The sequence below is a fragment of the Stenotrophomonas sp. YJH_SMC_122 genome, from assembly GCF_059369535.1.
In genome coordinates, this window is sequence record NZ_JCAFST010000013.1 from 114408 (window position 1) to 169266 (window position 54859).

General features: G+C 68.0%; 55 protein-coding genes (2 of these 55 only partly in view). 26 read left to right on the forward strand and 29 right to left on the reverse strand.

The annotated features are described in order from the left end of the window. From AC5P66_RS16865 to AC5P66_RS16885, 5 genes are all read left to right on the forward strand, one after another. Positions 1-392: the end of an aldo/keto reductase gene (locus tag AC5P66_RS16865; RefSeq protein WP_099495701.1), read on the forward strand. It extends 580 nt beyond the left edge of the window; 392 of the gene's 972 nt are visible here — the last part of the coding sequence; its start codon lies beyond the left edge, outside the window; the stop codon is at positions 390-392. Between the two features lie 254 nt (positions 393-646). Then, a complete protein-coding gene (gene hemP / locus AC5P66_RS16870) occupies positions 647-841 on the forward strand; it encodes a hemin uptake protein HemP (protein ID WP_005412278.1) in 195 nt (64 codons plus the stop codon). A gap of 153 nt (positions 842-994) precedes the next feature. Continuing rightward, positions 995-3187, forward strand: coding sequence for a TonB-dependent hemoglobin/transferrin/lactoferrin family receptor (locus AC5P66_RS16875; protein WP_495216515.1), 2193 nt, complete (start codon positions 995-997; stop codon positions 3185-3187). Between the two features lie 4 nt (positions 3188-3191). Further along, entirely contained in the window at positions 3192-3791 is a 600-nt protein-coding gene (locus tag AC5P66_RS16880; RefSeq protein ID WP_099485344.1) for a ChuX/HutX family heme-like substrate-binding protein, read from the forward strand. A 72-nt stretch (positions 3792-3863) separates the two neighbouring features. Next, on the forward strand, positions 3864-4799 hold the full coding sequence (locus tag AC5P66_RS16885) for a DUF6607 family protein (protein WP_049441340.1): 936 nt from the start codon (positions 3864-3866) through the stop codon (positions 4797-4799). Between the two features lie 102 nt (positions 4800-4901). Here the strand turns inward: AC5P66_RS16885 and AC5P66_RS16890 are convergent, their stop codons facing one another. Then, on the reverse strand, positions 4902-7418 hold the full coding sequence (locus AC5P66_RS16890) for an ABC transporter permease (protein WP_447906263.1): 2517 nt from the start codon (positions 7416-7418) through the stop codon (positions 4902-4904). Further along, positions 7415-8062, reverse strand: coding sequence for an ABC transporter ATP-binding protein (locus tag AC5P66_RS16895; RefSeq protein WP_049441344.1), 648 nt, complete (start codon positions 8060-8062; stop codon positions 7415-7417). Before AC5P66_RS16895 ends, AC5P66_RS16890 begins: the two co-directional genes overlap by 4 nt. A 75-nt stretch (positions 8063-8137) precedes the next feature. Here AC5P66_RS16895 and AC5P66_RS16900 point away from each other — a divergent pair, with 75 nt between their 5' ends. From AC5P66_RS16900 to AC5P66_RS16910, 3 genes are all read left to right on the forward strand, one after another. Beyond that, positions 8138-8782 (forward strand): arylesterase, encoded by a 645-nt coding sequence (locus AC5P66_RS16900; protein ID WP_099485346.1) that lies wholly within the window; start codon positions 8138-8140, stop codon positions 8780-8782. Positions 8783-8869: 87 nt separating this feature from the next. Beyond that, entirely contained in the window at positions 8870-9583 is a 714-nt protein-coding gene (locus tag AC5P66_RS16905; protein ID WP_002811889.1) for a response regulator transcription factor, read from the forward strand. A 153-nt stretch (positions 9584-9736) separates the two neighbouring features. Next, positions 9737-11008 carry a sensor histidine kinase gene (locus AC5P66_RS16910; RefSeq protein ID WP_049441349.1) on the forward strand — a complete coding sequence of 424 codons (1272 nt, stop codon included), beginning with the start codon at positions 9737-9739 and terminating at the stop codon, positions 11006-11008. Between the two features lie 134 nt (positions 11009-11142). On the opposite strand, the gene AC5P66_RS16915 is transcribed toward AC5P66_RS16910, so the two are convergent. After that, positions 11143-11844 carry an SGNH/GDSL hydrolase family protein gene (locus tag AC5P66_RS16915; protein ID WP_049435680.1) on the reverse strand — a complete coding sequence of 234 codons (702 nt, stop codon included), beginning with the start codon at positions 11842-11844 and terminating at the stop codon, positions 11143-11145. 212 nt (positions 11845-12056) lie between these two features. Between AC5P66_RS16915 and AC5P66_RS16920 the strand changes: the two genes are divergently transcribed. From AC5P66_RS16920 to AC5P66_RS16960, 9 genes are all read left to right on the forward strand, one after another. Beyond that, positions 12057-12452 carry a diacylglycerol kinase gene (locus tag AC5P66_RS16920; RefSeq protein ID WP_099495677.1) on the forward strand — a complete coding sequence of 132 codons (396 nt, stop codon included), beginning with the start codon at positions 12057-12059 and terminating at the stop codon, positions 12450-12452. Positions 12453-12485: 33 nt separating this feature from the next. Then, on the forward strand, positions 12486-13235 hold the full coding sequence (locus tag AC5P66_RS16925; protein WP_099495676.1) for a TerC family protein: 750 nt from the start codon (positions 12486-12488) through the stop codon (positions 13233-13235). Positions 13236-13464: 229 nt separating this feature from the next. After that, complete coding sequence (locus AC5P66_RS16930) at positions 13465-14625, forward strand: MFS transporter (protein WP_495216516.1); 1161 nt, start codon at positions 13465-13467, stop codon at positions 14623-14625. Between the two features lie 632 nt (positions 14626-15257). After that, on the forward strand, positions 15258-15878 hold the full coding sequence (locus AC5P66_RS16935; RefSeq protein WP_005415338.1) for a LemA family protein: 621 nt from the start codon (positions 15258-15260) through the stop codon (positions 15876-15878). 3 nt (positions 15879-15881) lie between these two features. Next, entirely contained in the window at positions 15882-16769 is an 888-nt protein-coding gene (locus AC5P66_RS16940) for a TPM domain-containing protein (protein ID WP_263468010.1), read from the forward strand. After that, positions 16769-17263, forward strand: coding sequence for a TPM domain-containing protein (locus AC5P66_RS16945; RefSeq protein WP_099494709.1), 495 nt, complete (start codon positions 16769-16771; stop codon positions 17261-17263). The genes AC5P66_RS16940 and AC5P66_RS16945 overlap by 1 nt, the downstream gene beginning before the upstream one ends. 51 nt (positions 17264-17314) lie before the next feature. After that, a complete protein-coding gene (lgt, locus tag AC5P66_RS16950) occupies positions 17315-18202 on the forward strand; it encodes a prolipoprotein diacylglyceryl transferase (RefSeq protein ID WP_099494710.1) in 888 nt (295 codons plus the stop codon). Further along, positions 18199-18993: a thymidylate synthase gene (locus tag AC5P66_RS16955; protein ID WP_099494711.1), complete on the forward strand. Its 795-nt coding sequence runs from the start codon at positions 18199-18201 to the stop codon at positions 18991-18993. The genes lgt and AC5P66_RS16955 overlap by 4 nt, the downstream gene beginning before the upstream one ends. Before the next feature lie 5 nt (positions 18994-18998). Next, positions 18999-19490: a dihydrofolate reductase gene (locus tag AC5P66_RS16960; RefSeq protein ID WP_099494712.1), complete on the forward strand. Its 492-nt coding sequence runs from the start codon at positions 18999-19001 to the stop codon at positions 19488-19490. Between the two features lie 75 nt (positions 19491-19565). On the opposite strand, the gene AC5P66_RS16965 is transcribed toward AC5P66_RS16960, so the two are convergent. The 10 genes from AC5P66_RS16965 to AC5P66_RS17010 all read right to left on the reverse strand — a co-directional run bounded on the left by AC5P66_RS16965 (position 19566) and on the right by AC5P66_RS17010 (position 29437). After that, a complete protein-coding gene (locus tag AC5P66_RS16965; RefSeq protein WP_099494713.1) occupies positions 19566-20213 on the reverse strand; it encodes a DUF1287 domain-containing protein in 648 nt (215 codons plus the stop codon). Beyond that, on the reverse strand, positions 20210-21235 hold the full coding sequence (locus tag AC5P66_RS16970) for a symmetrical bis(5'-nucleosyl)-tetraphosphatase (RefSeq protein ID WP_099487845.1): 1026 nt from the start codon (positions 21233-21235) through the stop codon (positions 20210-20212). Before AC5P66_RS16970 ends, AC5P66_RS16965 begins: the two co-directional genes overlap by 4 nt. 15 nt (positions 21236-21250) lie before the next feature. After that, positions 21251-21634: a Co2+/Mg2+ efflux facilitator ApaG/CorD gene (apaG, locus tag AC5P66_RS16975; protein ID WP_008268668.1), complete on the reverse strand. Its 384-nt coding sequence runs from the start codon at positions 21632-21634 to the stop codon at positions 21251-21253. Between the two features lie 13 nt (positions 21635-21647). Further along, on the reverse strand, positions 21648-22451 hold the full coding sequence (gene rsmA, locus AC5P66_RS16980) for a 16S rRNA (adenine(1518)-N(6)/adenine(1519)-N(6))-dimethyltransferase RsmA (protein ID WP_049414494.1): 804 nt from the start codon (positions 22449-22451) through the stop codon (positions 21648-21650). Then, positions 22448-23428 carry a 4-hydroxythreonine-4-phosphate dehydrogenase PdxA gene (pdxA, locus tag AC5P66_RS16985; protein ID WP_099487843.1) on the reverse strand — a complete coding sequence of 327 codons (981 nt, stop codon included), beginning with the start codon at positions 23426-23428 and terminating at the stop codon, positions 22448-22450. The genes rsmA and pdxA overlap by 4 nt, the downstream gene beginning before the upstream one ends. 3 nt (positions 23429-23431) lie before the next feature. Then, positions 23432-24775, reverse strand: a complete 1344-nt coding sequence (locus tag AC5P66_RS16990; RefSeq protein ID WP_049414492.1) for a peptidylprolyl isomerase — start codon at positions 24773-24775, stop codon at positions 23432-23434. Then, positions 24772-27252, reverse strand: a complete 2481-nt coding sequence (lptD, locus tag AC5P66_RS16995; RefSeq protein ID WP_080352929.1) for an LPS-assembly protein LptD — start codon at positions 27250-27252, stop codon at positions 24772-24774. Before lptD ends, AC5P66_RS16990 begins: the two co-directional genes overlap by 4 nt. An 89-nt stretch (positions 27253-27341) precedes the next feature. Beyond that, positions 27342-28280, reverse strand: coding sequence for a histone deacetylase family protein (locus AC5P66_RS17000; RefSeq protein WP_049414490.1), 939 nt, complete (start codon positions 28278-28280; stop codon positions 27342-27344). A 9-nt stretch (positions 28281-28289) separates the two neighbouring features. Next, complete coding sequence (locus AC5P66_RS17005; RefSeq protein WP_049414489.1) at positions 28290-28844, reverse strand: cob(I)yrinic acid a,c-diamide adenosyltransferase; 555 nt, start codon at positions 28842-28844, stop codon at positions 28290-28292. Between the two features lie 8 nt (positions 28845-28852). After that, positions 28853-29437, reverse strand: coding sequence for a hypothetical protein (locus AC5P66_RS17010; protein ID WP_005415353.1), 585 nt, complete (start codon positions 29435-29437; stop codon positions 28853-28855). Between the two features lie 109 nt (positions 29438-29546). Between AC5P66_RS17010 and ubiH the strand changes: the two genes are divergently transcribed. Together ubiH and AC5P66_RS17020 are read left to right on the forward strand one after the other, a co-directional pair. After that, positions 29547-30755, forward strand: coding sequence for a 2-octaprenyl-6-methoxyphenyl hydroxylase (gene ubiH / locus AC5P66_RS17015; protein WP_049440159.1), 1209 nt, complete (start codon positions 29547-29549; stop codon positions 30753-30755). Further along, complete coding sequence (locus tag AC5P66_RS17020) at positions 30752-31933, forward strand: UbiH/UbiF family hydroxylase (RefSeq protein WP_495216517.1); 1182 nt, start codon at positions 30752-30754, stop codon at positions 31931-31933. Before ubiH ends, AC5P66_RS17020 begins: the two co-directional genes overlap by 4 nt. A gap of 101 nt (positions 31934-32034) precedes the next feature. On the opposite strand, the gene AC5P66_RS17025 is transcribed toward AC5P66_RS17020, so the two are convergent. From AC5P66_RS17025 to AC5P66_RS17050, 6 genes are all read right to left on the reverse strand, one after another. After that, on the reverse strand, positions 32035-32433 hold the full coding sequence (locus AC5P66_RS17025; RefSeq protein ID WP_049440161.1) for an EF-hand domain-containing protein: 399 nt from the start codon (positions 32431-32433) through the stop codon (positions 32035-32037). Positions 32434-32497: 64 nt separating this feature from the next. Next, positions 32498-33565: a 23S rRNA (cytidine(2498)-2'-O)-methyltransferase RlmM gene (gene rlmM / locus AC5P66_RS17030; RefSeq protein ID WP_049440162.1), complete on the reverse strand. Its 1068-nt coding sequence runs from the start codon at positions 33563-33565 to the stop codon at positions 32498-32500. Next, positions 33549-34109, reverse strand: coding sequence for a nucleoside deaminase (locus AC5P66_RS17035; RefSeq protein ID WP_005415358.1), 561 nt, complete (start codon positions 34107-34109; stop codon positions 33549-33551). The genes rlmM and AC5P66_RS17035 overlap by 17 nt, the downstream gene beginning before the upstream one ends. Before the next feature lie 96 nt (positions 34110-34205). Further along, positions 34206-34928 (reverse strand): DUF6348 family protein, encoded by a 723-nt coding sequence (locus AC5P66_RS17040; RefSeq protein WP_049440164.1) that lies wholly within the window; start codon positions 34926-34928, stop codon positions 34206-34208. Between the two features lie 48 nt (positions 34929-34976). Further along, complete coding sequence (locus AC5P66_RS17045; RefSeq protein ID WP_099494718.1) at positions 34977-35630, reverse strand: hypothetical protein; 654 nt, start codon at positions 35628-35630, stop codon at positions 34977-34979. A gap of 43 nt (positions 35631-35673) precedes the next feature. Then, a complete protein-coding gene (locus AC5P66_RS17050; protein ID WP_099494719.1) occupies positions 35674-37422 on the reverse strand; it encodes a glutamine--tRNA ligase/YqeY domain fusion protein in 1749 nt (582 codons plus the stop codon). Positions 37423-37601: 179 nt separating this feature from the next. Between AC5P66_RS17050 and AC5P66_RS17055 the strand changes: the two genes are divergently transcribed. Together AC5P66_RS17055 and msrA are read left to right on the forward strand one after the other, a co-directional pair. Beyond that, a complete protein-coding gene (locus AC5P66_RS17055) occupies positions 37602-37865 on the forward strand; it encodes a putative signal transducing protein (protein WP_099494720.1) in 264 nt (87 codons plus the stop codon). Positions 37866-37895: 30 nt separating this feature from the next. Further along, complete coding sequence (gene msrA, locus AC5P66_RS17060) at positions 37896-38561, forward strand: peptide-methionine (S)-S-oxide reductase MsrA (RefSeq protein WP_032953954.1); 666 nt, start codon at positions 37896-37898, stop codon at positions 38559-38561. 563 nt (positions 38562-39124) lie between these two features. Here msrA and AC5P66_RS17065 read toward each other — a convergent pair. The 5 genes from AC5P66_RS17065 to ahpC all read right to left on the reverse strand — a co-directional run bounded on the left by AC5P66_RS17065 (position 39125) and on the right by ahpC (position 44089). Beyond that, positions 39125-40081, reverse strand: a complete 957-nt coding sequence (locus AC5P66_RS17065) for a transaldolase (protein ID WP_447906416.1) — start codon at positions 40079-40081, stop codon at positions 39125-39127. A gap of 50 nt (positions 40082-40131) precedes the next feature. After that, the gene (gene rnk, locus AC5P66_RS17070) at positions 40132-40536 is read right to left on the reverse strand and encodes a nucleoside diphosphate kinase regulator (protein WP_049414505.1); all 405 of its coding nucleotides are present in this window, start codon (positions 40534-40536) and stop codon (positions 40132-40134) included. 123 nt (positions 40537-40659) lie between these two features. Beyond that, on the reverse strand, positions 40660-41622 hold the full coding sequence (locus tag AC5P66_RS17075; protein WP_049414506.1) for a LysR substrate-binding domain-containing protein: 963 nt from the start codon (positions 41620-41622) through the stop codon (positions 40660-40662). Between the two features lie 85 nt (positions 41623-41707). Beyond that, a complete protein-coding gene (ahpF, locus tag AC5P66_RS17080) occupies positions 41708-43300 on the reverse strand; it encodes an alkyl hydroperoxide reductase subunit F (RefSeq protein ID WP_049414507.1) in 1593 nt (530 codons plus the stop codon). A gap of 225 nt (positions 43301-43525) precedes the next feature. After that, a complete protein-coding gene (ahpC, locus tag AC5P66_RS17085) occupies positions 43526-44089 on the reverse strand; it encodes an alkyl hydroperoxide reductase subunit C (protein ID WP_005408159.1) in 564 nt (187 codons plus the stop codon). A 322-nt stretch (positions 44090-44411) separates the two neighbouring features. Between ahpC and prmC the strand changes: the two genes are divergently transcribed. Both prmC and pip read left to right on the forward strand, forming a co-directional pair. Continuing rightward, entirely contained in the window at positions 44412-45269 is an 858-nt protein-coding gene (gene prmC / locus AC5P66_RS17090) for a peptide chain release factor N(5)-glutamine methyltransferase (protein ID WP_099494723.1), read from the forward strand. 48 nt (positions 45270-45317) lie between these two features. After that, positions 45318-46259 carry a prolyl aminopeptidase gene (gene pip, locus AC5P66_RS17095; protein ID WP_049414509.1) on the forward strand — a complete coding sequence of 314 codons (942 nt, stop codon included), beginning with the start codon at positions 45318-45320 and terminating at the stop codon, positions 46257-46259. 72 nt (positions 46260-46331) lie between these two features. Here the strand turns inward: pip and AC5P66_RS17100 are convergent, their stop codons facing one another. Continuing rightward, positions 46332-47216: a LysR family transcriptional regulator gene (locus AC5P66_RS17100; protein WP_099494724.1), complete on the reverse strand. Its 885-nt coding sequence runs from the start codon at positions 47214-47216 to the stop codon at positions 46332-46334. 105 nt (positions 47217-47321) lie between these two features. Here AC5P66_RS17100 and AC5P66_RS17105 point away from each other — a divergent pair, with 105 nt between their 5' ends. Next, positions 47322-48734: an MFS transporter gene (locus tag AC5P66_RS17105; RefSeq protein WP_263468006.1), complete on the forward strand. Its 1413-nt coding sequence runs from the start codon at positions 47322-47324 to the stop codon at positions 48732-48734. 135 nt (positions 48735-48869) lie between these two features. On the opposite strand, the gene AC5P66_RS17110 is transcribed toward AC5P66_RS17105, so the two are convergent. Genes AC5P66_RS17110 through AC5P66_RS17125 form a run of 4 tightly spaced genes read right to left on the reverse strand, consistent with a single transcriptional unit; the run spans position 48870 to position 51739 of the window. Further along, positions 48870-49667: an N-formylglutamate amidohydrolase gene (locus AC5P66_RS17110; RefSeq protein ID WP_134709487.1), complete on the reverse strand. Its 798-nt coding sequence runs from the start codon at positions 49665-49667 to the stop codon at positions 48870-48872. Then, entirely contained in the window at positions 49660-50214 is a 555-nt protein-coding gene (locus tag AC5P66_RS17115; RefSeq protein WP_099487828.1) for an NUDIX hydrolase, read from the reverse strand. The genes AC5P66_RS17110 and AC5P66_RS17115 overlap by 8 nt, the downstream gene beginning before the upstream one ends. Further along, complete coding sequence (locus AC5P66_RS17120; RefSeq protein ID WP_049414515.1) at positions 50211-51161, reverse strand: 5'-3' exonuclease; 951 nt, start codon at positions 51159-51161, stop codon at positions 50211-50213. Before AC5P66_RS17120 ends, AC5P66_RS17115 begins: the two co-directional genes overlap by 4 nt. Then, complete coding sequence (locus AC5P66_RS17125; RefSeq protein WP_049414519.1) at positions 51158-51739, reverse strand: nitroreductase family protein; 582 nt, start codon at positions 51737-51739, stop codon at positions 51158-51160. The genes AC5P66_RS17120 and AC5P66_RS17125 overlap by 4 nt, the downstream gene beginning before the upstream one ends. Before the next feature lie 331 nt (positions 51740-52070). Between AC5P66_RS17125 and pacR the strand changes: the two genes are divergently transcribed. Both pacR and AC5P66_RS17135 read left to right on the forward strand, forming a co-directional pair. After that, a complete protein-coding gene (gene pacR, locus AC5P66_RS17130) occupies positions 52071-54392 on the forward strand; it encodes a PacR family protein (RefSeq protein WP_262222874.1) in 2322 nt (773 codons plus the stop codon). Between the two features lie 51 nt (positions 54393-54443). Further along, positions 54444-54859 carry the beginning of an NAD(P) transhydrogenase subunit alpha gene (locus AC5P66_RS17135; RefSeq protein WP_005415378.1) on the forward strand. The gene runs 664 nt beyond the window's last position, so the window shows 416 of its 1080 coding nt (coding positions 1-416); it begins with the start codon at positions 54444-54446; the stop codon falls past the right edge of the window.

Here is a 54859-nt window from a genome sequence, read left to right on the forward strand (position 1 = left end):
TCGAGTACGCGCCCCTGTATGCCGGTGCCGGCCTGGGCACCACCATCTTCTCGCCGCTGGCCTCGGGCCTGCTGACCGGCAAGTACGACCAGGGCATTCCGGCCGACGCGCGGCTGGGCCGGGAAGGCATGGAATGGCTGCAGGCGCTGGTGCTGGGTGACGACGCCGAGGCCCGCCTGGCCCAGGTGCGCCGCTTCAGCGAAGCAGCGCGCGAGCTGGGCCACGCCCCGGCCACGCTGGCCATCGCCTGGTGCCTGCGCAACCCGAACGTCTCCAGCGTGATCCTCGGCGCCAGCCGGGTCAGCCAGCTGCTGCAGAACCTGCAGGCGCTGGAGGTGCTGGAGCAGGTCGATGCGGCTGGCTGGGCGCAGGTCGAAGCCGCCTTTGCCTGAACCCCGGGGCCGACCGGGCCTTGGGGGCCTCGGTCGGGCCGGCTCGGGCTAGAGTCGACTGTTAGTTGACTGCTTCGAGCATCAGCAGTCGACCAACAGTCGACTCTACACGGCTGTGTCGCCATTTGATTGACATGATCTATCGAATTTCAGAATTCGATCATTAATCTCATCAATCAAATTGAGAATGGTTGTTGATTGTCAACTGAGAATCATTATCATTTAACTCGTCCCTCGCACGAGTCCAGATGCTCATGAATGCTCAACCTGTACTGCTGCGCCCCGAAACGCTGACCCTCCGCGATCGACCGGTCCGCGTCGTTCCGCCGGAAGAGGTCATCGACAGCGAAGCCCTGCTCAAGGGCCGTCGTGAAATCCTGATCCAGCACGGCGACCGCTTCTATCGCCTGCGGCACACCAGCAACGACAAGCTGATCCTGACCAAGTAATCGCGGTCTGGTCGCCCGCCTCCCTCCCTCCTGCCGGCAGCGCCGGCAGGGTGGGCGACCCGTCCGCGCCCGCTCTCTCCCCCTCGGTCTACCGCGTGCACCTCCCGGGTGTGCCGGTAACCGGGGGTTCCCCTGCCTGACCGAACGAACCCGATGACCCGCCCTACCGCCCTTTGCCTCGCCGTCTGGATGGCCCTGCCGCTGTCCGCCCACGCTGCCGCCGCGGCCACCGCCGCCCCCGAGGCGCGCGACTTCGACCGCGTGCAGGTCACCGCCACCCGCACCGAGCGGGCAGTGAGTGACGTGGCGGCCACCGTCGATGTCATCGACCGCGAGCAGATGGACCGGCACCTGGTGCAGGACATCAAGGATCTGCTGCGCTACGAGCCGGGCCTGTCGGTGAGCCGCAGCGCCGCGCGCTTCGGCCTTGGCAGCATCCGCATCCGTGGCCTGGACGGCAACCGCGTGCGCGTGCAGACCGATGGCATCGCCATGCCCACCAGCTTCAACATCGGCTCGTTCTCCAACGCCAACCGCAACTTCACCGATCTGGACACGCTCAAGCGCGTGGAGATCGTGCGCGGCCCGGCCAGCTCGCTGTACGGTTCCGACGCGCTCGGGGGTGTGGTGGCCTTCGTCACCAAGGATCCGGCCGATTACCTGAAGGATGGCAAGGACAGCTACGTCGGCCTGAAGTTCGGCTACGACGGTGAGTGGAAGGGCCTGCTCGGCGGCGTGACCGGCGCGTTCGGCGGCGAACACTGGAGCGGCATGGTCAACATCAACCATCGCCAGGGCCAGGAAACCGGCAACAAGGGCGACGTCCGCAGCCTCGACAACACCCGTACCGCGCCCAACCCGCAGGACCGCGACGGTCGCAGTGGCCTGGCCAAGCTGGTCTATGCACCGAGCGAGGACCAGCGCTTCCGCCTGACCGTGGAAGGCAACGAAGACAACACCGATACCAACGTGCTGTCTTCGATCGACCGTATCACCACCACCGGCATGAAGGCGCGCGACACGCAGAACCGCACCCGCGTGTCGTTCGCCCATGAAATGGATGCGCTGGACAAGGGCTTCGCCGACAGCCTGCATTGGCAGCTGTATACCCAGCACAGCGAAACCACCCAGATCACCGACGAGGACCGCGCCAACCGCAGCCGCCGCCACCGCGAGTTCAACTTCGATCAGCGCGTGTACGGCCTGCAGGCACAGTTCAACAAGGCGTTCAGCACCGGCAGTGTCGAACATGCGCTCACCTACGGCTTCGAAGGTGCGCATACCGAGATCCGCCAGAAGCGCGACGGCTACCAGGTCCTGGCCAATGGCCAGGCCAGCACCACCATCCTGCCCGACGCCTTCCCGGTACGCGATTTCCCGATCAGCAAGACCACCGAGCTGGGCCTGTACGCGCAGGATGAAATGCGCATGGCCGACGGCAGGCTGTCGCTGGTGCCGGGCGTGCGTGTGGATCGTTACGAGCTGAAGCCGGAAGTGGACAGCATCTTCGCCGACGACAATCCCGGCGTTGCGGTGGCCAGGCTGACCAAGACCAGCGTCTCGCCGAAGCTGGGCATGGTCTATCGCTTCAGCGACGAATGGTCGCTGTTTGCCGGCTATTCGCATGGCTTCCGCTCGCCGCCGTACAACGACGTCAACCTGGGCTTCACCAACTTCGCCTTCGGTTACACCGCCATTCCCAATCCGGACCTGAAACCGGAAACCAGTGATGGCATGGAGCTGGGCCTGCGCTTCCTGTCACCGGCCGCCTACGTCAGCGTCAGCGGCTACTACAACGAGTACAAGGACTTCATCGAGTCGCAGTCGCTGGTCGGTACAAACGCGCAGGGCCTGATGGTGTTCCAGTCGCGCAACATCGCCGATGCGCGCATCTACGGCGCCGAACTGAAGGCTGGCGTTGACTTCGGCCAGATCAACCCGGCGCTGCAGGGTTGGGCGCTGCGCAGCTCGGTAGCCTGGTCGCGCGGCGACAACAGGACCGAGGACACGCCGCTGGATTCGGTCGACCCGCTGCGTGGCACCGTCGGCCTGATGTACGACACCGACACCTGGGGCGTCGAACTGGCCGGCACCTTCGTCAAGCGCAAGGACCGCGTCACCGCAGCGACGGTGTACCGCCCGGCCGGCTACGGCGTGGCCGACCTGATGGCGCACTGGAACTTCGCCCCGGGCGCGACCTTCAACGTCGGCGTGTTCAACCTGGGCGACAAGCGCTACATCGATTGGTCCAACGTGGGTTCGACGCTGTCGCCGACCAGCCGCGTGCTGGATCGCTACACCAGCCCGGGCCGCACCCTTTCCGCCAGCCTTGCCGTTTCCTGGTGACCTCATGAGCCGAGCCTTGTCCGCACGCAGGAATGACGCCATCGCCGTGCAGGGCAGCGCGGCCTGGCCGACCCCGGCACAGCTGGCCACGCTCGGCACCGTGTTGTGCCTGTACCACGCCGACGGCAACGAGTTGGGTGGCTGGCGCCAGGCGGTGCGCGTGCACGCCTGCCAGGGCGTGGACAGCGAGGGCATACGCGAAAGCCTGTGTTTCCTTGATGCCCGCGGCCGCTGCGTGTGGCGCCTGTACCTGCTGCCCGACAGCGATTTCCTGGCCTGGGACCGGCTGGTCGCGGCGCTGCCGCCGGGCCCGAAGCACGACAGCGATGGCAGTGTCGGCGAACGCCTGTGGCGGCGCCTGGCCGGCCATCTCGGTGGCCAGCGCTGGCGACTGTGTGCGCTGCGCCTGCATGCCGCGGACGAGGGCCGCACGCTGGCGGCCAGCCTGTCGACGTTGTCCTCGCTGGGCGCAGCCACCGCGCGTCGCATCGCGCGGCTGGAGGGTGCCGAAGGCGAGCTGGCGATCGACGATTGCTGCTGCGCCGACGCCGCGCGCCGGCCGACACCGCGTATTCCCGGCGACCTGCCGCTGATCCGCCTGTGATCCTTTCCTGATGGAACGCCCGACGGCCCTGGAAGGCCTCTCAACGAACCTGCAACCCCGAAGGAAGACCCGATGAAGTTCCAGACAGCCAGCGTCATGCTGCTGCTCGCTGCCAGCGGCGTGGCCAGCGCGCAGCCCTCCGACATCGCCCGCGACCACGACAGCATCCTCGCCATGCAGGGCGAGTACACCGTCGATTTCGCATTCGACGAGACCGTGCTGCTGAAGCCCGGCTACGAGCGCGCCCCGGCGATGCGCAGCGGCGGCAACGAGCTGGTGATCGTGGTCGAGGACACGCCGAAGCGCATCGTGCTGCAGCACCTGCTGCTGGACGAGAAGAGCGGCCACATCACCAAGCACTGGCGCCAGGACTGGGTCTACGAAGCACCGAACCGTTTCGAATTCAGCGCCGACCAGACCTGGCAGGTACGCCGCATTCCCGCAGCGGTGAACCAGGGCGCCTGGACCCAGTGCGTGTACGAAGTGAGCGACGCACCGCGCTACTGTGGCACCGGTAAATGGACGTACACCAACAACGTGCCGAGCTGGACCAGCGACCTGAGCTGGCGGCCGTTGCCGCGTCGTGAGTACACCAAGCGCAGCGACTACAACGCGCTGGCCGTGGTCAACCGCCACACGCTCACGCCCAATGGCTGGACCCACGAGCAGTTCAACACCAAGGTGCAGCGCAACGCCGATGGCAGCCAGGTGGAGATCGCCCGCGAGTTCGGCTTCAACGATTACGTGAGAACCACCGAGATCAACTTCACCCCGGCCCGCAATTACTGGAAGGCCACTGCCGGTTACTGGGCCAAGGTGCGCCAGCGCTGGGACGGTTTCCTCGGCCAGGCCCCGGGCGTGCACCTGAAGACCAAGCTCGACGGCATGGCGATGATCATTCCGCTGTTCACCCAGGCCGAAGCGATCCAGTCCGGCAAGAAGGTGAAGGACGCGCAGATCGACGAGGTGTTCGCCAAGTACGTGGAAAAGGCGCCGAAGGAAGGCTGATCGCCGCGATGGAGATGGGTGCCGGGCGTACCCGGCACCGCATCCACCGGCTGCCGGTGGGGGCCGGGCTTGCTCGGCACGCCATCCGGAGGCGCAACCGCCTCAGGCCTCGCGCAGCGCCAATGCCGGCGGCGTATGCAGGATCGCCCGCGTACCCCACCAGCCCGCCAGCAGGCTCAAGCCGATGCCGACCACGCCGCCGATCAGCAGCCCCGGCCACGGCGGCAGCAAGGGCAGTTCGAACACCTTCTGCGAGACCGCCACGCCGATGGCAGCCGCTGCGCCCACCGCCAGCATCGCCGCCAGCGTGCCCAGCGCGCCGAACTCCACCAGTACCGCGCCGCGCAACTGGCGCCGGGTCGCGCCCAGCGTGCGCAGCACCGCGCTGTCGTAGCGGCGCTCGCCGGCGGTGGCCTGCAGCGCGGCCAGCAGCACCAGCACGCCGGCCAGCAGGCTGAACACCATCACCAGCTGCACCGCCTGCGCCACGCGCTCCATCACATCGCGCACCTGCGAGATCACCGCGTCCACGTCCAGCAGCGACAGGTTCGGCTGTGCGCGCACCAGCTCGCCCAGGCCCGCCGCCTTGCCGGCCGGCAGATGGAAGGCCGACAGCAGGTTGTGCGGGGTGTCGCCCACTGCATTCGGGTTCAGCAATACGAAGAAGTTCGGCCGGAAGGTGTTCCAGTCCGCCTTGCGTACGCTGGTGACAGTGAACTCGCGTTCCTGCTCGCCCACTGCAATGGTGATGCGATCGCCCGGGTACACGCCGTAACGCTTGGCCCAGCCGATCTCCACCGACGCCTCCGCCGCAGTGCTGTCAGGCATCCAGAAGGTGCCGTTGACCAGCGTGTTGGCGGGGGGGAAGGTGCTGCGCCAGCTGAAGTTCAACGGCCGGTTTTCATCATCATCCTCACGCTGGCCTTCGCCTGACGCCGGCTGCCCGCCCTGGTCCGGCGAGCGATCCACGCGCAGCGGCGGCTTGCCATTGATCGCGATCAGCCGTCCGGTGGCCATCGGTTCGATGCTGGCGTCGTCGGCGCCCAGTCCGCGCAGCGCGGCCAGCACGCTGTCGCGCTGTTCGGGCTGGATGTTGATCAGGAAGTAGTTCGGCGTATCCGCAGGCAGGCGCTCGCGCCATTGCTGCAGCAGGCCGGGGCCGGTCACCGCCAGCAACAGCAGCGCGCACAACGACAGCGACAGTCCCACCAGCTGCATCACTGCCAGCATCCGGCGCCGGGTCAGCGCGGCCAGGCCGAGCCGCCAGTGGCCGTGCAGGCGGTGCTGCAGACCGCGCAGCAGCTGCAGCAGCACGAAGCCGACCACGCCGGCGGCCAGTGCCAGCGTTGCCAGGCCGCCGAGCACCCACAGCGCCAGCTTCAGGTCGCCGGTGACTTGTACGGCCAGCAGCAGGCTGGCTGCCAGCGCTGCCACATAGGCCAGCAGTGACGCCGGCGGCAGGGCAGCGAAGGAACGGTTGAGCACCCGCATCGGCGGCACCCCACGCAGGCGCAGCAGTGGCGGCAGGCCGAAGCCGAACAGCAACAGCAGGCCGATGCCGGCGCCGGTCAGCGCAGGCATCGCCTCGGGCAGCGGCAGGCGCTGCGGCACCAGGCTGCCCAGTACCTGCACCAGGCCTTCCTGCGCGGCCATGCCCAGGCCGATGCCGAGCGCACAGGCCGGCACCGCCAGCATCAGCAGCTGCAGCGCCAGGCCCAGCAGGATGTCGCGCTGGCGCGCGCCCAGGCAGCGCAGGATCGCGACCTGGTCGATACGGCGCAGGGCGAAGCGGTTGGCCGCCAGTGCCGTGGCCACGCCGGCCAGCAGCACCGCCAGCAGCGCGCTCAGGCCGAGGAAGCGTCCGGCCAGATCGAAGGCCTGGCGCACGCCGCGCTGGGTGTCGTCCACGCTCAGCAGGCGCAGGCCCTTGACCTGCGGCAGCAGCCACTGGCGCAGCGCGGCAATCTGATCGGCCGGTCCGGCAAACATCAGCCGGTAATTGATGCGGCTGCCCGGGCCGAGCAGTCCCGTGCCTTCCACATCGGCGCGGTTGACCAGCAGGGTGGGCGAGAGCGTCAGCAGATCGCCGCCGGTGTCCGGCTCGGCCTCGATGATGCCGGCGATGCGCAGCGTGCCGGCGCCGAATTCGAGGTCATCGCCGGCCTTCAGCCCCAGCCCCTGCAGCAGGCGTGGGTCGGCATAGGCCTGGCCCTTGGGTGGCATGCCGGCATCGGCGATCAACGTACCGCCGGGCGTGGCCCGTACCCGCAGCGTGCCGCGCAGTGGATAGCCCGCCTGCACCGCCTTGATGCTGGCCATCTGGCTGGCATCGCCGTTGAACAGCACGCTGCCGAAGCTGGCGATGCGGGTATGCGCCAGTCCACGCCGTTGTGCCTCGTCGGCGAATGCCTGCGGCGGATCATCACGCCCGGCGATGCCGAGATCGCCACCGAGCATTTCCGCCGCGCTGCCGGTCAGTGCCAGGTTGACCCGGTTCACCAGCGTGCCCACTGCGGTCATCACCGCCACGCCCAGCACCAGTGCGGCGAACACGGTCAGCAGGTCACCGGCCAGGGCCTCGCGACGCAGCGCGCGCCACGCGTGCCGCAGCAGGTTCATGCCTGGGCTCCGCGCTCAACCGGCAGCAGGCGGCCGTCGTCGATACGATGGATGTACTGGCAACGCTGCGCCAGGCGCATGTCGTGGGTGACCAGGACCAGGGTGGTGCCGCTGCCGGCGTTGAGTTCGAACAGCAGGTCGCTGATGTGCTGGCCGGTGGCGTGGTCCAGCGATCCCGTCGGTTCGTCGGCGAACAGGATGCGCGGGCGGGTGACGAAGGCACGTGCCAGTGCCACGCGCTGCTGCTCGCCGCCGGACAGCTGGCGCGGGTAGTGGCGGGCACGATGGGCCAGGCCCACCTGCGCCAGCACCTCGTCCACCCGCGCGCGGTCCTCGCGTCCGGCCAGCTCCAGTGGCAGCGCGACGTTCTCGGCGGCGGTCAGCGCCGGCAGCAGGTGGAAGCTCTGGAACACGAAGCCAACCTCGCGCGCGCGCAGCTGGGCCCGCGCTTCTTCATCGAGGTCGCCCAGGTCCTGGCCCGACAGCGCAATGCGGCCGCGGCTGGGCAGGTCCAGCCCGGCCAGCAGGCCGAGCAGGGTGGTCTTGCCCGAACCGGAGGCGCCGACGATGGCCGCGCTGGTGCCTTCATGGACGGTCAGGGTGATGTTGTCCAGTATGTGGACTTCACCCTCCGGGCCCTGCACGGATTTGCCGACCTGGTCGACGGCGATGGCGACGGGCGCGCTGCGGGGGGACAGGCTGTCGATGAGGAGACTCCAATGCGCAAGACGGGATGGAGCCGGCGAGCCGGCGCGATGATGGTGCTGCTGCTAGGGTTGCTGCTGTTGCCAGGGCTGGCCTGTGCCAAAGGTCCGGCCGGCACCGTACTGGTGCTCGGCGACAGCCTCAGTGCCGCCCACAATATCCCTGCCGACGCCGGCTGGGTCAGCTTGCTGCAACAGCGGGTCAGGCAGCAGTCGAAAACCCCGGCGCGCATCGTCAACGCCAGCATGAGCGGGGAAACCACCGCCGGCGCGCTGACCCGCCTGCCGGGCCTGCTGGCCAGGGAGAAGCCGACCGTGGTGGTGATCGCGCTGGGCGGCAATGACGCGCTGCGCGGGCTGACCCCGGCGCAGGTGCAGGGCAACCTGGGAAAAATGGTGCAGGCCAGCCAGAAGGCCGGTGCCAAGGTGCTGCTGCTGGGCATCGACGTGCCCCCCAACTACGGACCGGCCTACCGCCAGCGCCTGGCCGCGGCCTACAAGGCGCTGGCCACGCAGTACAAGGTGCCGCTGCTGCCGTTCCTGCTGGAGGGCGTGGCCCTGCAGCCGGGCATGATGCAGGCCGACGGCCTGCACCCCACGGCGCAGGCGCAGCCGAAGCTGCTGGACAATGTCTGGCCGCTGCTCAGGCCGCTGCTCTGAACCGTTTGTGTACCTCTTGACGGAACTTCACATCGCGTCCACCGTCGATCCGGCATGTTTCACAAAGCTGAAGTTAGAGGGAATCACATGCGTCAGACGAAGGAGACCTCCGGCTTGGTGCTGGTGGTCGAAGACAACCGCAACATCTCCGAGATGATCGGCGAATACCTGGAAGGTCGCGGCTTCGAAGTCGACTATGCACAGGACGGCCTGGATGGCTACCGCCTCGCGGCGGAAAACAGCTATGACGTCGTGGTGCTCGACTTGATGTTGCCGCGCCTGGATGGCATCGAAGTGTGCCGTCGCCTGCGCAACGACGCGCGCAAGTCCACGCCGGTGCTGATGCTCACCGCACGCGACACGCTGGACGACAAGCTCACCGGCCTCGGGTTCGGCGCCGATGACTACCTGACCAAGCCGTTCGCGATCCAGGAGCTGGAAGCCCGCCTGCGCGCGCTGATCCGTCGCGAACGCCGCCAGGTCGGTTCGGAGGTGCTCAAGGTCGCCGACCTGGTGCTCGATCCGGTCAGCATGCGGGCTACCCGTGCCGGCACCGAGCTGCAGCTGTCGCCGATCGGCCTGCGCCTGCTGACCATCCTGATGCGCGAATCGCCGCGCGTGGTCACCCGCCAGGAGATCGAACGCGAGATCTGGGGCAATGGCCTGCCGGATTCGGACACCCTGCGCAGCCATCTGTACAACCTGCGCAAGATCATCGACAAGCCGTTCGACCGTCCGCTGCTGCACACCGTGCAGAGCGCCGGCTACCGCATTGCCGATATTGCCCAGCCGATGGCCTGATCGGGGCCCGGCCTGTGCAGCATCAGGCCCGGCCGGGCAACGACCCCGCACCGGGCACGGATGACCGGCCGGCGTTGCCGCCGGTCATCCTCCGTGCACGACTACGGCGCAGCGCGCTGCCTATAATCGCAGCGCTCTGACCGGGACCCCGCAATGCCGCACGGCCTGCCGCGCAAGATCCGTATCGCCTTCATCCTGCAGGCAGTTCTGGCCAGCCTGGGCATCCTGCTCGGTGCCTGGCTGGTCTCGCTGGTGATCAAGCACAGCCTGGTCGGTGCCGCCCTGCGCGAGGAAGCGGCCTACTACTGGACGCTGCACGAGGCGTCGCCGGTGCAGCCGCCGCCCAACACCCACAACATCCGCGGCTACCTGCTGGAAAGCGGGCAGTCGGCACTGTCATTGCCGCCCAACCTGCGCACCCTGGAGCCTGGCTTCCACGAGCTGCCCCAGGACGACCAGCTGGTGCTGGTCGACGTGCGCCCTGCCGGTCGCCTGTACCTGGTGTTCCTGCGCTCGCGCGCGGAGATGCTGGCGTTCTGGTTCGGCATCGTGCCGGTGCTGCTGACCCTGTTGGCGGTGTATGGCGCCAGCTGGGTCACCTACCGTGCCTCCAAGCGACTGGTGTCGCCGGTGAACTGGCTGGCGCGGCGCGTCTCGCGCTGGGACCCGGGCCACCCCGAAGCGGCCGATCTGGAGCCGAACAAGCTGCCGGCGGACATGCAGGGCGAGACCCGGCAGCTGGCCGCTGCGCTGCATTCGCTGGCCAACCGGGTCAGCGCGCACGTCGCGCGCGAGCGCAACTTCACCCGCGATGCCAGCCATGAGCTGCGCACGCCGTTGACCGTCATCCGCGTGGCCAGCGACATGGCCCTGGGCGATGAAACCCTGCAGCCGCGCCTGCGCCGCAGCCTGCAGCGCATCCAGCGCGCCGGCCGTGACATGGAAGCGGTGATCGACGCGTTCCTGATCCTGGCCCGCGAGGCCGATGTCGAACCGCAGATCGAGCTGTTCGACGTCAACGACATCGTCCGCCACGAGGTGGACAACGCCAACGAGCTGCTGGGCAACCGGCCCGTATCGGTGCACCTGCACGGCGAAGGCCCGGTACAGCTGCACGCACCGCCGCGGGTGCTGCAGGTGGTGGTCAGCAACCTGGTGCGCAATGCCTGCAGCTACACCGACGAAGGGCGTATCGACGTGCACGTGCTCAATGACCGGGTGGTGGTGCGCGATACCGGCATCGGCATGTCCGCGGAGGCGCTGTCGCGCGCGTTTGAACCGTTCTACCGCGCCGAGCCGAGCCGTCCGCAGGGCACCGGCCTGGGCCTGTCGATCGTGCGCCGGCTGTGCGACCGCTTCGGCTGGAAGGTCAGCCTGGCCAGCGAGCCGGGCAAGGGCACCGAGGCCACGGTGGTATTCCGCTGACGCGGCGCCTGCTGCCTCGGTAGATGCCGACCTTGGTCGGCGCTTTCAACAGGATTCACGCCGGTGCCCGATGCCAACCAAGGTTGGCATCGACCGGAAGGCGTGCGCGGGCGCGCTGCGGCGTCCGCAGTCCCTCAGTTGCAGTTGACCTTCGGCGCCAGCGCCCTGGTCCAGATTGCGTAACCGGCCGGGGTCATGTGCAGCATGTCCTCGCGGAACAGCGTCGCATCCGGCTGGCCATCGGCGCCGAGCATCGGCGTGTAGATGTCGGTGAAGCCGGTATTGGGCAGCCTCGCCAGTGCAGCCTTGATCAGCGTGTTGGCTTCGTTGATCGCCGGCAGCAGGTGCGCGCGCGACGGGCTCGGCTTGATCGACAGGTACTCCACTTTGGTCTTCGGCAGGTCGCGATGCACGCGTTGCACGAAGGCAACCACGTCGTCGCGCACCTGCACGGGGCTGCGGCCACTGTTGAGGTCGTTGTCACCCGCGTAGAAGAACACCTTGCAGGGCGCATACGGCACCACGATGCGGTCGGCGTACCAGGTGCTGTCGCGTACTTCCGAGCCGCCGAAGCCGCGGTTGAACACTGGCTGGCCAGGGAAGTCGGTGGCCAGGCTCTCCCAGAAGCGGATCGAGGAGCTGCCGATGAACTCGATGCCACCGCGCGGCGGCGGGTTGGACTGGTCGGCGCCGGCGAAGCGGGCCATGTCGCCGGCCCAGGCCACGTTGGAGACCTGTTCGGGCACCCGGGGCGACTTGGCCGGGCTCAGCGCCTGGGCCAGCGGTGCGGCAGTCAGCAGGCCCAGCATCAGCAGGCAGGTACGGCGACGGGACATCAGGCGCTCCAGCAGGCAAGGGGGCACCCATCATAGGAGCATGCCCGGGCCGGTGCTTGCCCCTGGCAGGCCTTTCAGCGGGCCGGCGCGGGCTGCGGTTGGCGGCCTTGTGGCAAAATGGCCGCCATCTGCCTATTCCTGTGCACCCATGATTCCCTGCCGTGCGTCTGAGCGGTCGCTGCGCCGCGCCCCCGTTGCTGGATATCCCACCCGTGGCTGATCAGTTCGGCCACCTGCCGCGCGGCCCGCGCCGCATCTTCCAGGCCGCCCGCTGGTCCTGGCAGGGCCTGCGCGCTGCCTGGCTGCACGAGTCCTCGTTCCGGCTTGAGGTCTACCTGCTGATCCTGCTGACGCCGGTCGCGGTCTGGCTGGGCCAGACGCCGGTCGAACGCGCGCTGCTGATCGGCTCGATGCTGCTGGTGCTGGCGATGGAGCTGGCCAACTCGGCCATCGAAGCGGTGATCGAACGCTACGGCAGCGAGATTCACGAGCTGGCCGGCCGCGCCAAGGACATGGGCTCGGCGGCGGTGTTCGTGCTGATGATGAACGTGCTGCTGTGCTGGGCCCTGGTCGTGGTTCCGCACGCGCTGGCCGGCACCTACGGCTGAAACCCCATTCCCCCACTGCCTTGAAGAGTTTCCATGTCCTTTGAGTTCCTCGCCGACCCCAATGCCTGGGTGACCCTGTTCACGCTCAGCGCGCTGGAAATCGTGCTCGGCATCGACAACCTGGTGTTCATTTCCATTGCCGTCAGCAAGCTGCCGGAAGAGCGCCGCCCGTTCGCCCGCAAGCTCGGCATCGCCGTGGCCTGCATCACCCGCATCGCGCTGCTGGTGTCGCTGGCCTACCTGGCACACATGTCGGCCAACCTGTTCACCGTGGCCGGCATGGGCATCTCCATCCGCGACCTGGTGCTGATCGTCGGTGGCCTGTTCCTGATCATCAAGGGCTACATGGAGATCAAGGAACTGATCACCGGTGGCGAAGACGAGAACCCGGCCACCAGCAAGGCGTCGGGCGTGTTCGGCATGGTCATCCTGCAGATCGCGATCATCGACATCGTGTTCTCGCTGGACTCGGTGATCACCGCCGTCGGCATCGCCGACCACATTCCGGTGATGGTCGCCGCGATCCTGCTGTCGGTGATGGTGATGCTGCTGGCCGCCAACCCGCTGGGCCGCTTCATCGATGCCAACCCGACCGTGAAGATGCTGGCGCTCGCCTTCATCCTGATGATCGGCGCGGTGCTGATCCTCGATGGCCTGGACGTACACGTGCCCAAGCCCTACATCTATGCCGCGATGGGCTTCTCGGTGCTGGTGGAGTGGCTGAACCTGCTGATGCGCCGCCGCGCCCGCGAGCACAACGTGCCGGGCGCCGGCAACTGGTAAGCGCGCCACAGGCGTGTGAGTCCCTCAGAACCCCCGGCATGCCGGGGGTTCTGCGTTGTGGGGGGAGGTTTGGCTCTGCAGCGGCACTGCGGTTTTTGCACTTGTGGCTGCGTTCCGGCCTCCACTTGTGAATCAGGATCAACAGTGTTTTCCCGGGGCGAGGCTTAATCCGGCGCAGCAAAGCGCGCAGGCTACGCACTCCCGATTCCCGCCCCCCCAGGACTCCCCCATGAATTCCAGAGCCGCCTTGCTGGCGCTTGCCGTTGGCGCCTTCGCCATCGGAACCACCGAGTTTGCCCCGATGGGCCTGTTGCCGGTCATCGCCGACGGCGTCGGCGTTGGCATCCCCACTGCGGGCATGCTGATCACCGCCTATGCCGTGGGCGTGATGCTGGGCGCGCCGGTGATGACCCTGCTGATGGGGCGTTTCGGCAAGCGCACCGCGCTGATGCTGCTGATGTCGATCTTGGTGGTCGGCAACCTGCTGTCCGCGCTGGCCCCGAACTACGGACTGCTGCTGATGTCGCGCCTGGTCACCAGCCTCAACCATGGTGCCTTCTTCGGCATTGGTGCGGTGGTCGCCGCCAGCCTGGTGCCGAAGGAAAAGCAGGCTGCGGCCGTGGCCACCATGTTCATGGGCCTGACCATTGCCAACATCGGCGGCGTGCCGCTGGCGACCTGGGTCGGCCAGCAGCTGGGCTGGCGCCTGTCCTTCGCCGGTACTGCGGCGCTGGGCCTGGTCGCGATCACTGCGCTGGGCCTGGCGCTGCCGGCGTCCGCACCGGGGCCGCGCCCGGACGTGCGCCGCGAACTGAAGGCGATCCTGCAGCCGCAGGTGCTGCTGGCGATGGCCACCACCGTGCTGGGCGCGGGCGCGATGTTCACGCTGTACACCTACGTCGCACCGGTGCTGACCGAGCTGACCGGTGCGTCCAATGCCTTCATCGCGATGTCGCTGGCCCTGATCGGCATCGGCTTCACCCTCGGCAACGGCATCGGCGGGCGCATGGCTGACTGGTCGCTCGATGGCGCCACCCGCATCCTGCTGGCTGCCCTGGCGGTGCTGATGTTCGTGCTGCCGCTGGCCTTCATGAGCCACGCCACTGCGGCGCTGGGTGTACTGCTGTTCGGTGCGGCGACCTTCGCCCTCGTGCCGCCGCTGCAGATCCGGGTGATGCAGGTGGCCAGCGAGGCGCCGGGCCTGGCGTCGTCGATCAACGTGGGTGCGTTCAACCTGGGCAATGCCGTGGGTGCCGCGCTGGGGGGGGCGGTGATCAGCTCGGGCCTGGGCTACGCCGCCATTCCGGTGGCCGGTGGCCTGCTGGCGGCATCGGGCCTGCTGCTGGCATGGCTGGGGCGTAGCCGCACCGCGGTGGCTGAGGCCTGCTGAGGGGTGTTGGATTCCGGCAGGGCTTGCAGCCCTGCACCCGCCGAATCAACGTCAACGTCAACGGCAAAAGCCTGCATTCCGTGGGTTGGCGGGGTGGGTCCGGTTGAGGGGGACGCTGCAAGTACCCCTCCGGGGCCCGGCCCAGCCGCTGGCGGCTGTGCGTTCGGGCGCTTGCGAAGCAGTGCTTCGCAAGCAAAGCGCCCTCACCCATGTAAGCTCGGTCGCCGCATCCATGCGGCTCACGCCCCCTCAACCGGACCCACCCCGCCTTCGACAGATTCCCGCGATCTGTCGTAACGGCGTTCCGCTCTGGTAGGTGTCGACCTTGGTCGACACGAATGCCTGAAGAACCGGCTTTTGCTTTTGATTTTTTCTTTTGATCTTCCCGCGGTGCGCAGGAAACCGTATGAGGCCGGGCGGGTGGGCGTGGCGGGGGGCCAGATCAGTGAGCCGCATGGATGCGGCGACCAAGCCCCCAAGGACGGATTCACGGCGTCCCCCGCCATGTCCACCCGCCCGGACTTCTCAGGCGATCCATGAGCATGGCCACCGCGGAGGGGGCGGCGCCCGATGGCCGGTCTTTCACCCGAACCATGGCATGCTCGGCGCCAAGCCCACCCGGAACCTCCGCCATGCGCCTGTTCACCCGTGTCCTGCCCCTGATGCTGCTGGCCTCCCTGCTGTCCGGCTGCGGCTACAACGCCATCCAGCAGAAGGATGAGGCGGTCAAGGCCAGCTGGTCAGAAGTGCTCAACCAGTACAAGCGCCGCGCCGACCTGGTGCCCAACCTGGTGCAGACAGTCAAAGGTTTCGCCAGCCAGGAAGAGCGCGTGCTGACCGAAGTCACCAACGCCCGCTCGCGTGTCGGCCAGATCAACGTCAACGCCGACGACGAGGCCTCGCTCAAGCAGTTCCAGCAGGCCCAGGGTGAACTCGGCAGCGCGCTGTCGCGGCTGCTGGTGGTGACCGAGAACTACCCGGTGCTGAAGTCCGACCAGAACTTCCGCGACCTGCAGGCCCAGCTGGAAGGCACCGAAAACCGGATCACGGTTGCGCGTGGTCGTTACATCCAGCAGGTGCAGGACTACAACACCTACATCCGTTCGTTCCCGCAGGTGATCACCGCCAAGATCTTCGGCTACAAGACCAAGCCGAACTTCACCGTGGACAACGAAGCGCAGATCTCCAACGCACCGGCGGTGGATTTCGGCAACGCGCCGCAGCAGCAGCCGGCACCGCAGCCGGGCCACTGACCGATGCGCCTGGCCACTGCGCTGCTGGCCCTGCTGCTGTGGCTGCCGCTGGCGGCACAGGCCCAGCAGCTGGCGCCGGTTCCGGCGCTGGATTCGCCGGTGGTCGATACCACCGGCACGCTGGATGCTGCGCAGAAGCAGGCGCTGGTGCAGCAGGCGCTGGACCTGCAACAGCGCAAGGGCAGCCAGCTGCAGGTGCTGGTGGTACCCACCACCCAGCCGGAGGACATCGCGCAGTACACCACGCGGGTCTTCGACCAGTGGCAGATCGGCCGCAAGGGCGTGGATGACGGCGTGCTGCTGGTGGTGGCCAAGGAGGACCGGCGCGTGCGGATCGAGCCGGGTTACGGCCTGGAAGGCGCGATTCCCGATGCCATCGCCAACCGGGTCATCCAGGAGTACCTGGTGCCGCGCTTCCGCGCCGGCGACTACGCCGGGGGCATCACCGATGCCACCGCCGTGCTGGTCAAGCTGATCGATGGCGAAACGCTGCCGGCACCGGTCAGTGGCCATCGTGGGCGCGAGCCGGGTGCCGGCGGCGATGCCTGGTTTCTGGCGCTGTTCATCGGTGTGTTCGCCGGCAGCATCCTGCGCGGCGTGTTCGCGCGCGTGCCGCGCCCGCTGCGTGGCCTGCTCGGCGGCGCTGGCGCAGCCGTGGCGGCGTTCCTGTTCACCTCCACCCTGCTGGCCAGTGGCCTGGCCGGCGTGGTTGGCCTGATCGTGGCGATGCTGTCCGGCCATCCGGGGCGCTTTGCCGGCGGTGGTGGCTGGGGCGGCGGCAGCTGGGGCGGGGGAGGCGGCTTCGGCGGTGGTGGTGGATTCGGCGGTGGTGGCGGCTGGGGCGGCGGCGGTGGCCGTTCCGGTGGCGGTGGCGCTTCGGGAGGCTGGTGATGATCCAACGTCTGTTCCGCCATGTATTCTCGCCCTCGGTGCGGCGTGCCTTCCCGCCAGCCACGCTGCAGGCGATCACCGAGGCCATCGCCGCCGGTGAGCAGCGCCACGGCGGTCAGGTGATGTTCGCTGTGGAGGCCGATCTGCCGCTGGCCGCGTTGTGGCACAAGGTCACCCCGAGGCAGGCCGCCGAGCATGCCTTCGCACGCCTGCGCACCTGGGATACCGCCCACAACAACGGCGTGCTGATCTACCTGCTGCTGGCCGACCATGCCATCGAGATCGTCGCCGACCGAGGCCTGCATGGCCGGGTCAGCCCGGCGCAGTGGCAGCGGGTCTGCACCCATCTGCGCGAGGGCCTGCGTGGTTCCAATCCGGTGGAAGCGCTGCAGGATGCCATCGACGAGGTCTCCAGCCTGATCGAAGGGCACTTTCCGGCCTCGACGCGGTCGAACGATGACGCGTTGCCGAACTCGCCCCAGCTTCTTGGTTGAGCCGGGGCGGCACTGGCCCGAGAATAGGCGTTCAACCGCAAGGCACCTTCCATGATCTATTTCCACGACATCGACCCCATCGCCCTCTCGCTGGGGCCGATCAAGGTGCACTGGTACGGCATCATGTACCTGCTCGGCTTCACTGCGGCCTGGCTGCTGGGCCGCACGCGCATCGCGGCCGGGCGCCTGCCGGGCGTCGATGCCAACGGCTTCTCCGACCTGTTGTTCTACGCCATGCTCGGCGTGGTGCTGGGCGGCCGCATCGGCTACATGCTGTTCTACGCGCTGGGCGATTTCCTGCACAACCCGCTGCTGCTGTTCAAGGTGTGGGACGGTGGCATGAGCTTCCATGGCGGCCTGCTGGGCGTGCTGGGTGCCTGCTGGTGGTGGTCGCGCAAGCACGCGCTGCACTTCTTCGACACCATGGATTTCATGGCGCCGCTGGTACCGCTGGGCCTGGGTTTTGGTCGCATCGGCAACTTCATCGGCGCCGAGCTGTGGGGCAAGTACACCGACGGCACGTGGGGCGTGGTGTTCCCGTCGGGCCTGCCGGCGCCGCTGAACCAGTTGGACCACGCGACCCTGCAGGCGCAGTTCGCCACCGGCGCGCTGAACCAGTTCGCCCGCCATCCCTCGCAGCTGTATGAAGCGTTCCTGGAAGGCCTGGTGATGTTCGTGGTGCTGTGGACGGTGTCGGCCAGGCCGCGCCACCGTTATCTGGTCGGCGGCCTGTTCGCGCTGATGTACGGCCTGTTCCGCTTCGCCGTCGAATTCGTACGCATGCCCGACAACGGCGTCTACGTGGCCTTCGACTGGCTGACCCGTGGTCAGATCCTCAGCCTGCCGCTCATCGCCTTCGGCCTGGTGCTGCTGGCGATGTCGCGCCGCGCGCCGGTGCTGCAGCCGCAACCGGTGATGGCTGCGGAGGGCAAGGCATGAAGGCCTACCTGGACCTGCTCGCGCATGTGCTGGAACATGGCGCGCAGAAGAGCGACCGCACCGGCACCGGCACCCGCAGCGTGTTCGGCTGGCAGATGCGCTTCGACCTCAATGAAGGTTTCCCGCTGGTCACCACCAAGAAGCTGCACCTGCGCTCGATCATCCACGAGCTGCTGTGGTTCCTGAAGGGCGATACCAACATCGGCTACCTGAAGGACAACCAGGTACGCATCTGGGACGAGTGGGCCGACGAGAACGGCGACCTCGGTCCGGTCTACGGCAAGCAGTGGCGCAGCTGGGCCACCGCCGATGGCCGCGAGATCGACCAGATGCAGTGGCTGGTGGACGAGATCAAGCGCAACCCCGATTCGCGCCGGCTGGTGGTCAGCGCCTGGAACGTGGGCGAGCTTTCGCAGATGGCGCTGATGCCGTGCCACAACCTGTTCCAGTTCTACGTGGTGGACGGCAAGCTCAGCTGCCAGCTCTACCAGCGCAGCGGCGACATCTTCCTCGGCGTGCCGTTCAACATCGCCAGCTATGCGCTGCTGACCCACATGGTGGCGCAGGCCACCGGCCTGGGCGTGGGCGACTTTGTGCATACGCTGGGCGACGCGCACCTGTATTCGAACCACTTCGAGCAGGCGCGCGAGCAGCTTTCGCGTGAACCGCGCGCGCTGCCGAGGCTGTGGTTGAACCCGGAGGTGACCGACCTGTTCGGCTTCCGGTTCGACGACATCCGCATCGACGGCTATGACCCGCACCCGGCGATCAAGGCGCCGGTGGCGGTGTGAGTGCCATGAAGCTCTCGATGATCGTGGCGCTGGACCGCAACTGGGGCATCGGCCAGGGCAATGCCATGCCCTGGCACCTGCCGGATGATTTCAAGCACTTCAAGGCGCTCACCCTGGGCAAGCCGATCCTGATGGGGCGCAGGACGGCCGAGTCGATCGGCCGCGTACTGCCGGGGCGGACCAACCTGGTGCTGACCCGCAGCGGCCAGGTGCCGTTCGCGGGCATGCGCGCGGTGGCGTCGCTGGACGAGGCGAAGGCGATTGCCGAAGGCGAGGGCGCCAGCGAGCTGTGCATCATCGGCGGCGGTGAGATTTTCCGTCAGCTGCTCGACCAGGCCAGCGACCTGTACCTGACCTGGGTCGATGCCGAAGTCCCCGCGGATACCCATTTCCCCGAGGTGGACGTGCAGGACTGGCGGGAAGTGAGCAGCGAGCCGCACCCGGCCGACGAACGCCATGCCTACGCGTTCCGCTTCGTGCACTACGTGCGCCGCTGAGGATGGTTTCCTGTAGAGCCGAGCCATGCTCGGCTGCTGTTGCCTGACCCCTCCCGTAGGTGAGCGTGGCCCTGCCTACGGCATGCGGTAGTGCCCGATGATCGCGTGCTGGAACAGCAGGTTCTCTTCACGCGTGCCGCGTGCGATGTTGTGCAGCACCAGCGGTGTGCCATTGGCCAGCCTCCGGTCGGAGACGATGCCGACATGCAGCAGACCGTTGCCGTTGAGCTTCCAGGCCACGATGTCACCGGCCGCATAGTCGGCGGCGAGGGCGGTGATCGGTTGCTGCCAGCCCTGCCGTTCGAACCAGCGCATCAGGTTCGGTACGCGGCGATGATCAATGTTGCGGTCCGGTCGTGACAGGCCCCAGATCGCCGGATAGGCGCTGAAGTTGCCGCGCATGTCTTCGTGCAGGCGCGCCTGCAGGTCCAGGCCCTGGCTGCGCAGGGCGCGGACCACCACGTCGGTGCACACGCCGCGATCAAGCGGGACGTCGCCGCCGGGATAGGACAGGACCTGGTAGGCGGGATCGTAACGGGTGGTGACGCCGATCTGCGCGCGCGCTGCAGCCACCAGTGGCGGCGAAGGCGCCTGTGGCTGCGATGGCGTGGGGGCGGCATTTCCGCCGCCGGTGGGAGCCGGAGCCGAAGCAGGCTGGCAGCCGCTGACCAGGGCCAGCGTCAGCAGCAGCACCCTCCATGGTGCCCAGCCGCGCCGCGTCATGCCTGCGGCGCGGCGCCGTTGTTGTTGGGTCCACCGGAACCTCCACCACCACCACCACCTCGACGGCGACGACGGCGCGGACCACGGTTGCCCGGGCTGGCAGCAGCGGCGTTGCCGCCGCCCTGTTCCTTGCCCTGCACCGCAGCGGAGGGGCGCTCGTGCGCCGGTCGCGCCGGCGGGCGGGCGTGGGGTATGGGGGCCGGTACATCGCGGCCCGGCACCTGCACCACGCGCAGCTCGTCGGTATCGAGCTGGATCGCGGTCAGCTTGCCGCCCCAGACTGCGCCGGTGTCGATGGCGTGCACGCCCTGGGTGATGGTCAGGCCCAGCGCCGACCAGTGGCCGCAGACGATCTTGAGGTCGCGCTCGACCCGGCCCGGTACTTCGAACCAGGGGTAGAGTCCCTGTTCCTGCGTGCCGGGGGTGCCCTTGTCCTCGATGCCGATGCGCCCGCGCGGGGTGCAGTAGCGCATGCGGGTGAGCACGTTGATGATCGCGCGCGAACGGTCGTAGCCGGACAGGTTCGGCGCCCAGCTTGGCTTGTCGCCGTACATGTTGCGGAACAGCTTGCGGTAGCCGGCGCCGTGCAGCTGCACCTCGACTTCGGCAGCGTGCTTCTCTGCCATCTGCGTGGTCCACTTCGGCGCCAGGCCGGCGTGCACCATCATCCAGCCCAGCTCGCGATCCACATGCACCAGCTTCTGCAGGCGCAGCCAGTCCAGCAGTTCGTCGCGGTCCTCGGCCTGCACGATGCGCAGCAGGTCCGGGTTGACCTTGCGCTGCTCCTCTTCGGTGCGTGCACCGACGGCCAGCAGCGAAAGATCATGGTTGCCCAGCACCACCACGCTGTGCTCGCGCAGCGAATGCACCAGCCGCAGCGTTTCCAGCGACTGGCCGCCACGGTTGACCAGGTCGCCGCAGAACCACAGGGTGTCCTGGGCCGGATCGAAGCGGATCTTCTCCAGCAACCGCTGGGTAACGTCGTAGCAGCCCTGCAGGTCGCCGATCGCCCACACACTCATCGTTCGGCCTCCGTGTCAGTGCAGGGTACGCGGGACGGCCAGCACGAACGGTGCGACCGGCGCGGCAAATTCGGTGCCATCGTCGGCGACCATGTCGTAGTGCCCCTGCATCGTCCCGTGATCGGTCCCCAGCATGACACCGGACGTGTAACGGAAGTCTTCACCGGGGCGCAGCCGCGGCTGCTCGCCGATCACCCCGTCGCCATCGACATGCTCGACACGGCCGTTGGCATCGGTGATGCGCCAGTGGCGTGCGACCAGGCGTGCGGCGACCCGCCCCTGGTTGTGGATGCGGATCGTGTAGGCGAACGCAAAGCGACCGTCTTCCGGCGCGGATTGATCGTCGAGGAAGCGCGGCGCGACTTCGACGGAGATGGCATATACGTCAGCGTCTTCCATACCGGCAGTGTAATCAGGAGGCATTGGCCAAAGCGATGAATTCGGCCACGTCCAGCTGTTCGGCGCGGGCATCGGGACGCACGCCGGCGGCGATGAACTGCTCGGCGGACACCACGTTGTTCAGGGCATTGCGCAGGGTCTTGCGGCGCTGCCCGAAGGCGGCCTTGACCACCTCGGCGAAGCGCGTGTGGTCGTTGATGTTGATCGAGGCCGGATCACGCGGCACCAGCCGCACCACGGCCGAATCGACCTTCGGCGGCGGCCGGAACGCGCCCGGCGGCACCACGAACAGCGAGGTCACCTGGCAGTAGGCCTGCAGCATCACGCTGAGGCGGCCATACACCTTGCTGCCGGGGCCGGCGGCCATGCGGTCGACCACTTCCTTCTGCAGCATGAAGTGCATGTCGCGGATCACCGCGGCATGCTCCAGCGCGTGGAACAGGATGGGCGAGGAGATGTTGTAGGGCAGGTTGCCGACCAGGCGGATCGGCTGGCCGTCGGCCAGTTCGGTGAGGTCCACGCGCAGCACGTCGCGATGGACGATGGTCAGCTCGCCCAGCGGCTCGGCGGCAGCGGTCAGTGGCGCGATCAGGTCGCGGTCGAACTCGATCACCGTCAGCTTCGGGTGCACGCGCAGCAGCGGCAGGGTGATGGCGCCCTGGCCGGGTCCGATCTCGACCAGGCGGTCACCATCTTTCGGATTGACCGCCATCACGATCTTGTCGATGTAGTGGCGATCGGCCAGGAAATGCTGGCCAAGCTGCTTCTTGGCCGGTGCGGTGAACACCGGGCCGGAGGGGGAATGCGGGGAATTCATGCGCTCAGTGTACGTTGCCGCGCCAGCTGCGCACACAGCGTCGTTGCCGCCTGCAGGCTGGAAGGATCGGCGATGCCGCGGCCGGCCAGGTCCAGCGCGGTGCCATGGTCGACCGCCACGCGCGGGTAGGGCAGGCCCAGGGTCAGGTTCACCGCCTGCTCGAAGCCGGAATACTTCAGCACCGGCAGGCCCTGGTCGTGGTACATCGCCAGCACGGTGTCGAAACCGGCCAGCTTGGCCGGCAGGAAGGCGGTGTCGGCCGGCAGCGGCCCGACCAGGTCCATGCCCTCCGCACGCAGGCGCTGCAGCAGCGGGATGACCAGGTCCAGTTCTTCGCGGCCCAGGTGGCCGTCTTCGCCGGCATGCGGGTTCAGCCCGAGCACCGCGATGCGCGGCGCAGGCAGGCCGAACTCGCGGCGCAGCGCGGCATGCACCGTGCGCAGGGTGTGTTCCAGGCTGGGCGCGGTGATCGCATCGGCCACCTCGCGCAGCGGCAGGTGGGTGGTGGCCAGCGCCACGCGGACAATGTGATTGGCCAGCATCATCACCACCTTCACTCCGGCCTGGTCGGCCAGCAGTTCAGTGGTACCACTGTAGGCAATGCCGCCTTCGTTGATGACCGCCTTGTGTACCGGGCCGGTCACCACACCGTGCAGCTCACCGGACAGGCAGGCCTGGCCGGCGCCGAGCAGGGCACCGATGACCGCGCTGGCATTGGCCGGATCGGCCTGGCCGAAGTGGCTGGGCGCCGCGTTGCGGACGGCGCGCAGGCGCAGATCGCCCGGGGCGCGTGCTTCGGCGTCCTCGGGCAGCAGTTGCAGGGGCAGGTTCAGCGCGGCTGCGGCCGCGCGCAGGGTGTCCGGGTCGGCGAAGGCCAGCAGCCGGCAATCTTCACGCGGCTGCTGGACGAGGCGGACACACAGCTCCGGGCCGATCCCGGCGGGCTCGCCCGGTACCAGAGCGAGCTCGGGGCGCATCGGTCAGGACTGCGGCGGAGTGGCGGTGTTTTCCGCGCGGTCGCCGCTGCGGAAACTGACGTAGGCTTCGCCACGCAGTTCCTGCAGGAAGCGGTTGTACTCGTCTTCCAGCTTGCGACGGCCGATGGTTTCGCGGACCTGGGCACGCTGGTTGTCGGTGGTCACGTCGGTCTGGCGGGTCGCCACGCGCTGCACGATGTGCCAACCGGCGTCGGTGCGGAACGGCTGGCTGACGCCACCATCCTGCAGGCCACTCACCTGCTGGCCGAAGGCCGGGCCGAACGCGTCAGCCGGGAACCAGCCGAGATCACCGCCCTGGCCCTTGCTGTTGTTGTCCTCGGAGGACTCCCTGGCAACGGTCTGGAAGTCGGCGCCGCCGGCAATGCGGGCACGCAGGGTGTCGATCTTGGCCTTGGCAGCGGCATCGGTCTGGTGGTCGTCCACGCGGACCAGGATGTGGCGGCCGTGGAACTCGGTGACCGTCTGCTCACCGGCGGCGGAACTGCTGTCACGCACTTCCACCAGCTTCAGCAGCTGGAAGCCGCTCGGGCCGCGGATCGGGCCGACCACTTCGCCCGGCTTCATCTTTTCCATCAACTGGGCAAAGGCCTGCGGGATTTCATCCAGGCTGCGCCAGCCCAGATCGCCGCCTTCCAGTGCGTTCGGGCTGTCCGAATAGCGCACGGCCGCCGCGTTGAAGTCCAGCTCGCCCTTGTCCAGCAGGGCCTTCACGCCATCGGCCTTCTTCTGGCCGGTGGCGATCTGGTCGGCGTTGGCACCGTCGGGCAGGGCGATCAGGATGTGCGCCAGGTGGTACTGGTTGCCTACCGTGGCCTGCTGCTTCAGCGCGGCGTCGACTTCACCCTCGCTGACGCTGATGCGGCTCTGCGCGAAGCTCTGGCGCAGGCGCTGCACGGTGATCTCGTCACGCACCGACGCGCGGAAATCGTTGAAATCGATACCGTCCTGGGCCAGGCGCTGGCGCAGGGCATCCAGGTTCGAACCGTTCTGCTGGGCGATGGCGTTCATCGCCTGGTTCAGCTCCTGGTCGCTGACACGGATGCCACTGCCCTGGGCGCGGGCCACCTGCAGCTTGACCAGCACCAGGCGTTCGAGCACCTGGCGGCTGAGCACGTCTTCCGGCGGCAGCTGGTTTTCACGGCCGGCGTACTGCGCCTTGATGTTGGCGATCGCGCGCTGGAGCTCGCTCTGCAGGATCACGTCCTCATCGACGACGGCAGCGATGCGGTCAAGCGGCTGCGCCTCCTGGGCAAGCACCTGCAGGGGGGCGGACACGCTGGACACCGCCAGCAGCGAGGCGAGAAGAACGGGGAAGCGCTTGGTCATGGGATCAGGTTCGGATCGTAGTCATCCCGGGTCGCCCCGGTGTTGCTCGGCGGCACGAGATAGAGGTCGTCGCGGTTGTAGCCGAGGATAGCACGGCGCAGGGTACGGTCCGTGTCCTGCCCCAGGGAGCTCAGGCCCTTGAGCACGAACTCCAGCTGGATGGCGTTGTTCATCTCGCCTTCGCGGTTGCGGACGTAACGGCGGGCGACCGCACGCACGGCCAGGCAGCAGCTGTCCCACTGGACGCCGGCGATGATTTCCAGCGGTTCCTTGTCCTGCAGCGAGTAGTAGTAGCGGCCGACCAGGCTCCAGCGCGCATTCAGCGGGTACAGGAACGACAGGTCGGCCTGTTCCAGCAGGGTACGGTCGTGCTTGTTGGCGGTGGCCGGGGCGCCCGAGTTGATGCGGTAGCGGTAGCTGAGGTTGATCACGCCATCGTTGGGCATCAGGTAGCGGGCACGGACGCTGGCCAGATCCTCGCGCTTGTACTTCGGGTCCCACTGGTAGGTGGCACCCAGGGTCCAGCGGTCGTTGATCATGTAGTTGCCGTCGGCGATCCACGCCGACTTGCCCTTTTCCACCGGCGCGCCGCCCGGGGTGACGGTCACCCGCGACTCGTCGAAGTACTGGATCTGGCCGATGGCAGCCGAGAAGCGTTCCTTGCCGGTGGTCTGGTCGATGAAGCGGGTGCCCAGTGCCAGGGTCAGCTGGTTGGCATCGTTCTGGCGGTCGGCGCCGGTGTAGCGCGAGTCGCGGAACAGCTGGCCCCAGCTGAAGGTGAAGTCACGGGTATCGAAGATCGGCAGCTCGTCCTGGTTGCGGTACGGCGTGCGCAGGTAGAACAGGCGCGGTTCCAGCGTGTGCAGGAATGACTTGCCGCCGATGGTGGTCTCGCGATCGAAGAACAGGCCGGCGTCGATGCTGCCGATCGGCAGGCTGCGGCTGGGCGATTTGTTGCCGCGCAGCTGCTCCGGCGTGGCGGTGTTCGGGTCGATGCCCTGCGAGGCCAGCACGTTGCGGCGGACGCTGTCAGCGAGGCCCTGATCCAGGTCGTAGCCGGTGTAGCGGTAGGCCAGGGTCGGGGTGACGTACCAGGCCGCGCCACTGATCGGGAACGACACGTACGGCTTCACGTCCAGGCGCGAGCCGCCGTACATGCGCTGGGTCTGGCCGTTGCGCGTGTACTGCAGGTCGGGCCCCGCATCGGCGCCGTACTTGAAGTTGATGTCGTCGTGGGTGAAGCGCACGGCTTCGGCATAGATGCCGGTTTCCAGCCACGGCAGGACCGGCTTGTCCCAGTTGAGGTACAGGCGTGGCTGGCGGTTGTACGGCAGCGCGCTTTCATTGAGCGTGTAGTCGGTCAGCTGCCAGCGGTCGGCCATGATGCCGGCCGTCCAGTTCCTGCCGGTGCCGTACAGGCCCACGGTGCTCTGCAGGTTCGAGGCAGTCACCCCGACCAGGCGGTTGGCGAAGTCCTCGACATAGCGCTCGTCACTGACCCAGGCCAGGTTGGCGCGGGCCTGCCAGTGGCTGTCCACGTTGTGGTAACCGCTGAACATCACCCGGCCGCGGTCGCGGTCGCGCAGCTTGTCATTGGGCATGAACGCGGTCAGCAGTTCGCCGCGGCCGCCGTTGTAGAGATAGCGGAACTCGTTGTCGAGCATCAGGCCGCGCCGGCTCATGTAGCGCGGGGTCAACGTGTCGTCGTAGTTCGGCGCCAGGTTGAAGTAGATCGGCTGTGCGTAGTCGAAACCGTTGCGTCCGGACATGCCCAGCTGCGGGAACAGCAGGCCGGTCTTGCGCCGGTCATCGATCGGGAACTTGAAGTACGGCGCCCACAGCACCGGCACCTTGCCGATCCGCAGCACGGCGTTGCGGGCGGTGCCGAAGCCCTCGTCGTTGTCCACTTCGATCTGCGGCGCCGACAGCTTCCACACCGGCTGTGACGGGTCGCAGGTGGTGTAGGTGGAGCGGTGCATCTGGCCGACCGCGCCCTGCAGGTCAACCGACTCGGCATCGCCGTTGCCGCGGCGCGACACCAGCTGGTACTTGATGTCGGTGATCTTGTGGGTGTCGCTTTCCTGGTTGCCCTCGGCGCGCTTGGCGACCATGCGGATCGAGGAGTCCTGGTAGCGGACATTGCCGTCGGCGATGTAGTTGCCGCTCTCGGTATCGAAGCTGAGCTTGTCGGTGCCGACGAACTGGTCGCCGCGGCGCAGGGCCACGTTGCCTTCGTACTGCGGCACGGTGGTCGTGCCCAGCAGCTGGTCACCCTCGATGTCGGTCGGCTGCTGCTCGCGCGCAGCGCTGGCGGCGGCCTTGTCCTGCCCCGGGACCGGGGTGGGGGCATCGGTGAACGCGGGAATCACGTCGGTAGCCGGGCACAGGCCCCAGTTGAGCGGCTTTTCATCGGCCATTGCCGGCAGGCAGATGGCGATGCTCAGAGGCAGGGGAAGCAGGCGGAGGGCTCGGCGCACGCGGTTCGGATTCGGGCGAAAACGGACGGTAGCTTGCCCCATCCCTTGCATAGGGGCAATGAAGGACGCCGGAGCCTGCCGGTTCGGGTTCATCCGGAGACGCTGCCGGGAGGGGGCGGCAGCAGGGCCCGGACATGGGCCACGCTGCACTCGGCAAGCGCCTGCAGGTCATAGCCGCCTTCCAGCATCGAGACCACCCGGCCGGCCGCATGGCGGCGCGCCAGCGCATGCAGTTCCCGGGTGATCCAGGCGAAATCATCGGTTTCCAGCATCAGGTCGGCCTGCGGGTCGCGCAGGTGGGCATCGAAGCCGGCCGAGATCAGCAGCAGCTGCGGGCGGAAGTCGTCGATGGCCGGCAGCATCTCGTCGGCCCACACGTTGCGGAAGCGGAAACCGCCACTGCCGGGGGGCAGCAGGATGTTCATCAGGTTGCCGGCACCGCGGTCGCGGCGCAGGCCCGAATTGGGGAACAGCCCGGCCTGGTGGGTGCTGTAGTAGGAGACCCGGGCGTCGTGCTGGAAGATGTCCTGGGTGCCGTTGCCATGGTGGACATCGAAATCGACCACTGCGATCCGCTCCAGCCCATGGCGGTCACGGGCATGGGCGGCGGCGATGGCGATGTTGTTGAGCAGGCAGAAGCCCATCGCCGTGCTGCTGGTAGCGTGGTGGCCCGGGGGCCGCACCGCGCAGAAGGCCAGCGGGTCCTCGCCCAGCATCACCGCATCGACCGCCGCCACCCCGGCGCCGGCGGCGTGCACGGCGGCACTGGCCGAGCCCGGCGAGGTCCAGGTGTCCATGTCCAGCTGGCGCAGCGGCGCGGTCTGCGGCTGCAGCACGAAGTCGAGCAGGGCGCTGTCGTGGACCCGGGTCAGTTCGCCGAACTTGGCCGGCGGCGCCTCGCGCCAGTCCAGCTGGCCGGGGAACGCGGTGTGCAGGGCATCGAGCACATGCTGCAGGCGTTGTGGGCACTCCGGATGGCCAGGGCCGGGGTCATGCAGCAGGCAGGACGGATGGGTGAAGACCAGCATCGTGCCGACTCAGCGCTGGCGCTGCTGTGGCTGCCACAGCGCTTCGCCATGGCCGTCGGCGCGGGCCAGTACGCGGGCCAGCACGAACAACAGGTCCGACAGCCGGTTGAGGTACTGCAACGCCTCGCTGCGCACGGCTTCGTGGCGGGCCAGGGTGACCGTCTCGCGCTCGGCGCGGCGGACGATGGTGCGGGCCAGGTGGCAGCGTGCGGCGGCCTCGCCCCCGGCCGGCAGGATGAACTCCTTCAACATCGGCAGGTGGGCGTTGTAGTGGTCCAGCTGCTGTTCCAGTGCCGAGACATCGGCGGCGTGGATGGCGGCGTGGCCCGGGATGCAGAGCTCGGCGCCCAGGTCGAACAGCTGGTGCTGCAGATGCACCACCAGCGCGCGGACATCCTCGGGCAGCGCGGTGGCAAGCAGCAGGCCGAGCGCAGCGTTGGCTTCATCGACGGTGCCGTAGGACGCCACCCGGGCGTCGTCCTTGGCGACGCGCTGGCCGTCGCCGAGGCCGGTACTGCCGTCGTCGCCGGTGCGGGTGTAGATGCGCGAGAGGCGATGACCCATGGCGCGGCTCAGTGCCGGATGTCGCGGCGGGCCTGCTGGAGCTTCAGTACCTGCTCCACCGCCAGCTGCAATGCCGCCGCCAGCGCCACGTAGATCGCGGTGGTGCGCAGGTAGGGGCCGAACCATTGTGCGTAGTTCTGCGCCCAGCCGGCCAGCGTCGGCTCGGCGACGTTGCGGGTGGTCCAGTAGAAGCCGCCCTGCGCCAGCAGGTGGCAGACCGCCACCGACGCCACCAGCAGCAGCGCACCCTTGGCCAGCACCGGCCAGCGCGCGCCCTGGTAGTTGCGGCCCAGCAGCATGCCGCCAGCCCACAGCGAGAAGTACGCCGGCAGCAGCAGCCAGTAACCCGGCGACACGCAGTAGTGCTGCCAGAAATCCAGGCCGCTGCTGCGGATCACGATCCAGTCCACCAGCACGGCGAACACCATCAGCAGCGGAAACGCCCAGCGTGTCCACGTGGCCAGGTAGAAGCCACCGATGAAGAACACCGCCCAGGAGGCATCGGGGATCGCCGCGAAGTGGTTGACCCGGGTCGCCGCCAGCAACAGCACGAGGACGGACAGGACGAAGGCGCGGTTGGCGGTGGCGGACATGGCAGCGGGCCCGGAGCGGATTCAGGTTTCATTCTAGCCCGCCGCGCCGGTTGGCGCAGGTCGGGTGGTGTTGGGTGTTCGGGCAGGGCGAGCGCGTATCATGAACATCATGAGTGAACGACATGACGTGCTGATCGTCGGTGGTGGCCTGGTCGGTGCCAGCCTGGCCATCGCCCTGGACCGCCTGGGTCGCGATGTGGGCCTGCTCGAGGCCAGCCCGGCCGGCGAGCTGCCAGCGGTGTTCGACCAGCGCAACCTCAGTTTTGCCGCTGCCACGGTCAATGCGCTGACCGCTTTGGGGGTCATGCAGAAGCTGGCGATGGCGCCGGGCCCGATCCGCCGCATCCACGTCAGCCGCGCCGGCGACTTCGGCCGCGTGCAGCTGGAGGCTTCCGACTACGACCGGCCGTGGTTCGGCCAGGTAGTGGTGGCGCGGGACTTCGGCCAGGCGCTGGAAGCGCGCCTGCAGGAGCTGCCGCGGCTGCGGCGCTACCGGCCGATGCGCTTCCTGGGCCTGGGCGAGGTGGTCGACGGCTACCGCCAGGTGCGGGTGGCCGACGAGACCGGCGAGCGCGTGCTGCTGGCCCGGCTGGTGGTGGGGGCCGATGGCACGACCAGTGGCGTGCGCGGCGCGCTGGGCATTGAGGTCGACCGCCATGATTTCCGGCAGACCCTGTTCGTGGCCCGCGTGCGCAGCCAGCGTGCGCCGGACGGCACCGCCTGGGAGCGCTTCACCGATACCGGCCCGACCGCCCTGCTGCCGCGTGGCGATCGCCACTTCGGCACCGTGCACGGTGTTGCGCGCGACCAGGCCGATGCGGTGATGGCGCTGGACGATGCGGCTTGGCTGCAACGCCTGCAGAACGCGATCGGCTGGCGCGCAGGCCGGCTGCTCGAATCCGGCCCGCGCAGTGCGTATCCGCTCATCCAGGTGCTGGCGCGCGCGCTGGCCGGAGAGCGTGCGGTGCTGCTCGGCAATGCCGCGCAGACCATCCATCCGCTGGGTGCGCAGGGCTTCAACCTGGGCCTGCGCGATGCGCTGACCCTGGCCGAACTGCTGGAGGATGCGCATGAGGATGCCGGCAGCGATGCACTGCTGCAGGCCTATGTCGCGCGCCGCGAGGAGGACCGCCGGCAGACGGTGGCATTCTCCGGCGGGCTGGCGCGCCTGACCAGCAATCCGGCGCCGCTGATGCGGCCGCTGCGCAGCCTCGGCCTGGTGGCCGCGCAGCGCGCCTCGGTGCAGTCGATGCTGGTCGGTGGCGCGATGGGCTTCCGCGGCGAGGTGCCGCAGCTGTGCCGTGGAGAAGTGGCATGAGCCGGCGTGCGCGTCTTGATGTGGCCATCGTTGGCGGTGGCGTGGTCGGTGCCGCCTGTGCGCTGGCGCTGGCTGATGCTGGCCTGTCGGTCGCGCTGGTGGAAGGTCGCGAACCGGCGCCGTGGCAGGCCGCACAGCCGGACCTGCGCGTGTTCGCCTTCGCTGCCGACAACGTACAGCTGCTGAACCGCCTGGGCGTGTGGCCGGCGATCGCGCAGGCCCGTGCATGGCCCTACCGGCGCATGCAGGTGTGGGACGCGGCCGGTGGCGAGGATCTGCTGTTCGACGCCGATCGCTTCGGCCGTCGCGAACTGGGCTACATCGTCGAGAACGGGCTGCTGCAGGACCGCCTGTGGTCGGCGCTGCCGGCGGCGGGTGTGCAGTTGCACTGCCCGGCACGGGTGGACGCGCTGGAGCAGGATGAGGATGGCGTGCGCCTGCGCCTGGACGACGGGCGTCGTCTGGAAGCGGCGTTGGCGGTGGCCGCCGACGGCGCCGAATCGACCCTGCGCCAGCTGGCCGGGATCGAGGTGGAACGCCATGACTACCACCAGCGTGGCGTGGTGGCCTACGTCGACAGCGATCTTCCCAACCAGGCCACGGCCTGGCAGCGCTTCCTGCCGAGCGGGCCGCTGGCGTTGCTGCCGGTGGCCGAGCGCCGCAGCTCGATCGTCTGGACCCTGCCCGAGGACGAGGCGGCGCGTGTCCTGGCACTGGACGAGGACAGCTTCAACCGCGAACTGACCCGCGCCTTCGCGGCACGCCTGGGTGAGCTGCGGCTGGCCTCACCGCGTGCGGCATTCCCGCTGCGCCGCCAGCTGGCCCGTCACTACGTGGCCGGTCGTGTGCTGGCGTTGGGTGACGCGGCGCATGTGGTGCATCCGCTGGCTGGGCAGGGCGTGAACCTGGGGCTGCGTGATGTCGCCGCCCTGCAGCAGTGGCTGGCGCCCTCGGCAGAGCGCCGCGGCCAACCGCGGCTGTCGCCGCAGCGCCTGCAGCGCTGGGCATGCGAACGGCGCAGCGACAACCACATCGCCGCCTACAGCTTCGATGCGATCAACCGCCTGTTCTCCAACGACGAAATGCACCTGACCCTGGCCCGGGGCCGTGCGCTGGGCTGCGTCGGCCGATGGCCGCCGCTGGTGCAGGCGTTCTGGAAGCGCGCCGCCGGCGTCTGAAGCAAAAAGGGGACGGAGGGGATTAAGTCGTTTGTGCACATACGACTTAATCCCCTCCGTCCCCTTTTTCACATACGACTTAATCCCCTCCGTCCCCTTTTTCAATCCACCAGCCAGCCGGCCAGGTCGGTGCGGTCCAGCTTGCCGCGGTGCCTGCGGTCCAGCGAATTGAATTCGTCGGCCAGCGCCGGATTGGCCTGTGCTTCCTCGCGGCTGATGAAACCGTCGCCATTCACGTCGAGGTCGCTGAAGCGGATGCGGTACTGGCCAACCACGCTGCTGGGTTCCAGCGAGCGCACGGTCACCTGTGCCTCGCCGACCGGCTGCGGAATATCGACACTGCCGGTGACCCGACCGGCATCCAGCGGCTGCTGACGGATCGCGCCGCCGGTCGGGCCCAGCGGCTGGCTCTGCGCGGGGGTGGACGGGCCATGCTGGGCCATCGCCGGTACCGAGGCCAGCAGGGTGGCCGCCAGCACGGCGGAACGGGGAATGTTCATGACAGGCTCCTTGCCAGAGGGTACCGGGAGCGTACTCCCGGCAACCTGTGCCGCCGATGACGGATCAGCGCAGCGGCGAGGCCAGCACCGTGATTTCTTCCCGATCGTGATACAGCTGCTTGGCACGCACCACCAGCGCCTTCCCGGCCTGGTCCTGGAACAGGTCCAGGCACAGCCGGGTCTCGTCCCAGCGCTTCTTCATCGGCAGCTTCAGATTGAAGATCGCATGCCTGCACCAGCCTTCGCGGAACCAGGTGGCCATGCGTTCGGCGACGCGACGCGGCTGCTCGACCATGTCGCAGACCATCCAGTCCAGCGGTTGTTCCGGGTGCCAGTGGAAGCCGTCGGCGCGCAGGTGCTCGACCAGGCCGGTGTCCAGCACGTGCTGGCGCAGCGGGCCGTTGTCGATGCTCAGCACGTGCATGTGCTGGCGGGTCAGTACCCAGGTCCAGCCGCCGGGGGCGGCGCCCAGGTCGGCCGCACGCATGCCGGGCTTGGCCAGTGCTTCGCGTTCTTCCGGCGTCAGCAGGGTCAGCAGTGCTTCGTCCAGCTTCAGTGCCGAACGCGAAGGCGCCTCGGGCAGCAGCTTCAGGCGCGGAATGCCCAGTGCCCACGGCGCGCTGTCGGCCGGGTCGGCCACGCAGATGAAGGCATGGGTACCGTCGACGAACACCACATGCAGGCGCGGCAGGCGGGTGTTCGGCTTGTCGCTGAGCTTGCCGGCCTTGCGCAGCGCCGGGCGCAGTGCATTGCCAAAGGCACGCGCCAGCCCGGACAACGGCTTGCCAGCGTCGGAATCGGGATGCTCCACCCACAGGTCGCCGAAGCGCGGCGCATCGGCCAGCACCTCCAGCATCGGCGTGATGCGGTCGGCCGGATCCAGCTGTGGCAGCTCGGCTAGCACCACCAGCTTCTGGCGCGCGAAGATCAGTTCGCGCCAGCGCAGGCGCGGTGCCAGCGCCGCGGCCTCGTCGCACATGAAAAGCACGTAGCCGTCATTGCGCTGGGTGCGGGCATAACCGGCGAAACCGGCTTCGCCGGCACGGAACTGCAGCTCGCCGGCCAGCTCGGGCTCGAAACCCTGCCGGCACAGGCACAGCAGGCCGATGCCGGTTTCAGTAACGGGCGCCATCGCTTTCCCCATAGGCACGCAGCACGCTGCGCGCGGCGTCGCGGTTCAGGCCCTGCACCACTTCGATGCCACGCTTGTTGAGCTCGCCGACCCAGTCGGCCGGCAGCGGGCCTTCGTCGAACGGAGTCAGTTCTTCGACATCGGCTGCACTGGCACCGATCAGCAGGCGGTCGATGCCGGCCCACACGGTGGCGCCGTAGCACTGGCAGCACGGCTGCGAGCTGGTGGCCAGGGTGACCGGCGACAGCACCGCGTTCAGGCGCGGGGTCTGCAGGCGTTGCTGGGCCAGCATGTAGGCCATGTTCTCGGCATGCGCCAGCGAAGTGGCGTGCGGCATCACCCGGTTCACGCCGGCGGCGATCACCTTGTCATCCGGGCCGAACACCACGGCGCCGAACGGGCCGCCACTGGCGTGCTCGACGTTCAGCCGCGACAGCTCGATCGCCAGCGCGACCTTGGCCTCATCGCCCGGATATCGACGATCCAGGTCGATCTGGTCGTGGATCCAGGCGGGAAGGGTCAGGTGGACTTGCGCGTACAGCATCGCGGGGGTGCCTCGTGTGGGATGGGAAAAGTGCGGTTGCTTGGGAAACCGGCGCGCAGTGTAGCCGCACCGGCCTGTACCGGGAGTGGCGGTGGGTCAGCCGGGCGAGCCGGTGCGGATCACCACGTACTGCTTGCGGAATTCCAGCCCGGCCTGCGGCCAGCTGGCCGCATAGGCACGCAGCAGGGGCAGGGCGGCGGCGAAGTCGTGGCCGTTGACCCGGCAATCGGCCTCGCACAGGCCATCGGCATCGCGCGAGGCGAACAGGCGGATGGCCAGGAACGGGCGCGCCTTCAGCAGCTCGTCGAAAGCGTCCATGCTCCTGGTGAACAGGCAGCACGGACAGGACCCATGGTCGTCCTCGCTGCAGCTGCTGGCGTCCACCTCGTGCTCGCGGTAATGCGCCAGCGGACCCAGCACCACGGTGCGTTCGTGTTCCTGGCCGTCATCGCCGGCCGGATAGGTCAGGCCCATCATCGGCAGGCCCTGTGCGTCTTCGGCGCCGATCGCGGTCTGCAGGGTCACCAGGTCCACCCGTGCCCAGGCCTGGAAGCCGGCCAGCAGCGATGCCTGTTCATCGGTACCGTTGGCGTGCTGGTACTCGAACAGGCCATCGGCGAACAGCCGCGGATGCTGGCTTTCGACGACGGTGGAGGTCTGCCAGCCGCCGTTGTCGCGCGCGTGTGCGGCCATCGCATGCGGGGTCAGGCGCAGTCCGCTGTCCAGCAGCAGCGCGTTGCCGTCGACGCGGCTGGCGGTGCCGGCGTCCTGCAGGGCCTGCTGCAGCAGTGGGAGGAGGGCGATGGACGTCGTGGTCATGTCAGGCCTTTGGATGGATCGGGTGGAGCATCCAGGCCGGGCCTGGTGCTAGCGGTCGAGCGCGTCAAGTTCGGCGCGATACCGCTGCGCGTCGGACTGCTGCTGCGGGTCGTTGCCGTGGTCGCGCAGCCAGCTTTCCAGTTCGCGGCGATAGTCGGCGCGGAACTCGGCATTGCCCGGGCTGAAGTGCAGCTTGCGCGCCGCTACCTCCACGCGCTCGCGCGCACTGGCCTGGGCCTGGGCAATGCCGTGGGGTGATTCGTTGGTGAGGATGACGAAGTTGCGCGGGAAACCCGGCGTGTACTTGACCACGAACGGCTGGTCGCGCGCCGGGATGCGGATGGCGTTTTCCAGCGGCCACAGCGAGGCGGTGTTGGTGTGGAACACCACTTCCACATCGCGGCCCTCGGCGGTACGCAGCACTCCTTCGTAGCGCCAGATGTACTGTTCGTTGAGCGTCGAGCTGGTTCGCTCGGCCTTGACGATCACCGCTTCGCCGCGCTCGCCCACCAGGTTGAGGAAGGTGGCGTTGAGGAAGTGGCCGAGGAACATGTTGAGCATCGCCAGCGGGAACACCGCGATGGCGTAGCCCGGAAAGCGCCGCCACCACGAGACCAGCCCGGCCAGCACCATTGCCGAAAAGAACGTCAGCAGCGGATGCTGCGAGATGAACCAGAGCAGGGCGGACAGGGCGGTGATCATGGTCGCGGTCGTGCGGGCGCCATCCCGGCGCCCGCGCAGGTCCTCAGGCCGACCAGGTGTCGCGCAGGGTCACGCTGCGGTTGAACACCGGCTTGGCTTCGGTGTGGTCGCGGCGATCGGCAACGAAATAGCCGGTGCGCTCGAACTGGAACGACTGTTCCGGAGCGGCGCTGGCTGCGGCCGGCTCGACATAGCCGGTGACAGTACGGCGCGATTCCGGATTGAGGTAGTCGCGGTAGGTCTTGCCTTCCGATTCGTCGTCCGGGTTCGGCACCGAGAACAGGCGGTCGTACAGGCGGATCTCGGCCGGCACGCCGTGCACGGCGCTGACCCAGTGGATGGTGCCCTTGACCTTGCGGTTGGCGCCTTCCATGCCCGGACGCGATTCCGGATCGAGCCAGCCGCGCAGTTCGGTGATGGTGCCGTCGGCATCCTTGATCACTTCGTCGCAGCGGATGATGCCGGCGCCGCGCAGGCGCACTTCGCCCCCCGGCACCAGGCGCTTCCAGCCCTTCGGCGGCACTTCAGCGAAGTCCTCGCGATCGATCCACAGTTCGCGGGCGAACGGCACTTCGCGGCTGCCGAAGCTCTCGTCCTTCGGGTGGTTGCTGAAGGTCAGCAGTTCTTCGTGGCCTTCCGGCAGGTTGGTCAGCACCAGCTTGACCGGATCGACGACCGCCATGCGGCGCGGCGCGGCGCTGTCCAGGTCCTCGCGCAGTGCGCCTTCCAGCACGCTGAAGTCGATCAGCGAATTCTGTTTGCTGATGCCCACGCGCTCGGCGAACAGGCGCATCGCGGCCGGGGTGTAGCCACGGCGGCGCAGGCCCTGCAGGGTCGGCATGCGCGGGTCTTCCCAGCCGTCCACCAGCTGCTCGGTGACCAGCGCCATCAGCTTGCGCTTGCTCATCACCGTGTAGTTGATGTTCAGGCGCGAGAACTCGATCTGGCGCGGCTTGGCCGCTTCGCGTGGCAGCCCGGCATCGACCAGCGGCTGGGTCAGCGCGTCGTCATGGGCGAAATCGACGTTGTCCACGCACCAGTCGTACAGCGGTCGGTGGTCTTCGAATTCCAGCGTGCACAGCGAGTGGGTGATGCCCTCGATCGAATCGCCCAGTGCATGCGCGAAGTCGTACATCGGGTAGATCGGCCACGCGTTGCCGGTGTTCTGGTGCTCGACGTGCTTGATGCGGTACAGCGCCGGATCGCGCAGGTTGATGTTGCCGCTGGCCATGTCGATCTTGGCGCGCAGGGTGCGCGCGCCATCGGGGAATTCACCGGCGCGCATGCGGCGGAACAGGTCGAGGTTCTCCTCGATGCTGCGGTCGCGCCACGGCGACGGGCGGCCCGGTTCGGTCAGGGTGCCGCGGTAGGCGCGCACTTCTTCGGCCGACAGGTCGCAGACATAGGCCTTGCCCTGTTCGATCAGCTTCTCGGCGGCCAGGTAGTAGGCCTGGAAGTAGTCCGAGGCGTGGCGCAGCTCGTTCCAGCTGAAGCCCAGCCAGCGCACGTCGTCCTGGATCGCGGCTACGTATTCCGGATCTTCCTTGGCCGGGTTGGTGTCATCGAAGCGCAGGTTGCAGACGCCGCTGAATTCACCGGCGATGCCGAAGTTCAGGCAGATCGACTTGGCATGGCCGATGTGCAGGTAGCCGTTCGGCTCCGGCGGGAAGCGGGTCTTGATCGCCTGGTGCTTTCCGCTGGCCAGGTCCTCGCGCACGATCTGGCGGATGAAATCGCGCTTCTCGTGGCTGTCGGCGGGGGTCTCGGGGCTGGCGGGGGTGTGCTCGGACATGAGTCGGCGAAAAGAAAGGCAGAAAGACCAACAGTCTAGCGCGTACCGGGCGGGGTTGCCCGGCGGGGTATGGTATGCCGGCCAGCGGCCGGCACTACCTGCATGGCCGGCATCCGGCTGTCACCGCCACCATTCAGCCCCCAGGCGTATGCTGGACCCTTGCCCCGAGGAGCCGCCACATGCACATCGTGTACAAGGCCGACAACCTGTTCGACGCCCATCTGGTCAAGCACGTGCTGGAAGACGCCGGCATCCCGGCCTTCGTGTTCGGCGAGCAGCTGCTGGGCGGGATGGGAGAGCTGCCGCTGTTTGGCGTGTTGCGGGTCGGCATCCCCGATGCGGCGCGGCCGCAGGCCGAGGACATCGTGGCGGCGCTGGACTTGGGCCAGGCCCCGTCCGACCCCATTTCCGATGCAGACGACATTGCCGGCCTTCCGGCGTAGGAGCGCATCATGTTGGGAATTGGCCAGGGCATCCTCGGCATCGGCGCCTTCAAGCAGCGCCTGCCCCGTCCGGAAGAGGCGCTACCGGGGCGTGACCAGCCGCTGCCGCTGCACAGCAACCAGCACTTCGTGAACAGCCATCCATTGAAGGACCGTTTCGCCGGCCTGCAGCAGATCCGCTTTGCGCTGGGCTGTTTCTGGGGCGCCGAGCGCAAGTTCTGGACCGAGCCGGGCGTGTACAGCACCTCGGTCGGCTATGCAGGTGGCATCACGCCGAACCCGACCTATGAAGAGGTCTGCTCGGGCCTGACCGGCCACACCGAAGTGGTGCAGGTGGTGTTCGACCCGGCGGTGGTGAGCCTGGAGCGGCTGCTGCAGCTGTTCTGGGAAAGCCACGACCCGACCCAGGGCATGCGCCAGGGCAACGACACCGGCACCCAGTACCGTTCGGCGATCCATGCCACCGACGAGGCCCAGTACAAGGCCGCGCTGGCCAGCCGCGAGGCCTACCAGGCGCAGCTGGCCGCGGCCGGCTACGGCCCGATCACCACCGAGATCGTGTACCCGGCACCGGCGTACTACTACGCCGAGGACTACCACCAGCAGTACCTGGCGAAGAACCCGAACGGCTACTGCGGCATCGGCGGCACCGGCGTGAGCTGCCCGATCGGGTTGGATGTGGAGGCGCCGCGCTGACGCGCGGTGGTCCGCCTGCGGCGGGCAGAAGCCAAAGCCAAAGCCAAAGCCAAAGCGGCTCTGGGTTGCTGACGGTTTGGCGGGACGGGGGCGGCTGGCAGGACACGCCGTAAACCCATCCCTGGGGGCTCGATGGCGCCATCCATGGCGCCAACGGTCCTGCCAGCCGCCCCCGTCCCACCTTCGACAGTTTCCCGGTGACGGTGGGCAAGAGCATTGGTTGGTGACGAACTGATGGAAAAGAAAAAGGACGCGGCGTTCGCCGCGTCCTTTTTCTTTTCTGCTTCTGCTTCCTGTAGAGCCGAGCCATGCTCGGCTCCGAGCAAGCGAAGCGCGCGACCCGCTGTTGCTCTTCTTTCTTTCTTCCGTGGTGGGCGGCCGCAGGAAACTGTCGAAGGCAGGGTGGGTAGGCCGTGCAGGGGCGTGAGCCGCATGGATGCGGCGACCGAGCTTACATGGACGTACTTGCAGCGTCCCCTGCACGGCCTACCCACCCTGCCAACCGCATGACCCGCTCTTCGCGACCAGGCCCCCGCCACGAGGGGCTCAGCCGTTGGCCGGAATCACAGTGCCGCGCGGATCCGCTCGCGCAGCGCCTGCAGATCCTTGGCAAACGCATCGATACCGGTCGCCAGCTTCTCGGTGGCCATCGGATCGGCTGCCAGGTCTGCTGCGAACTTCGCCGCGTCGATCGGGGTCACCGCCGCGCCGTCCGCTGCACCGGCCACCAGCTTGCGCGGCAGCTCGCCGTGGTCGGCGTCCAGCTTCTCCAGCAGGTCCGGCGAAATGGTCAGGCGGTCGCAGCCGGCCAGCGCTTCGATCTGCGCGGTAGAACGGAACGAGGCGCCCATCACCACCGTCGGCGAACCGCGACGCTTGAATTCGGCGTACACGCCACGCACGAACTTCACGCCCGGGTCTTCGTCGATGGTGGCCGGGGCCTGGCCGTTGGCCACGTACCAGTCCAGGATGCGGCCGACGAACGGCGAGATCAGGAACGCGCCGGCCTCGCTGCAGGCCAGCGCCTGGGTCGGGTTGAAGATCAGGGTCAGGTTGCAGTCGATCCCCTCGGCCTGCAGGATGCGCGCGGCTTCCACGCCTTCCCAGGTCGCGGCGATCTTGATCAGGATCTTCTCGCGCGGCACGCCGGCGTCGGCGTACATCTGGATGAACTGGCGGGCCTTGGCCACGGTGGCGGCGGTGTCGTGCGCCTGGTCGGCATCCACCTCGGTGGACACCCGGCCCGGTACCAGCGTGCTCAGCAGCGCGCCGACGCCGATGGTCAGGCGGTCGGCCACGGCGTGCACCACGGCTTCGCGGTCGCCCGTCTGCTGGCGGCCCCAGGCCAGTTCGCGTTCGATCAGCTCGGCGTAGACCGGCAGGTCCAGCGCCTTCTTCACCAGGGTCGGGTTGGTGGTGCAGTCCACCGGCTGCAGACGCTTGATCGCCTCGTAGTCACCGGTATCGGCAACGACCACGGACAGTTCGCGCAGCTGGGACAGTTTGGACGGGGTACTCATTACGGCTCCTGGGGCAGGGGGATCGAATCGCGCGCGGTGCGCAGCGGTAATCAGGGGCGGTCGTTGTGGACCGCGGTCACGCGCAGGCGCAGCTTGCGGCCGCCGGGCGCGGTCCAGTCGATGCTCTGGCCGATCGAAAGGCCGAGCAGGGCACTGCCGACCGGGGCCAGCACGGAAACCTTGCCTTCATCGACGTTGGCTTCGCGGGGGAAGACCAGGGTCAGGACGTGCTTCTCGCCCGACACCTCATCTTCGCACTCCACGCGCGAATGCATCATGACGATGCCTTCGGGAATCTGGTCCGGTGCCAGCACGGTGGCCCGGTTGAGTTCTTCAGCAAGCGCGAGCGCGGCAGGCGTCTGGCTCAGCGCGGGAGATTCGAGCATGGCGTCCAGGCGGTCCATGTCGAAGGTAGAAACGGTGATCGACGGCGGCAGGCCGCTGGCGGTGTTCATGGTGAAGCTCCTTGGTTGAAAGCCATGCAAAAGGCGGCACCTGCTGGCGCCGCCTGTCTGTATTGTGGGGACAAATGCGGCCGGAATCGACTCCTGCCGATTCCAGGCCGGTACTGCGGGGGCTCAGCCGTTCAGCGCGGGGCCGGGCAGGGCCGGTGCATCGCTGCCGGCATCGAGCGCCTCCAGCGTGAACAGCGCCTGCGGCAGACGCTTGAACTGGTCGGCCAGGTCCATCAGGAAGTCGTTCATGGCCGAGCTGCGGCGCCAGATCATGGCGATGCGGCGGCTGGGACGGCCTTCGCCGGTGAAGTCGAGCAGGCGGATGTTGTTCGAGCGCGGCACTGGCGGCTGCACCGACAGGCTCGGCAGCAGGGTGATGCCGACGTCGGCGGCGACCATCTGCCGCAGCGTTTCCAGGCTGGTGGCGCGGAACTCGGACTTCTCGTTGGCGCCGAACAGGCGACAGACTTCCAGCGCCTGGTCGCGCAGGCAATGGCCGTCCTCCAGCAGCAGCAGCTTCTGCGTGGCCAGTTCCTGCACGTCCAGGTGCTCGCGACGGGCCAGCGGGTGGCGACCGGAGACGGCCAGCAGGAACGGTTCCTCGAACAGGAACTCGGCATGCAGCTGGTCGTCGATCACCGGCAGCGCCAGCAATGCAGCATCGAGCTTGCCTTCGCGCAGGCGGTCCAGCAGCACGTCGCTCTTCTCCTCGACCAGCAGCAGTTCCAGCTCCGGGAAGCGCTCGCGGATGCGCGGGATCACATGCGGCAGCAGGTATGGGCCGAGGGTCGGAAAGATCCCCAGGCGCACCGTGCCGGCTTCCGGATCGCGGCTGCGTCGCGCCGCTTCCTTCAGCTGTTCCACTTCGGACACGATCACCCGTGCCCGTGCTGCTGCTTCCTGGCCAGCGGGGGTCAGCATCACCTTGCGCGGTGCGCGTTCCACCAGCGGCAGGCCGAGCTCTTCCTCCAGCTTGCGGATCTGCGTGGACAACGTCGGCTGGCTGACAAAGCAGGAAGCGGCAGCCCGGCCGAAATGCTTGTGGTCGGCCAGGGCTACCAGGTACTTCAGATCACGTAGGTTCATCCTTACACCCCAGGGGTAACGGACCGGCTGACGGCGTGGTTACCCGACAGGCAGACAATGTTCCCGGTGATCTGGGAACGGTGGATCAGGCCGCTTCAGCAACGGCACCGCTGCTGTTGCTCACCGACGAGCGGATCAGGTGGTCGAACGCGCTCAGTGCGGCGGTGGAGCCGGCGCCCATGGCGATGATGATCTGCTTGTAGGGCACCGTCGTGCAATCGCCAGCAGCAAATACACCCGGCAGGTTGGTCTGGCCGCGATCGTCGATGACGATCTCGCCACGCGGCGACAGCGCCACCACATCCTTCAGCCACTCGGTGTTGGGCAGCAGTCCGATCTGCACGAAGATGCCTTCCAGCTCGACGCGGTGGGCATCGCCGCCGATGCGGTCCTTGTAGACCAGGCCGGTGACCTTGCTGCCGTCGCCGAGCACTTCGGTGGTCTGTGCGCTGGTCAGCACGGTGACGTTGCCCAGGCTGCGCAGCTTCTTCTGCAGCACTTCGTCGGCACGCAGGCTGGAATCGAACTCCAGCAGGGTTACATGCGACACGATGCCGGCCAGGTCGATGGCCGCTTCCACACCGGAGTTGCCGCCGCCGATCACCGCCACGCGCTTGCCCTTGAACAGCGGGCCATCGCAGTGCGGGCAGTAGGCCACGCCCTTGTTGCGGTACTGGTCCTCGCCCGGCACGTTCATCTGCCGCCAGCGCGCGCCGGTGGACAGGATCACCGAACGCGACTTGAGCACCGCGCCGTTCTCCAGCTGCACCTGCACCAGGCCGTCTTCGCCGGCCGGCACCAGCGCACTTGCGCGCTGCAGGTTCATGATGTCCACGTCGTACTCGCGCACGTGCTGCTCCAGCGCCGTGGCCAGCTTCGGGCCCTCGGTCTCCTTCACCGAAATGAAGTTCTCGATGGCCATGGTGTCCAGCACCTGGCCACCGAAACGCTCGGCGGCGATGCCGGTACGGATGCCCTTGCGCGCGGCGTAGATCGCCGCTGCTGCACCGGCCGGGCCACCGCCGACCACCAGCACGTCGAAGGCGTCCTTGGCGGCGATCTTCTCGGCATCGCGCCTGCCGGCATTGGTGTCCAGCTTGGCCACGATCTGCTCCAGGGTCATGCGGCCCTGGTCGAACACTTCACCGTTGAGGTACACGGTCGGCACCGACATGATCTCGCGCTTCTCGACTTCGTCCTGGAACAGCGCGCCGTCGATGGCCACGTGCTGGATGCGCGGGTTGAGCACCGCGGCCAGGTTCAGCGCCTGCACCACGTCCGGGCAGTTCTGGCAGGACAGCGAGAAGTAGGTTTCGAACCTGTACTCACCTTCCAGGTTCTGCACCTGCTCGATCAGCTCGGCGGTGGCCTTGGACGGGTGACCGCCGACCTGCAGCAGCGCCAGCACCAGCGAGGTGAACTCGTGGCCCATCGGCAGGCCGGCGAAGGTCAGGTGGATGTCCTGGCCCGGCGTGCCCAGGTCGAAGGACGGCACGCGGCCCTGGCCATCGCGCAGGACCCGCAGCGTGATCTTGTCCGACAGGCTTTCCAGGGTCTGCAGCAGGTCCAGCATTTCCTGCGACTTGGCGCCGTCGTCGGCGTGCGCGGTGATCTGGATCGGGCGGGTCACGCGCTCCAGATAGGTCTTCAGCTGCGACTGCAGGTTGGCGTCCAACATCGGGTCATCTCCTGGCTTCAGGCAAACAGGGGGCGTGGCACCGCTATACAAGGTAGCGGACCAGCTGGGGGTAGGGGTGAACCCAAGACAGCGACCGTGGAAGGGGCTGGCTGGCCAAGGCGGGCGCGCGTTGGCTGTCTTGGGTTCACCCCCACGCCGGCGGGGGGACCGGCACGGGGATGAAGGGCGCGTCGTGGCGTGGGGCCACGGCAGGCCGGTACTGCGTTAGATCTTGCCGACCAGGTCCAGCGACGGGGTCAGGGTCTTCTCGCCTTCCTTCCACTTGGCCGGGCAGACCTGGTTCGGATTGGCGGCGGTGAACTGGGCAGCCTTGAGCTTGCGCAGGGTCTCGGACACGTCACGGGCGATCTCGTTGGAGTGGATCTCCAGGGTCTTGATCACGCCTTCCGGGTTGATGATGAAGGTGCCGCGCAGGGCCAGGCCTTCTTCCGGAATGTGCACGCCGAAGGCGTTGGTCAGCTGGTGGGTCGGGTCGCCGACCAGCGGGAACTGGGCCTTGCCGACGGCCGGCGAGGTTTCGTGCCACACCTTGTGCGAGAAGTGGGTGTCGGTGGTGACGATGTAGACCTCGGCGCCGGCCTTCTTGAACTCGGCGTAGTGGTCAGCGGCGTCTTCGATCTCGGTCGGGCAGTTGAAGGTGAAGGCGGCCGGCATGAAGATCAGAACGGACCACTGGCCCTTCAGGCTGGCGTCGGAAACCTTGATGAACTCGCCGTTGTGGTAGGCGTTGGCTTCGAACGGCTGGATCTGGGTGTTGATGAGGGACATCATTTTTCCTCTTGGTGAAGGGGAGTGGGTGAATCGACAGGAGCTAGGTTACCCATTCGCTCGCGATAAGAACAATCCATTGATTGCATCTATTTGATAGATGCAGCCTATCAAATAGCCATGAGCAGGCACTGAACCTTGCCATCGCCATCCTGCAACTGACTGTGTGACAAGGGAAATCTCGCCAGACCGCTGCCTGGGGTCGATAGCCCCTCCTTATCCCGCCCGGCGGAACCTGAACGGATTCCGGTTTTGTAGTGCCGAGCCTGTGCTGGGCTGCGCCAGAAGCAGCCCAGCACAGGCTCGGCTCTACAATTGCAGCATGTCCTTTCAAGCCCAACCCACCCTGCGTCAGGTCGTAGCCGACGCCACTGCTCGCTTGGGCGGCATCGACGCCCGCCACGAAGCCGAACTGCTGCTGCTGCATGTACTGGACCGCCCGCGCAGCTGGCTGTTCGCCCATGCCACCGATCCGCTGGCCGCCGCCGACCAGGCCACCTTCGAAGCCTTGCTGGCCCGCCGTGTGGCCGGTGAGCCGGTTGCCTACCTGATCGGGCGTCGCGGTTTCTGGACGCTGGACCTGGAGGTCGACCCGGCCACGCTGATCCCGCGCCCGGAAACCGAGCTGCTGGTCGAGTTGGCGCTGGAGCGACTGCCGCCGGACCAGGCGTTGCAGCTGGCCGACCTCGGTACCGGCAGCGGTGCGATCGCACTGGCACTGGCCAGCGAACGGCCCCGGGCACAGGTGCTCGCCACCGATGCCAGCACGGGCGCGCTGGCCGTGGCCGCGCGCAATGCCGCCCGCCATGAACTGGGCAACGTCCGTTTCGCCGAGGGCGGGCACGACTGGTATGCGCCGCTGCAGGGCGTGCGCTTCGACCTGATCGCCAGCAATCCGCCGTACATCGCCAGCGACGACCCGCACCTGGAACAGGGCGACCTGCGCTTCGAACCGTCTACCGCGCTGGCCTCGGGCATGGACGGCCTGGATGACATCCGCCGCATCGTCGATGGTGGCCAGGCCCACCTGCGGCCCGGCGGCTGGTTGCTGATCGAGCACGGTTGGGACCAGGGCGCCGCGATCCGGGCACTGTTCGAGGCGACGGGATTTGTCGAGGTGCAGACCGTGCAGGACCTGGAGCAGCGCGACCGCATCACCCTGGGCCAGCGTCCGGCCTAGAATGGAGGTTCTCCTGCCCCGGCAGGGCATCACCCTGGAGCTGCAAGCATGCGTACGCTGTACCCCGCCATCACCCCCTACGACGTCGGCACCCTGAAGGTCGACGACCGCCACACGCTGTACTTCGAACAGTGCGGTAACCCGGAAGGCAAGCCGGTGGTGATGCTGCATGGTGGCCCGGGCGGCGGCTGCAGCGACAAGATGCGCCAGTTCCACGACCCCTCCAAGTACCGCATCATCCTGTTCGACCAGCGCGGTGCTGGCCGTTCCACCCCGCACGCGGATCTGGTGGACAACACCACCTGGGACCTCGTCGCCGATATCGAGAAGCTGCGCGAGCACCTGAAGGTCGATCGCTGGCAGGTGTTCGGTGGCAGCTGGGGCTCGACCCTGGCCCTGGCCTATGCCGAAACCCACCCGCAGCGCGTGACCGAACTGGTCCTGCGCGGCATCTTCATGCTGCGTCGCTGGGAGCTGGAATGGTTCTACCAGGAAGGCGCCAACCGCCTGTTCCCGGATGCGTGGGAGCATTACCTCAAGCCGATTCCGCCGGTGGAGCGTCATGACCTGATCTCGGCCTTCCACCGCCGCCTGACCAGTGAAAACGAAACCACCCGCCTGGAAGCGGCCAAGGCGTGGGCGGTGTGGGAAGGCGCGACCAGCTTCCTGCATGTCGATGACGACTTCATCAACAGCCACGAAGACCCGCACTTCGCGCTGGCGTTTGCACGCATCGAGAACCACTACTTCGTCAACGGCGGCTTCTTCGAGGTGGAAGACCAGCTGCTGCGCGACGCGCACCGCATCGCCGACATCCCGGGCGTGATCGTGCACGGCCGCTACGACGTGGTCTGCCCGCTGGCCAACGCCTGGGACCTGACCAAGGTGTGGCCGAAGGCGAAGCTGGAAATCACCCCGGCCTCGGGCCACTCGGCGTTCGAGGCCGAGAACGTGGACGCGCTGGTGCGCGCCACCGATAGCTTCGCCTGAGCGGTAGTGCCGGCCGCTGGCCGGCAACCCGGAAACGGTTGGATCCACGCAGACGCCGGCCAGCGGCCGGCGCTACCAATCCCCGGCCAGCAACGCGTCGGCCAGCACCTGCAGCTTCGGCGAGTGCTGGCGCGACGGTGGGTAGATCAGCGACAGCGCACGGCTGCAGCCCTCGAACGGCTGCAGCACGCGTTGCAGGCGGCCGTCAGCCAGCGCGTCGGCCACGGCGAAATCCATCACCTGCACGATGCCGATACCGGCGATGGCCGCTTCCACCAGCGGATCGCCGCTGTCGAACACCATCCGCGTCGGTGGCGTGAACTCACGCAGCTGCCCGTCCTGCAGGAACTGCCAGTCCACCAGCCGGCCACTGCGCAGGTTGCGTACCGCCAGGCAGGCATGATCCCGCAGGGCGGCCACATCGTCGGGCGCGCCACAGCGGTCGAGGTAGTCCGGGCTGGCCACCGTCACCCAGCGCAGCGGCCGCAGTGGCCGCGCGACGATGCGCTGGTCGGCGATGACGCCGGTGCGCAGGGCGGCATCGAAGCCTTCCTCGACCAGATCGACCAGGCGGTCGTTGAGCACGGCTTCCACCTGCAGTTGTGGGTGCTGCTGCAGCATCGGCCCCAGCAGCGGTACCAGCACCTTGCGCCCGAACATCGAGGGCGCACTGATCTTCAGAGTGCCCGAGGGTGTGCACGGACGGTCGGCCAACTGGCGTTCGGCGTCCTCGAGACCGCACAGCAGAGGAGCGACCTGATCGACGAACTGGCGACCATCCGGGGTCAGTGCCACGTTGCGGGTGTTCCGCTGCAGCAGCTTCACCCCCAGCATGGCCTCCAGCCGACTGATCGCGCGCGACAGGCCTGACTGGCTCAGGCCCAGCTGCCCGGCGGCGACGGTGAAACTGCGTGCTTCGGCCACCTGCACCAGCATGCGCACGGCATTGAGGTCCATCGAGGTTCCATTCATGCTGAAAATCATGACAGATATGGCTGTAAAGGGGTTTATTGATAGCTCTGCATCAATGAGACTGCGCTCCCCCACAGCACCGGACCGTCGATGCCTCCCCTCAAGTACCCGCGCTGGGCGCTGGCCCTGCTGGCCACCGCCCAGCTGATCATCGCCCTGGACGCCACCATCATCTTCGTCGCCCTGCATGACATGGGGCGTGCGCTGGAGATCAACGCACAGCAGCTGCAATGGGTGGTCAGTGCCTACACCGTGGCGTTCGGCGGCAGCCTGCTGCTGGGTGGCCGCGCCGCCGACCTGATCGGCCGTCGCCGCTTCTACCGGCTGGGCATGCTGCTGTTCGCACTGGCGTCGCTGCTCGGCGCGCTGGCGCCGAACGCCACCCTGCTGATCATCGCGCGTGCGGCGCAGGGCATCGGCGCGGCACTGCTGTTCCCGGCCACGCTGGCGCTGATCAACACGTTGTATGCGGAAGGTCCGGTGCGCAACCGCGCACTTGCGATCTGGAGCATGGCCAGCGCGGTGGGCCTGGCGCTGGGCACGCTGCTCGGTGGCGTGCTGACCCAGGCGTTCGGCTGGCCGGCGGTGCTGGCGGTGATCGTGCCGCTGGCCACCACCTGCGCGGTCGCTGCGGGCGCGTGGTTGCCGGCCGATGGCCCGCGTGCGCAGGGCCGCTCGTTCGATCTGGCCGGCTGCATCACCGTCACTGCCGGCGGCAGCCTGCTGGTCACTACCCTCGTGCAAGGGCCGGAGTGGGGCTGGACGGCGCCGGCCACGCTGGGCTGCCTGCTGCTGTCGGCGCTGCTGCTGGTGGCGTTCGTGCAGATCGAAGAACGCAGCCGCGATCCGCTGATGCAGTTCGCGCTGCTGCGCCTGCCCGGCCTGCGCGCGGCACTGGGCCTGACCTTCGCGTTCATGAGCAGCTATGGGGTGCAGTACTACTTCATGGCGCTGTATTTCCAGGATGGCTACGGCTGGAGCCCGCTGCAGGCCGGCCTGGCGTTCCTGCCGGCGACGGCGGTGTGCACGGTCGGCATCCAGCTGGCCGAGTGGGCGCTGAAGCGCTGGAGTGCAGGCAAGGTGCTGGTGCTCGGCCAGCTGGCCGGCGCCGTCGGCATCGCCTGGGTGGCCGCGACGCTGCCGCACGGCGCGAACTTCTGGCCGCTGCTGCCCGGCGTGGTAGTGCTGAGCATCGGCCAGGGCATGACCTGGACCTCGATGTGGATCGTGGCCGGGCAGGGCGTGCCGTCCGCACAGCAGGGCGTTGCATCTGGCATGGCGGCGACCGCGCAGCAGATCGGTGGTGCGCTGGGCCTGGCGGTGCTGGTGATGGTAGCCAATGCCGATGCGGGTGCAGCCGGTTCGCCGAGCGCACTGGCCGGGCTGGTGCGCGCCGAGTACGGTGCCGCCTTGTTTTCACTGTTCGGCGTGGTGATCGCGCTGGGCCTGCGCCCGGCGCCGGCCGAATCGGCCGCCACCGTCTGCCCGGCCAACGAGGCATGATTGAGGGCGCTGCCGTGGCGGATGTGCCTCGCCTGTGGTAGTGCCGGCCGCTGGCCGGCAACCTCGGGGTGGTTGGATCATTGGGGTTGCCGGCCAGCGGCCGGCACTACCGATACGGGATGGAACCACGCGCGTTCAACCCAGCGCCAGCAACTCCGGTTGCAGCGCGCCGAAGATCCGCGCCAGCCGCTCCGCCCACGCCTGCTGCCCGGCGGCATCGGCGATCAGGTCCTGGCGGATCTCCAGTTCCACATGCACCAGGCCGCGGCCTTCGCCATGCACCGGGACCGCGTAGTCGCTGGTGCTGCTGACCGAATACGGTTCGTTGTCACCCACCACCAGATCGCCTTCCTCGCGCAGTGCCTGCAGCAGGGCATGGGCAAAACGTGTGTCCTGGTGATACAGCACGCCGGCATGCCACGGTCGCTGGGTGCCGTTCATCACGGGGGTGAAGCTGTGCATCATCACCAGCAGGGTCGGCTGGCCGGCATCACGGCGCGCATCAAGCTCGGTCTCGATGCGTGCATGGTAGGGCGCGTGGATCGCATCGATGCGCTGCTGCCGCTGCGCCGCCGATAGCCCTGCATTTCCCGGGATCACGGTGTGGTCGCTCACCTCCGGAATCAGCGTCGGTGAGGCCAGTGGACGGTTGCAGTCGATCAGCAGCCGCGAGTAGGTCTGTTCGATCGCCCAGGCATCGAGCCGTTTAGCCAGTGCACGGGTGGTGCCGGCGATGCCGATGTCCCAGCCGATATGGCGGTCCAGCTCGGCCTGGGGCAGGCCGAGCGCGGTCAGCGCACGCGGCACCTGCTGGCCGGCGTGGTCGGCCAGCAGCAGGTATGGCGAGGCGCCCTGCGCCCGGTGGATCGCGTAGATCGCCGGGTCGTCGGCGCCGAGCAACGCAGGCAGCCTGTGCAGGTCAGCGTCAGCCACGCGGGCGCCCGTCCAGGTGGTGCTCGATCATCCACAGCCCAGCCCAGAGCTTGGCGTCCAGCTCGTAGCCTTCGCCCATCTTCTGCACCAGCCACGCTGCAGCCTCATTGCGCGGAATCTCGTGCACGGTGATGTCCTCGCTGTCATCGCCGCCACCTTCGCCGATGCGGCGCAGGCCGGTAGCGCGCACGAAGGCGATCTTCTCGCTGCTGGCGCCGGAAGATGTCGGGCCGATCATCAGCACTTCGGCATGGTCGGCGGTCCAGCCGGTTTCTTCTTCCAGCTCGCGCACCGCCGAGACTTCGATCGATTCGCCGGCGTCGATGTCGCCGACCAGGCCGGCCGGCATCTCGATGGTGGGCGCCTGCAGCGGTACACGGAACTGTTCGACGAACAGCACCTTGTCCGCCGGGGTGACGGCGATGATGATCGCGGCCAGGCCACCGGCATGGGTGCGTTCGCTGTATTCCCAGGTGCCGCGCACCACCATGCGCTGGTACTTGCCTTCATAGACGACACGCGGGGCTTCGGTGTTGCGCTGGCTCATGCGGGCTCGCTGGAATTGGAAAAGGAAGGAGTGGGAACGGGGTCGGCCACGCCGGCGGCACCGAACAGCCGGCGGCGGGTCATCGGGCCGAAGCGCAGGGTCTGGCACAGGCCATCGAGCAGTTCCGGGTCGGCCGGTTGGCGCAGCAGGCCGGGCTCGCTGCCCTCCAACGGCGCGTCCAGCGCGATGGTGGTCAGCTGGCGCCAGAGCTGGGCGTGCTCGCGCTGCTCGCGCAGGCGCACCGCCATCTGTGCAGCGCCACGCAGGCGCAGGAACGGTACCTCGTCCAGGCGTTCGAACAGCGCATCCATGCTGCCGAAATGGGCCAGCAGCACGGCGGCGGACTTGCTGCCGACACCACTGACCCCGGGAATGTTGTCCACCGCATCACCGCACAGCGCCAGGTAGTCGGCGATCTGGTGCGCGTGCACGCCGTGCCGGGCCTTCACCCCGGCCACGTTCCAGCGCTGGTTGCGGGCGTAGTCCCACTGCTCGTCATGGTCGGCCAGCAGCTGCGACAGGTCCTTGTCGGCGGAGATGATCACCCCGCGATGGCTGCTGCGGTGGACGTGCAGGGCACTGCCGATCAGGTCGTCGGCCTCGTAGTCGTGATGGGCCAGGACCGCCAGGCCCAACGCCGCGCACAGCGCCTTGCAGTGCACGAACTGGCGCTTGAGCGCCTCTGGTGCCGGATCACGGTTGGCCTTGTAGGCCGGATACAGGCGGTGGCGGAAACCGCTGTCGAGCGCTTCGTCGAAGGCGATGGCGATGTGCTGCGGGCGCTCGCGTTCCAGCAGGTCCAGCAGGAAGCGGGCGAAGCCGTGCACGGCATTGGTCGGCCAGCCCTGCGCGTCCTGGAACTGGTCCGGCAGCGAGTGCCAGGCGCGGAACACGTAGATGCTGGCATCGACCAGGTACAGCGACGGCGGCGGTGCCGGCAGGGTCATGCCGGCGGCGTCCAGTCCCGCAGCAGGGTTGCAGGGTCGGGGCGCTCGCGCTCGGGTACGTCGGCCTTGGGCGTACCGATGTGGATGAAGCCGGCGATGCGTTCGCCGTCGACCAGGCCCAGGTGGGCCTGCACGGCCGGATCGAAGGCCATCCAGGCGGTCAGCCACTGCGCGCCGAAACCCAGCGCCTGCGCGGCCTGCAGCAGGGCGAAACAGACGCAGCCGGCGGTCATCAGCTGTTCCTGCTCGGGCACCTTCGGGTCCGGCCGCGGGCTGGCCACCACCACGATCACCAGCGGTGCGTGGCTGAAACGCTGGCGGTCCTTCTCGAACACGGCCTCGCCCGCATGTGGGTCGCGCTGGCGGCTGCGTTCAGCCAGGAAGTCGCCCAGAGTGTGACGTGCATCGCCTGCGATTTTCAGGAAGCGGAACGGCACGCGCTTGCCGTGGTCGGGCACGCGCACCGCCGAGGCCAGCATCCGCTGCAGGGTGGCCGGGTCCGGCCCGGGCTCGCCCAGTTGCCGCGAGGGCACCGAGCGGCGGGCATCCAGGGCGAGCAGGGCAGCAGGGTCGGGCATGGAGTCTGAACCGGTCATCACGGGCGTTTGATTATAGTCGGGGTGGTCAATGACGCCGTCTGTGTCGCGTCCGGCCCCTGAGTACCAAACTGTGATGAACATCATGCCACTGGCGGGAAACGGACAGCCGCTTCCCCTCGCCTCGTGGGCCTTGCACGGCTTACGATATCTGTCTTGCCGGGCCGCCGGTCATGAGGTTTGAAGTGAGGACTGTTTCACTGTCCGTGACGGGCTGGCCGGCCTACCATCGACGTTCCGGTACATGGGGTGTGCCGGAAGCCGCGATGTCCATGCTGTCTGTCGTACCAGAGAAGGTGGGGAGCCTTCCCGAATGATGAGCGTGCCCACACCGATGGGATCGCCGGGCCGTGACCCGGCCCAGCTCCAGCGTGCCCGGGACATGGTCCTGCCCGCGCTGTGCCAGGCCTTCGGGGCGGCACTGGCGCGTTTCGACGATGCCCTGTTCGACCGCGCCGGCAATGCCGGCTCGTCGCAGTTGCTGTTCCTGGACGCGATGCGCGAACTGCGCCGGCGCCGTGAGGACATCGCGGCCGCTTTCGGCGGCCACCTGCAGCAGGCCTGGGCCGCATTGGAGGCTGGTGAGCCGCTGTCAGCCGAGGCGACCCTGTCCGGGCCGGCCGAGGATGGGCTCAGCCTGCTGGCCGAGCATGTGCTGGAATCACGGTTGGCGGTGCGCAATTTCGCCACTGTATTGCTGCGTGACTTCAAGCCGGTGCTGGCGCGGCTGGATCGCCGCCTGGGCCGGTTGATCGGCGGCGCGGAACTGGACGCCGACCACAATCCGATCAGCCCCGAACACCTGGGCGTGGCCATCCACGAAGCCTTTGCCGGCTGTGAACTGGCCCCGGAAGTGCATCTGGTGCTGATCAAGCTGTGCGAGCGCGACCTGCGTGCACCGGTCGGTCGCATCTACGAGAAGCTGGACGAGCAGCTGGCCGCAGCCGGCGTGATGTCGCAGATGGGGGCTCCGCAGCGCCCACAACCGCCGGCACCGGATCCGCGCATGGCCGGGATGCTGGATGATCTGGTCGAGCATCGCCACGGCGCGGGCGTCGATCCGGGGTTCAGCGATGACGAGCAGGCCGCACCGGCCTGGGCGCAGCGCTTTGCCGCCCGCTGGTCCGAGCGCCGCGGGCATATGCAGCAGCACCTGGGCGGCGATGACGGCGCCACCGGCGAGGCCTACGCTGGCCAGCAGGGCATGCTGCTGGAAGCGCTGCACGAACTGCTGCAGCAGACCCGCCATGTGCGTGAGGACGCCACGTCTGCGGCACAGGTGGCGGTTGGCCAGCAGCGCCCGCTCAGCCAGCGCGAAATGATGTCGGTGCTGTCGCTGCTGCAGGCCACGCCCAGCGCCACCCTGCGCGCGGCCATCGGCGAGGACGGCGAATCGCTGGCGCAGCGCCTGAAGAGCGAAGTGCTGTCCAGCGCCACCCAGCTTGGCGTCGATCCGGGCCAGACCCGGCTGGACCCGCAGGATGAGGATGCCATCGACCTGGTCGGCATGCTGTTCGACGTGATGCTGGACGAGCGTGAACTGGAAGGCCGCTCGCGCGAACTGATCGGCCGCCTGGTGGTGCCTTTCGTCAAGGTCGCCATGCTCGACCGCCGCATGTTCGTGCAGAAGACCCACCCGGCGCGCAAGCTGCTCAACTCGCTGGCCGAGGCCTGCGAGGGCAACACCGGCGAGAGCCAGGCCGAGCGCATGCTGATGGCCAAGGTCGAAGAGATCATCGAGCGCCTGGTGGCCGAGTTCAACGAGAACCTGGCGATCTTCCTGACCCTGGAAGAGGAATTCCGCGAGTTCCTGGTGCAGCATCGCCGCCGCGTGGAAATCGCCGAGCGTCGTGCCGCAGAAACGCAGCGCGGCCAGGAAAAGCTGGAAATGGCCCGCAGCCGGGCCGGTGCGGAACTGGACCGCCGCATCGGTGACGCCACGCTGCCGCCGGCCATTGCCGAATTCCTGCGCCAGCCGTGGCAGCATCATCTGACCCTGGCGCTGCTGCGCGAGGGCGAAGAAGGCGCCTCGGTGGCCGAGGCATTGAGCCTGGGCGATGGCCTGCTGGAGGAAGTGGCCGAGGCCCGCCGCCAGATCGTCGGCAAGCCGTGGCTGCAGGCCTGGCAGCCGGTGCTGGCCAAGGTGTTTGCCAGCGTCGGCGTGCACGGCGATGCGGCAACCGCCGCCATCGATGCCCTGCATGACACCCTGCAGGGCATCGCCGAGTCGCGGCCGGAACTGCAGCGTGCGCTGCCGGAGCTGCCGCAGGTTGCCTTGCCGGCCCCGCCAGTGGCTGAATCGCCGGCGGTTGAGCTTGGCGGGCAGATCGACGCCGACGATTTCGACAACGCCGATGCCGACCGCTTCCGCCGCATGGAAATCGGCAACTGGCTGGACTTCGTCGACAAGGATGGCAAGGTGCAGGCGGGCAAGCTGTCCTGGGTCAGCCCGATTTCCTCGCGCCTGCTGTTCGTCAACCGTCGCGGCGTGCGCTTCTGCGTGGCCTCGCCGGAAGAACTGGCGGTGATGATGCGGCTGGGCCGCCTGCGTGCCCACGTTGATGATGGCGCCTTCGACAGCGCCATGCAGGGCGTGATCGATCGCCTCGACCCGGGCAGCGCCACGCTGCACTGAGCGGGTGCCGCCTGCTAGGATCGGGAAACTCACCGATCAGCGGGGACCTGCATGGCCGTGGCGTTGCTGGGGATCAAGGAGACCGCGCCGGGCGAACGGCGCGTGGCACTGACGCCGGAGACCGCGCGCAGGCTCGGGGCCTTGGGCATTGCCGTCTGGTATGAGGCGGGCGCGGGTTTGGCGGCTGGTTTCACCGACGCCGCCTATGACGATGCCGGTGCACGCGTCTTCGACGCGGGCCGCTGGGCCGAGATCGATATCCTGCTGTGCGTGCAGGCCCCCCCTGCGGCGGTGCTGGAACAGCTCAAGCCCGGCGCCAGCGTGGTCGGCCTGCTGGCCCCGGCCAGCGATCCGGCGCTGGCCGCGCTGGCGGCCGATGGTCGCCTGCAGCTGTTCCCGCTGCAGCAGCTGCCGCGCACCACCCGTGCGCAGGCGATGGATGTACTCAGTTCGCAGGCCGGCATGGC

Bases quoted from the DNA above. Each gene is read 5' to 3' on its own strand.
- AC5P66_RS16990 (WP_049414492.1), bottom strand. From the start codon at position 24,775: ATGACCAAGCGCTTCCCCGTTCTTCTCGCCTCGCTGCTGGCGGTGTCC.
- AC5P66_RS17100 (WP_099494724.1), bottom strand. From the start codon at position 47,216: ATGGACCTCAATGCCGTGCGCATGCTGGTGCAGGTGGCCGAAGCACGC.
- ahpF (WP_049414507.1), bottom strand. From the start codon at position 43,300: ATGTTGGACGCCAACCTGCAGTCGCAGCTGAAGACCTATCTGGAGCGC.
- AC5P66_RS16905 (WP_002811889.1), top strand. From the start codon at position 8,870: ATGCGTCAGACGAAGGAGACCTCCGGCTTGGTGCTGGTGGTCGAAGAC.
- AC5P66_RS17045 (WP_099494718.1), bottom strand. From the start codon at position 35,630: ATGATCACCGCCCTGTCCGCCCTGCTCTGGTTCATCTCGCAGCATCCG.
- AC5P66_RS16970 (WP_099487845.1), bottom strand. From the start codon at position 21,235: ATGAGTGTGTGGGCGATCGGCGACCTGCAGGGCTGCTACGACGTTACC.
- AC5P66_RS17010 (WP_005415353.1), bottom strand. From the start codon at position 29,437: ATGTCCGCCACCGCCAACCGCGCCTTCGTCCTGTCCGTCCTCGTGCTG.
- AC5P66_RS17120 (WP_049414515.1), bottom strand. From the start codon at position 51,161: ATGACCCTGCCGGCACCGCCGCCGTCGCTGTACCTGGTCGATGCCAGC.
- pacR (WP_262222874.1), top strand. From the start codon at position 52,071: ATGATGAGCGTGCCCACACCGATGGGATCGCCGGGCCGTGACCCGGCC.
- AC5P66_RS17040 (WP_049440164.1), bottom strand. From the start codon at position 34,928: ATGACCACGACGTCCATCGCCCTCCTCCCACTGCTGCAGCAGGCCCTG.
- AC5P66_RS16945 (WP_099494709.1), top strand. From the start codon at position 16,769: ATGATCCAACGTCTGTTCCGCCATGTATTCTCGCCCTCGGTGCGGCGT.
- AC5P66_RS16960 (WP_099494712.1), top strand. From the start codon at position 18,999: ATGAAGCTCTCGATGATCGTGGCGCTGGACCGCAACTGGGGCATCGGC.
- ubiH (WP_049440159.1), top strand. From the start codon at position 29,547: ATGAGTGAACGACATGACGTGCTGATCGTCGGTGGTGGCCTGGTCGGT.
- AC5P66_RS17050 (WP_099494719.1), bottom strand. From the start codon at position 37,422: ATGTCCGAGCACACCCCCGCCAGCCCCGAGACCCCCGCCGACAGCCAC.
- AC5P66_RS16940 (WP_263468010.1), top strand. From the start codon at position 15,882: ATGCGCCTGGCCACTGCGCTGCTGGCCCTGCTGCTGTGGCTGCCGCTG.
- apaG (WP_008268668.1), bottom strand. From the start codon at position 21,634: ATGGAAGACGCTGACGTATATGCCATCTCCGTCGAAGTCGCGCCGCGC.
- AC5P66_RS17035 (WP_005415358.1), bottom strand. From the start codon at position 34,109: ATGCTGTACGCGCAAGTCCACCTGACCCTTCCCGCCTGGATCCACGAC.
- rsmA (WP_049414494.1), bottom strand. From the start codon at position 22,451: ATGAATTCCCCGCATTCCCCCTCCGGCCCGGTGTTCACCGCACCGGCC.
- hemP (WP_005412278.1), top strand. From the start codon at position 647: ATGAATGCTCAACCTGTACTGCTGCGCCCCGAAACGCTGACCCTCCGC.
- pip (WP_049414509.1), top strand. From the start codon at position 45,318: ATGCGTACGCTGTACCCCGCCATCACCCCCTACGACGTCGGCACCCTG.
- prmC (WP_099494723.1), top strand. From the start codon at position 44,412: ATGTCCTTTCAAGCCCAACCCACCCTGCGTCAGGTCGTAGCCGACGCC.
- AC5P66_RS17115 (WP_099487828.1), bottom strand. From the start codon at position 50,214: ATGAGCCAGCGCAACACCGAAGCCCCGCGTGTCGTCTATGAAGGCAAG.
- AC5P66_RS16955 (WP_099494711.1), top strand. From the start codon at position 18,199: ATGAAGGCCTACCTGGACCTGCTCGCGCATGTGCTGGAACATGGCGCG.
- AC5P66_RS16900 (WP_099485346.1), top strand. From the start codon at position 8,138: ATGCGCAAGACGGGATGGAGCCGGCGAGCCGGCGCGATGATGGTGCTG.
- AC5P66_RS16890 (WP_447906263.1), bottom strand. From the start codon at position 7,418: ATGAACCTGCTGCGGCACGCGTGGCGCGCGCTGCGTCGCGAGGCCCTG.
- rlmM (WP_049440162.1), bottom strand. From the start codon at position 33,565: ATGGCGCCCGTTACTGAAACCGGCATCGGCCTGCTGTGCCTGTGCCGG.
- AC5P66_RS16880 (WP_099485344.1), top strand. From the start codon at position 3,192: ATGAGCCGAGCCTTGTCCGCACGCAGGAATGACGCCATCGCCGTGCAG.
- AC5P66_RS17020 (WP_495216517.1), top strand. From the start codon at position 30,752: ATGAGCCGGCGTGCGCGTCTTGATGTGGCCATCGTTGGCGGTGGCGTG.
- AC5P66_RS17065 (WP_447906416.1), bottom strand. From the start codon at position 40,081: ATGAGTACCCCGTCCAAACTGTCCCAGCTGCGCGAACTGTCCGTGGTC.
- AC5P66_RS17025 (WP_049440161.1), bottom strand. From the start codon at position 32,433: ATGAACATTCCCCGTTCCGCCGTGCTGGCGGCCACCCTGCTGGCCTCG.
- AC5P66_RS17005 (WP_049414489.1), bottom strand. From the start codon at position 28,844: ATGGGTCATCGCCTCTCGCGCATCTACACCCGCACCGGCGACGACGGC.
- AC5P66_RS17075 (WP_049414506.1), bottom strand. From the start codon at position 41,622: ATGAACCTACGTGATCTGAAGTACCTGGTAGCCCTGGCCGACCACAAG.
- AC5P66_RS17055 (WP_099494720.1), top strand. From the start codon at position 37,602: ATGCACATCGTGTACAAGGCCGACAACCTGTTCGACGCCCATCTGGTC.
- AC5P66_RS17000 (WP_049414490.1), bottom strand. From the start codon at position 28,280: ATGCTGGTCTTCACCCATCCGTCCTGCCTGCTGCATGACCCCGGCCCT.
- AC5P66_RS16885 (WP_049441340.1), top strand. From the start codon at position 3,864: ATGAAGTTCCAGACAGCCAGCGTCATGCTGCTGCTCGCTGCCAGCGGC.
- AC5P66_RS16875 (WP_495216515.1), top strand. From the start codon at position 995: ATGACCCGCCCTACCGCCCTTTGCCTCGCCGTCTGGATGGCCCTGCCG.
- lgt (WP_099494710.1), top strand. From the start codon at position 17,315: ATGATCTATTTCCACGACATCGACCCCATCGCCCTCTCGCTGGGGCCG.
- rnk (WP_049414505.1), bottom strand. From the start codon at position 40,536: ATGAACACCGCCAGCGGCCTGCCGCCGTCGATCACCGTTTCTACCTTC.
- AC5P66_RS16925 (WP_099495676.1), top strand. From the start codon at position 12,486: ATGTCCTTTGAGTTCCTCGCCGACCCCAATGCCTGGGTGACCCTGTTC.
- ahpC (WP_005408159.1), bottom strand. From the start codon at position 44,089: ATGTCCCTCATCAACACCCAGATCCAGCCGTTCGAAGCCAACGCCTAC.
- AC5P66_RS17125 (WP_049414519.1), bottom strand. From the start codon at position 51,739: ATGCCCGACCCTGCTGCCCTGCTCGCCCTGGATGCCCGCCGCTCGGTG.
- AC5P66_RS16915 (WP_049435680.1), bottom strand. From the start codon at position 11,844: ATGTCCCGTCGCCGTACCTGCCTGCTGATGCTGGGCCTGCTGACTGCC.
- AC5P66_RS16930 (WP_495216516.1), top strand. From the start codon at position 13,465: ATGAATTCCAGAGCCGCCTTGCTGGCGCTTGCCGTTGGCGCCTTCGCC.
- AC5P66_RS17105 (WP_263468006.1), top strand. From the start codon at position 47,322: ATGCCTCCCCTCAAGTACCCGCGCTGGGCGCTGGCCCTGCTGGCCACC.
- AC5P66_RS16910 (WP_049441349.1), top strand. From the start codon at position 9,737: ATGCCGCACGGCCTGCCGCGCAAGATCCGTATCGCCTTCATCCTGCAG.
- pdxA (WP_099487843.1), bottom strand. From the start codon at position 23,428: ATGCGCCCCGAGCTCGCTCTGGTACCGGGCGAGCCCGCCGGGATCGGC.
- AC5P66_RS16965 (WP_099494713.1), bottom strand. From the start codon at position 20,213: ATGACGCGGCGCGGCTGGGCACCATGGAGGGTGCTGCTGCTGACGCTG.
- AC5P66_RS16935 (WP_005415338.1), top strand. From the start codon at position 15,258: ATGCGCCTGTTCACCCGTGTCCTGCCCCTGATGCTGCTGGCCTCCCTG.